This is a genomic window from Burkholderia cenocepacia (genome assembly GCF_014211915.1).
Taxonomy (GTDB): Bacteria; Pseudomonadota; Gammaproteobacteria; order Burkholderiales; family Burkholderiaceae; genus Burkholderia; species Burkholderia orbicola.
In genome coordinates, this window is the sequence record NZ_CP060042.1 from 57,672 (window position 1) to 115,342 (window position 57,671).

Annotated in this window: 48 protein-coding genes and 6 pseudogenes (3 of these 54 running past the window's edge); 12 read left to right on the forward strand and 42 right to left on the reverse strand. The window is 62.0% G+C overall.

The window, feature by feature from the left end; genetic code table 11:
• A protein-coding gene (locus SY91_RS34365) for a Y-family DNA polymerase (protein WP_185921528.1) crosses the window boundary here: on the reverse strand, window positions 1–53 show its beginning. The gene continues 1,426 nt to the left of window position 1, outside the view; the window shows 53 of its 1,479 coding nt (coding positions 1–53); its start codon is at window positions 51–53; the stop codon falls past the left edge of the window.
• Window positions 1–690, reverse strand: partial view of a translesion DNA synthesis-associated protein ImuA gene (gene imuA / locus SY91_RS34370; RefSeq protein WP_011695132.1) — the 5' portion only. It extends 27 nt beyond the left edge of the window; 690 of the gene's 717 nt are visible here — the first part of the coding sequence; its start codon is at window positions 688–690; its stop codon lies beyond the left edge, outside the window. Before imuA (SY91_RS34370) ends, SY91_RS34365 begins: the two co-directional genes overlap by 80 nt.
• A 73-nt stretch (window positions 691–763) precedes the next feature.
• Window positions 764–1,675: an SOS response-associated peptidase family protein gene (locus tag SY91_RS34375; RefSeq protein WP_011695131.1), complete on the reverse strand. Its 912-nt coding sequence runs from the start codon at window positions 1,673–1,675 to the stop codon at window positions 764–766.
• A gap of 696 nt (window positions 1,676–2,371) precedes the next feature.
• Window positions 2,372–3,274 carry a hypothetical protein gene (locus tag SY91_RS34380; protein ID WP_011695130.1) on the reverse strand — a complete coding sequence of 301 codons (903 nt, stop codon included), beginning with the start codon at window positions 3,272–3,274 and terminating at the stop codon, window positions 2,372–2,374.
• A gap of 435 nt (window positions 3,275–3,709) precedes the next feature.
• Complete coding sequence (locus SY91_RS34385; protein WP_260632539.1) at window positions 3,710–4,192, reverse strand: hypothetical protein; 483 nt, start codon at window positions 4,190–4,192, stop codon at window positions 3,710–3,712.
• A gap of 145 nt (window positions 4,193–4,337) precedes the next feature.
• Window positions 4,338–6,029 (reverse strand): phage integrase family protein, encoded by a 1,692-nt coding sequence (locus tag SY91_RS34390; RefSeq protein WP_011695127.1) that lies wholly within the window; start codon window positions 6,027–6,029, stop codon window positions 4,338–4,340.
• A gap of 365 nt (window positions 6,030–6,394) precedes the next feature.
• Between SY91_RS34390 and SY91_RS34395 the strand changes: the two genes are divergently transcribed.
• From SY91_RS34395 to SY91_RS34430, 8 genes and pseudogenes are all read left to right on the forward strand, one after another.
• Complete coding sequence (locus SY91_RS34395; protein WP_185921536.1) at window positions 6,395–7,180, forward strand: SDR family NAD(P)-dependent oxidoreductase; 786 nt, start codon at window positions 6,395–6,397, stop codon at window positions 7,178–7,180.
• A 32-nt stretch (window positions 7,181–7,212) separates the two neighbouring features.
• Entirely contained in the window at window positions 7,213–7,548 is a 336-nt protein-coding gene (locus SY91_RS34400; RefSeq protein ID WP_185921529.1) for a carboxymuconolactone decarboxylase family protein, read from the forward strand.
• Between the two features lie 155 nt (window positions 7,549–7,703).
• Entirely contained in the window at window positions 7,704–8,267 is a 564-nt protein-coding gene (locus tag SY91_RS34405; protein WP_185921530.1) for a TetR/AcrR family transcriptional regulator, read from the forward strand.
• A 176-nt stretch (window positions 8,268–8,443) separates the two neighbouring features.
• Window positions 8,444–9,124, forward strand: coding sequence for a DsbA family oxidoreductase (locus tag SY91_RS34410; protein ID WP_185921531.1), 681 nt, complete (start codon window positions 8,444–8,446; stop codon window positions 9,122–9,124).
• 133 nt (window positions 9,125–9,257) lie between these two features.
• Window positions 9,258–9,818 (forward strand): OsmC family protein, encoded by a 561-nt coding sequence (locus SY91_RS34415; RefSeq protein ID WP_185921532.1) that lies wholly within the window; start codon window positions 9,258–9,260, stop codon window positions 9,816–9,818.
• A 77-nt stretch (window positions 9,819–9,895) separates the two neighbouring features.
• Window positions 9,896–10,998, forward strand: a pseudogene (locus tag SY91_RS34420) (alkene reductase).
• Window positions 10,999–11,367: 369 nt separating this feature from the next.
• Window positions 11,368–14,352 (forward strand): Tn3 family transposase, encoded by a 2,985-nt coding sequence (locus SY91_RS34425; protein ID WP_185921533.1) that lies wholly within the window; start codon window positions 11,368–11,370, stop codon window positions 14,350–14,352.
• Window positions 14,353–14,411: 59 nt separating this feature from the next.
• Window positions 14,412–15,143, forward strand: coding sequence for a carbohydrate porin (locus tag SY91_RS34430; protein WP_244097139.1), 732 nt, complete (start codon window positions 14,412–14,414; stop codon window positions 15,141–15,143).
• 55 nt (window positions 15,144–15,198) lie between these two features.
• On the opposite strand, the gene SY91_RS35655 is transcribed toward SY91_RS34430, so the two are convergent.
• The 5 genes and pseudogenes from SY91_RS35655 to SY91_RS34450 form a co-directional block, all read right to left on the reverse strand.
• Complete coding sequence (locus tag SY91_RS35655; protein WP_011695117.1) at window positions 15,199–15,435, reverse strand: hypothetical protein; 237 nt, start codon at window positions 15,433–15,435, stop codon at window positions 15,199–15,201.
• Between the two features lie 488 nt (window positions 15,436–15,923).
• On the reverse strand, window positions 15,924–16,874 hold the full coding sequence (locus SY91_RS34435; RefSeq protein WP_011695115.1) for an IS481-like element ISBcen26 family transposase: 951 nt from the start codon (window positions 16,872–16,874) through the stop codon (window positions 15,924–15,926).
• 85 nt (window positions 16,875–16,959) lie between these two features.
• Window positions 16,960–17,580 (reverse strand): annotated as a pseudogene (locus SY91_RS34440) (SDR family NAD(P)-dependent oxidoreductase); the annotation flags it as partial.
• 121 nt (window positions 17,581–17,701) lie between these two features.
• Window positions 17,702–18,571: an SDR family NAD(P)-dependent oxidoreductase gene (locus SY91_RS34445; RefSeq protein ID WP_011695113.1), complete on the reverse strand. Its 870-nt coding sequence runs from the start codon at window positions 18,569–18,571 to the stop codon at window positions 17,702–17,704.
• Complete coding sequence (locus SY91_RS34450; RefSeq protein ID WP_011695112.1) at window positions 18,558–19,478, reverse strand: alpha/beta hydrolase; 921 nt, start codon at window positions 19,476–19,478, stop codon at window positions 18,558–18,560. The genes SY91_RS34445 and SY91_RS34450 overlap by 14 nt, the downstream gene beginning before the upstream one ends.
• A gap of 93 nt (window positions 19,479–19,571) precedes the next feature.
• Between SY91_RS34450 and SY91_RS34455 the strand changes: the two genes are divergently transcribed.
• A complete protein-coding gene (locus SY91_RS34455; protein ID WP_011695111.1) occupies window positions 19,572–20,183 on the forward strand; it encodes a TetR/AcrR family transcriptional regulator in 612 nt (203 codons plus the stop codon).
• Between the two features lie 130 nt (window positions 20,184–20,313).
• Here SY91_RS34455 and istB read toward each other — a convergent pair.
• From istB to SY91_RS34490, 8 genes and pseudogenes are all read right to left on the reverse strand, one after another.
• Window positions 20,314–21,099: pseudogene (gene istB / locus SY91_RS34460) on the reverse strand (IS21-like element ISBcen28 family helper ATPase IstB); the annotation flags it as partial.
• A pseudogene (istA, locus tag SY91_RS34465) lies at window positions 21,096–22,351 on the reverse strand (IS21 family transposase). The pseudogenes istB and istA, both read right to left, overlap by 4 nt.
• A gap of 374 nt (window positions 22,352–22,725) precedes the next feature.
• Window positions 22,726–24,282: an IS66 family transposase gene (gene tnpC / locus SY91_RS34470; protein WP_011695107.1), complete on the reverse strand. Its 1,557-nt coding sequence runs from the start codon at window positions 24,280–24,282 to the stop codon at window positions 22,726–22,728.
• 33 nt (window positions 24,283–24,315) lie between these two features.
• Window positions 24,316–24,666, reverse strand: a complete 351-nt coding sequence (gene tnpB / locus SY91_RS34475) for an IS66 family insertion sequence element accessory protein TnpB (protein WP_011695106.1) — start codon at window positions 24,664–24,666, stop codon at window positions 24,316–24,318.
• On the reverse strand, window positions 24,647–25,126 hold the full coding sequence (tnpA, locus tag SY91_RS34480; RefSeq protein WP_011695105.1) for an IS66-like element accessory protein TnpA: 480 nt from the start codon (window positions 25,124–25,126) through the stop codon (window positions 24,647–24,649). The genes tnpB and tnpA overlap by 20 nt, the downstream gene beginning before the upstream one ends.
• Before the next feature lie 54 nt (window positions 25,127–25,180).
• Entirely contained in the window at window positions 25,181–25,519 is a 339-nt protein-coding gene (locus SY91_RS35415; protein WP_134258050.1) for a hypothetical protein, read from the reverse strand.
• Window positions 25,520–25,707: 188 nt separating this feature from the next.
• The gene (locus SY91_RS35420) at window positions 25,708–26,376 is read right to left on the reverse strand and encodes a UvrD-helicase domain-containing protein (protein WP_244097137.1); all 669 of its coding nucleotides are present in this window, start codon (window positions 26,374–26,376) and stop codon (window positions 25,708–25,710) included.
• Window positions 26,358–26,549, reverse strand: a complete 192-nt coding sequence (locus SY91_RS34490; RefSeq protein ID WP_244097136.1) for a hypothetical protein — start codon at window positions 26,547–26,549, stop codon at window positions 26,358–26,360. The genes SY91_RS35420 and SY91_RS34490 overlap by 19 nt, the downstream gene beginning before the upstream one ends.
• Window positions 26,550–26,563: 14 nt before the next feature.
• Here SY91_RS34490 and SY91_RS34495 point away from each other — a divergent pair, with 14 nt between their 5' ends.
• The gene (locus SY91_RS34495) at window positions 26,564–27,685 is read left to right on the forward strand and encodes a site-specific integrase (protein ID WP_011695102.1); all 1,122 of its coding nucleotides are present in this window, start codon (window positions 26,564–26,566) and stop codon (window positions 27,683–27,685) included.
• Window positions 27,686–27,757: 72 nt separating this feature from the next.
• Window positions 27,758–28,956 (forward strand): IS3 family transposase gene (locus SY91_RS34500; protein WP_166488176.1). Its coding sequence is split into 2 segments (ribosomal slippage): window positions 27,758–28,073 and window positions 28,073–28,956, totalling 1,200 coding nucleotides; the frame shifts between segments, so codons are not numbered across the junction.
• 20 nt (window positions 28,957–28,976) lie between these two features.
• On the opposite strand, the gene SY91_RS34505 is transcribed toward SY91_RS34500, so the two are convergent.
• The 19 genes and pseudogenes from SY91_RS34505 to SY91_RS34595 all read right to left on the reverse strand — a co-directional run bounded on the left by SY91_RS34505 (window position 28,977) and on the right by SY91_RS34595 (window position 50,708).
• Entirely contained in the window at window positions 28,977–31,775 is a 2,799-nt protein-coding gene (locus SY91_RS34505) for an error-prone DNA polymerase (protein ID WP_260632532.1), read from the reverse strand.
• Window positions 31,776–31,986: 211 nt separating this feature from the next.
• A pseudogene (locus SY91_RS34510) lies at window positions 31,987–33,180 on the reverse strand (PHP domain-containing protein); the annotation flags it as partial.
• 6 nt (window positions 33,181–33,186) lie between these two features.
• Window positions 33,187–34,664: pseudogene (locus SY91_RS34515) on the reverse strand (Y-family DNA polymerase).
• A complete protein-coding gene (gene imuA / locus SY91_RS34520; RefSeq protein WP_011695097.1) occupies window positions 34,585–35,301 on the reverse strand; it encodes a translesion DNA synthesis-associated protein ImuA in 717 nt (238 codons plus the stop codon). Before imuA (SY91_RS34520) ends, SY91_RS34515 begins: the two are co-directional and overlap by 80 nt.
• Before the next feature lie 73 nt (window positions 35,302–35,374).
• Entirely contained in the window at window positions 35,375–36,286 is a 912-nt protein-coding gene (locus SY91_RS34525) for an SOS response-associated peptidase family protein (protein WP_011695096.1), read from the reverse strand.
• 674 nt (window positions 36,287–36,960) lie between these two features.
• Entirely contained in the window at window positions 36,961–37,842 is an 882-nt protein-coding gene (locus tag SY91_RS34530; protein ID WP_011695095.1) for a hypothetical protein, read from the reverse strand.
• 8 nt (window positions 37,843–37,850) lie between these two features.
• On the reverse strand, window positions 37,851–37,988 hold the full coding sequence (locus SY91_RS34535; RefSeq protein WP_166488172.1) for a hypothetical protein: 138 nt from the start codon (window positions 37,986–37,988) through the stop codon (window positions 37,851–37,853).
• A 223-nt stretch (window positions 37,989–38,211) separates the two neighbouring features.
• On the reverse strand, window positions 38,212–39,693 hold the full coding sequence (locus SY91_RS34540; RefSeq protein WP_260632533.1) for a DUF1173 domain-containing protein: 1,482 nt from the start codon (window positions 39,691–39,693) through the stop codon (window positions 38,212–38,214).
• A gap of 15 nt (window positions 39,694–39,708) precedes the next feature.
• Window positions 39,709–39,921, reverse strand: coding sequence for a hypothetical protein (locus SY91_RS34545; protein ID WP_041489693.1), 213 nt, complete (start codon window positions 39,919–39,921; stop codon window positions 39,709–39,711).
• A gap of 24 nt (window positions 39,922–39,945) precedes the next feature.
• The gene (locus SY91_RS34550; protein ID WP_011695093.1) at window positions 39,946–40,614 is read right to left on the reverse strand and encodes a hypothetical protein; all 669 of its coding nucleotides are present in this window, start codon (window positions 40,612–40,614) and stop codon (window positions 39,946–39,948) included.
• Window positions 40,615–40,628: 14 nt separating this feature from the next.
• A complete protein-coding gene (locus SY91_RS34555) occupies window positions 40,629–44,882 on the reverse strand; it encodes a YadA-like family protein (protein ID WP_011695092.1) in 4,254 nt (1,417 codons plus the stop codon).
• 395 nt (window positions 44,883–45,277) lie between these two features.
• Window positions 45,278–45,760 (reverse strand): protein-disulfide reductase DsbD N-terminal domain-containing protein, encoded by a 483-nt coding sequence (locus SY91_RS34560; RefSeq protein ID WP_011695091.1) that lies wholly within the window; start codon window positions 45,758–45,760, stop codon window positions 45,278–45,280.
• A complete protein-coding gene (locus tag SY91_RS34565; protein ID WP_041489692.1) occupies window positions 45,757–46,179 on the reverse strand; it encodes a hypothetical protein in 423 nt (140 codons plus the stop codon). Before SY91_RS34565 ends, SY91_RS34560 begins: the two co-directional genes overlap by 4 nt.
• A 100-nt stretch (window positions 46,180–46,279) precedes the next feature.
• Window positions 46,280–46,789 carry a hypothetical protein gene (locus SY91_RS34570; protein ID WP_011695090.1) on the reverse strand — a complete coding sequence of 170 codons (510 nt, stop codon included), beginning with the start codon at window positions 46,787–46,789 and terminating at the stop codon, window positions 46,280–46,282.
• 126 nt (window positions 46,790–46,915) lie between these two features.
• The gene (gene bamE / locus SY91_RS34575) at window positions 46,916–47,314 is read right to left on the reverse strand and encodes an outer membrane protein assembly factor BamE (RefSeq protein WP_011695089.1); all 399 of its coding nucleotides are present in this window, start codon (window positions 47,312–47,314) and stop codon (window positions 46,916–46,918) included.
• A 54-nt stretch (window positions 47,315–47,368) separates the two neighbouring features.
• Window positions 47,369–47,785 (reverse strand): hypothetical protein, encoded by a 417-nt coding sequence (locus SY91_RS34580; RefSeq protein WP_011695088.1) that lies wholly within the window; start codon window positions 47,783–47,785, stop codon window positions 47,369–47,371.
• Window positions 47,786–47,793: 8 nt separating this feature from the next.
• The gene (locus SY91_RS34585; protein WP_011695087.1) at window positions 47,794–49,773 is read right to left on the reverse strand and encodes a zeta toxin family protein; all 1,980 of its coding nucleotides are present in this window, start codon (window positions 49,771–49,773) and stop codon (window positions 47,794–47,796) included.
• Between the two features lie 14 nt (window positions 49,774–49,787).
• Window positions 49,788–50,036, reverse strand: a complete 249-nt coding sequence (locus tag SY91_RS34590) for a hypothetical protein (RefSeq protein WP_134256637.1) — start codon at window positions 50,034–50,036, stop codon at window positions 49,788–49,790.
• Window positions 50,037–50,081: 45 nt separating this feature from the next.
• Window positions 50,082–50,708, reverse strand: coding sequence for a phospholipase D family protein (locus SY91_RS34595; RefSeq protein ID WP_185921516.1), 627 nt, complete (start codon window positions 50,706–50,708; stop codon window positions 50,082–50,084).
• A gap of 263 nt (window positions 50,709–50,971) precedes the next feature.
• On the opposite strand from SY91_RS34595, the gene SY91_RS34600 reads away from it, so the two are divergent.
• On the forward strand, window positions 50,972–51,364 hold the full coding sequence (locus SY91_RS34600; protein WP_011695084.1) for a hypothetical protein: 393 nt from the start codon (window positions 50,972–50,974) through the stop codon (window positions 51,362–51,364).
• 37 nt (window positions 51,365–51,401) lie between these two features.
• Here the strand turns inward: SY91_RS34600 and SY91_RS34605 are convergent, their stop codons facing one another.
• The 4 genes in view from SY91_RS34605 to SY91_RS34620 are tightly spaced (each overlapping or abutting the next) and all read right to left on the reverse strand, a layout consistent with a single transcriptional unit that may run on beyond the window.
• Entirely contained in the window at window positions 51,402–55,343 is a 3,942-nt protein-coding gene (locus SY91_RS34605) for a conjugal transfer protein TraG N-terminal domain-containing protein (protein ID WP_011695083.1), read from the reverse strand.
• Complete coding sequence (locus tag SY91_RS34610) at window positions 55,340–56,785, reverse strand: conjugal transfer protein TraH (RefSeq protein WP_185921517.1); 1,446 nt, start codon at window positions 56,783–56,785, stop codon at window positions 55,340–55,342. The genes SY91_RS34605 and SY91_RS34610 overlap by 4 nt, the downstream gene beginning before the upstream one ends.
• Window positions 56,785–57,594, reverse strand: a complete 810-nt coding sequence (locus tag SY91_RS34615) for a conjugal transfer protein TraF (RefSeq protein ID WP_011695081.1) — start codon at window positions 57,592–57,594, stop codon at window positions 56,785–56,787. Before SY91_RS34615 ends, SY91_RS34610 begins: the two co-directional genes overlap by 1 nt.
• Window positions 57,591–57,671 carry the end of a hypothetical protein gene (locus SY91_RS34620; protein ID WP_050809587.1) on the reverse strand. The gene runs 885 nt beyond the window's last position, so 81 of the gene's 966 nt are visible here — the last part of the coding sequence; the start codon falls outside the window, past its right edge — the gene reads right to left on this strand; its stop codon occupies window positions 57,591–57,593. The genes SY91_RS34615 and SY91_RS34620 overlap by 4 nt, the downstream gene beginning before the upstream one ends.

Here is a 57,671-nt window from a genome sequence, read left to right on the forward strand (position 1 = left end):
CGGAACACTTCTAGGGTCAGATGGCATAAATGCACGCCGAGAAAGACTGCCATGGCGGTTCAACAAAATCGGCGAGGGGGACAGGGGAACGAACAGCGGCGTGTCGCGTGCCGGCCCGCGGCGCTTCACGAACGTTATGTCGATGCCGTCACGCTTGGGCGCCAGCGCGAGCCTCAAAGGCGCCGGCGACGCGTCGCGCGCGGCGGCCGTCGGCCGGAAGAGGTAGAACAGCGCCTGGCAGCTCTGCGCCGCGAGGTTGAGTCGCCGCAATGCGTCCGCACGGACATGCGGCTGCCAGAGCAGCACGGCAGCGCAGGTGCCGGCGCGCAGCGCCTGTTCGGCAGCCCACAGCGCGTCGGCCGTGCGCGGCGCCGGCAGCGTCACGAACCCGGACGGGTCGATGCCCCAATACGCGAGCGCCAGCGGTTGCAGAGCGTGCGGCGGCTGGATCAGCATGACCGGCTTGCCGGCCGCGCGCGAGAGCACCGGCGCCAGCAGCCGCAGCTCGCCGATGCCAGGCTGTGGCGCGAGCAATTCGATCAGCGCGCCGGCTGGCCAGCCGCCGCCGGGCAGTTCGGCCGTCAGTTCCGGATGGCCCGTGTCGACGCCGCGCACGCTCGAGCGTGCCAGCTGACTGGCGCGCCAAAGGGCCGGATGTATGGCTTCAGGATGGGCGAGGGCGGGGTGCATGGGGTCGGTTACGCAAAATACTGTATGTTTGTACAGTATATGACAGAGATAACCGCCCCTCCAACCCCCGCGTTTACGCTGCGAGCTGGTGCTCGTAGTACGGCCGCTCGCGGTCGGCCAGGATCTCGCGTAGCTGCGCACGCCGGGACGGGTCCGGTGCGAGCCAGGCGTCGACGTTCGAGGACTTGATCGGCACGATGCATCGGTCGTGGCCAGCTGCAGCCACTTCCGGCGGTGGGTCGTCGGTGATCGCCGCGAACGACCATAAGTCGCCGCCGCCCGGGATCTCGGTGCGCGTCCACAGGCAGGCGACCTGCATGTATTGCGGCGGCGTCGGGTCGAAGCGAAGCACGACATTCTGGCCGTCGCGCTTCACGTTTTCGAAAAAAGCGTCGACGAGCAAGAGGCCATGCGTGAAACCGAAGACCTTGCGCCAGGCGGTACTGAGCGAATCGGCCCTCGCGTTATAGCTTCCGTTCTTTTGCTTCTCGTCCGCTTCGCTCCAGCCCGGTATACGGCATCGATACCGCATCGGCACGACCATGCGCTTGCCGTCGACCTCGATCAGCACGGGTGCATACCAGCCGGGGAAGATTCGCGAATCACGCTCCTGCAGGTCCTGCCGGCGGAGATCGTCGAGCCCGCGCGTCGCCGCATCGATCTTGTCCGTGGCGATCCGAACGTCCTCGCTCGCCTTCTTCGTGATCTTCACGGCGAGCTTCTTCTCGGCCGCGGCGAGCCGCGCTCGCTGCTCGAACAGTTCGGTCTCCAGCTTCCGTGTTCGCTGGCTTCGATACGCAGCGATCGCGGCCGAGATTTCATCATCGACACCAGCGAATGCTGCGTCGACCGCTTTCGGGATCTTGATGTCGGCGCCGGATGCGCGCGCGAAAAAGATGCGCCGGAACGTCTCGATGTCCATGTCGGCGCCGTAACGTCGGACGTACTCTCGATAGTTCGCCTGGATCTTGGCCGAGTAGCACATCGTCGTCTCCCATAACCATTGCTCTTCCAACAGAGTATCGCGCTCAGGCACGGGCTGAACAGAATTGTGCGGATTCCACGAGGGTTGAGGGCGGCCCCGTTCTTGTAGACATGGGGGCATGGAGTGGCAGGGGAAAATTTCGGCGGGGGCGATCCGCTTGACCGTTAGTTGCGTAATCAGATTGTCCCCCCTCTCTGAAAGCTAAGCTGCCGGGGATAGTCGACGGTGCTTGCGGGCAGCCGGGCGCGCACGCGCGCGCGCTGATTTCGGGGTGCGGCTCTGACGCGCCCCGAAATCTTTTGTCGCGCCGTTAGCGGTGCGGCGGCCAGCGGCCGCCGTAGCGCTTACGGCCTGCCGGTGGAAAGCGCGTGCAGCCCGTGGGGGTTTCCTGCCAAGCGGGCGGAGCCCGCGTGATACCGCGGCATAGCCGCGGCTGGATTTGGAGGGGTAGGTAGGATCTGTGTCCTGAATAAGAGCCGACACTTAAATACGATCGGACCCGACATTTAAATGCTTTTATCCACAGCGCTGCACGCGGCGATCGCAAAATCGTGCAATCGCCGGCGCTTTTTCCGCCTGCAGGGCCCCGCGCGCGCGCGGGAAATGCCGGCAAATCGGCCATCCGGACGTGCGGGTGCCTCGCTTGCGCGATAGGGGGAAGGTGGTCAGGTTAGAGAACCGGCCGCAGCGCGCCGGCTAAACGGAATCGCCGGGTGGGGCGAGCTGCCGCCGAGCGGCGGCATAGAGGGTGTCCCGATCCCAGTCCGGGTGCGCGTGCAGCAGTTCGCCGACACGCAGCTTGATCGCACGGTCAAGGTCGGCCGCATCGCGCTGTGCGGCATCCGCTGCTGCAGCCTGGCGCCGGGCGCGTGCCTCGATGCCGGCGAGTTGCTCGACGAGCTGCGCGCCCAGCGCCGAACCCTGCTGCGTTCGCTTGCGCTGCTGGTTCGCGCGGCGCTGTGCACGCAGGTGCGCGCGCGTGCGTTCGTGCCGCAGCCATTTGCCGAGCCCGAACGCCTCGAAGAGCGTCGACGTCAGATACTTGATCGACGCGACGCCCTTGTACCGCACCCCTTGCTCGGTTTCCTCGAGTTCGCACTGGCGCCGCACCTTCACCAGCCGAGCCTTCTGCAGGTCGCGCAGCGCGCGCTCGGCACGGCGCTCCGACAGGCCAGCCTGGGCCGCCAGGTACGGCAGCGTGAAATCGATCCAGCCAGCCGCGCCCGGCACACCGATGCGCATCGTGCGCAAGTCGCAATACTTGATCATCGCGCGCGCGAGCTGCACGCACGCGAGACGTCGCTCGCTGCGCTGCTGCCGATGGCTGCCGTTCGCCGCGTTCAGCTGCGCGAGCCACTGCGCGGGCTTGTCAAGGTAGCGCGACAGGCGAGTCTTGAGCTCGCGCAGAATCCGCGGTGCGTTCGCCGGCGCCGGCGACGGGATGTCGTCGGGCCACACGCGCTCGGGCAGCACCGTCTTGGCGACGCGCATGCGGTGCGCGCCGATCGGCGCGGCCGCAGCCGTCGGCTGATCAGGCGCGCCCACGCCGACAGGATTGGACCGGTCGGGCAGAAGCGGATCGAGGAAAGGGAAATTCACGCGCGAACCTATCGGCAGCCGCGCTCCCTGTCGATCGACGTCGATCGATCGGATGTTCGTGAATGTGTTGTCCGGTGTCGGCAACGACAGTCGTCGACGGCCCCTGCTGGCGCAGTGCGCTGCGCGTCTCGGGAGTATTTCCCGCCCTCGGTCTTTCGATTCATCTGGCGCTCAATTTATGATGGTTGTGGTCACACAGATGTCGCTTGACAGCGAAAAGAGCTTCGATAGAATCGGCTTCGTTGTGGTGTTGCCGATTGCTCTTTCTCCGTCGCGCTTCATCTTGAAGAGCCCCCGTCCGTCAACGGGGGTTTTTCATTTGTGCGGACGATTTCCGTTAAGCGACGTCGTGCCGATTAGGCGAGCTGCGTCGACTGTTCGGCCAGTAGTGCACGGTAAGGCGCGGACCTCGCGTCACGCGAAATCCAGCCGGCACTACCTGGCCCGAGAGGTGCAGCGTGAACTCACCGCGGGGGGCGATGCGCGCAGCGAGACGAATCTCCTCGTGCCACGCTTCGTTGTAGTCGTCCGGGATCCGCGTCCGCCCCCGAAGGCGTGCCACATCACCAGCACCATGCCGCTGAAGCCGATCGCGGTCCAAGCAAGGCCGTCGACCACAGCACGCAGTTCGGTTTCGCTGGCGTTCAGGATTTGATGCGCGAGATGCGCGAACCCGGCCGGATTGGTTGCCCATGACAGGCCCGCGAAGGCGAAGATCGCGAGCGGTATGCACAGTGCGGTGTACGCGAGCTGGCACAGCACGGCGCCGGCATAGCTGAGGATCGACGCGACACGCAGATCCCATTGCCGCTCCTGCGCGAGTTCGTGCTCGATGCGACGGACGACGTGCTCGGGCACTTCAGCCGCCGGCACATCATTGAGCCGTAACTCCCAAACAGTGGCCTCGGTTATCGTCACGGAGGGTCGGTCAACCGCCTGCTGCCGGCGCCATCGATTTGTCGCTTTGAGAGGGTCGGCCGGGATTCGTGAAATTTTCGCCAAAATTGCCTTATCCAACTGATCTATAAGGGGAATTTCGCCCCTCGATCGAGTCGGCCGTACGCTAGACTTTGCGTGCCTCAAATGCCTGATCGAACTGCCGCGCCCGCCGGATCTCATCGCCGTGCAGGTAGGTCGACGTCGTCGAGATCGACGCATGACGGAGATTGTCGCGCACCATGATCAGCTCGGAGCCACGGGCCAGCGCGTGCGTCGCGTGTGTGTGCCGCATCCAGTGTGGGCTTGCGCGCCGAAGCTTCTCGGCCGTTGCGGGCCGTTCATCCTGGATCGCGTCGGCCGCAAACCGAAAGAAGCGCCGCAGCACGCGCCAGAGCCGTGTACTCTCGATGCCGGCGCCGTCCTCCTCGAGGTTCGCGACCAGCGGTGTGGCTGGGTCCCAGCGGGACGGCGTCACCGGCAGCCCTCGCTGTACGAGAGACTGATCGAGCGCGGATCGCGCCAGCGCAGGCAACGCCACCTTGCCGAGTTTGCCGCCCTTGCCGATTACGTGCAGCCAGTGATCGCCATGTTCGTCGCGCCGGATGTCGCCGAGTGTGGCGCCGACGAGCTCACTGGCACGCAGGCCGGTCGCGTAACCGAAGTCGAGTAGGAAGCGCAGACGGTGCGCGGCCGGCGCGCCCCAGCCATACGACCACTCCAGCCCGTCAGCCAGTGCGCGGATCAACAGCCACTCGCCTTCGGTGAAGCCACGGGCAACATCCAGCCCCGTACGCGCCGCGGCACCGCGCACCTTGACGCCCGCAAACGGATTCGCCAGCACATAGCGCTGCTCGACCAGCCAGCGGAACATCGCCGACAGGACCGTGAGCGCATACGCTGCCGAACGTGCCGACAGTGGGCCGCTGAACGGACGCCATTCGACACTGTGCCGCGGCCGCGACGGTCCGACCCAACGCTCGCGTGGCGTTGGTCGCCGCAAGAAACCGCGATAGGCGATCGCATCGTCGGTCGTCAGCGACGACAACGGCCGGCCGCGTTCGACAATGGCCCACAGGATCAGCCGCTCGGCCTCTTTCCGATAGGCGCGCTGGGTAGCTGCCGACTCGTGAAGCGAAAGCCAGGACTGGATGGCCTCATAGTCGTTCGACGCGCTCAGCAGACAGGCCACCTGCGGTGCCCGGAACTGCCCGCGCGATCCGTCGACCTCATGCGGCACGCGAATCTGCTCCCACGGCACGATGACGCTGGATGGTGCAGAGGCGATCAACTCGCGTGCCCGTTCGGTCAGCGCCGGATGCGCGGCGAAGAACGCTTCGACATGCCGCGCGCCGGCGACGCCGAGACCGTCGATCGCTGACCACCAGCGGCGGCGTCGCGGAATCCGTACGGTCAGGTCCGCGAGCGTTCGGATGCCGTGGGCCCGCAGGGCCGCGACGACGCGTGGCGGTAACCATGCGCCGATTTCGTCCGAGATGTGCGGCTCGGGCACGGGGAGATGACGCAGCGCGTCTATCGCCCGGGCAACGACGTCCGCCGATGCGTTTGAGGGACGGTCGACGAACGCAGCAGCGAGATCTTCCCGGTGACGCACTCGCGCGTACGCGACGAGCCGCCGGCGAATTCGGCCGAGGATGCTACGCGACGACGCGCCGGATGCCCGCCGGTCGCCAAGATAGCGGGCAACAGCGGCACGCGCGTGCAGCCCGGCGTACCAGCTGCGCAGTGCCGCAAGCTCCGCTTCGTCAGGGAAGGCGTGCTTGATCTCGTCGACGGAGCGGGTCTCACGCGTTTTCATGATCGCCAGTTTAGATGCATTTCGATGATGGGCAGATAATAACTCTTATCAGTCCAGCATCGTGCGTACACGTATGCTCGCTTTTCAGTCGCGCTCGTTACTCGGCCAGTACCCGCGGAATTGGCTAGCTTTATCGGCTCAACCCGCTTTGCCCCAAGGAAACAGATGCCGACGCGCAGGAAGCGCCGACTGAACCACCGAGTCGACACGGTGAGCGGGCCCTGAGATGGACACGCATTGACTGAGTCGCTTCGGTGCGGATTCAACAGCAAATCCTGAGGACTTGACAGGCCCAAAAGTCCCGACTAGGATTCAACCAACTAGTTGGTAGGTAAAAACTCAAAACAGGAGGTTCTATGCAAGGCATGCAATTTGAGGGTCGCAAACTCTTGGTGGTCGGCGGGACGAGCGGCATCGGCCTTGAAACTGCCCGGATGGTCGCCGAACAAGGTGGTACCGTAGTCGTCGTGGGCAGTCGAGCAGAAAAGGCTGAGGCGGCTCGTGAGCAACTGGCGGCAATCGCTGGAGAAGAGCGGGCGATCGCCCTTACGGCGGATCTCTCCGATTTCGCCAGCGTACAAACGCTCATCGCCAAACTGGCGCAGGAACACAGCAACATCGACCTGCAGGTGAATGCCGCCGGGATCTATTACCCGAAGGCTTTCCTCGAGCATGCGCCGGCGGACTACGACAATTTTCTCAGCTTGAACCGTGCGCTCTTCTTCATTACCCAGCAGGTTGCGGCGTCGCTGGTCGCTCGAAAGGCGCAGGGTTCGATCGTGAATGTGACGGCTGTCGCCGCTAGGCAGGCCGTCGAAACCATCGCAGCCTCGGCCTATTCGATGGCCAAAATTGGCCTGGACGCGCTGACACGGCACGCTGCAGCGGAATTGGCCGAACACGGTATCCGCGTCAATGCCGTCAGCCCGGGCATCGTGGAGACCCGGATCTTCGAACGGTTCATTCCCGGCGAGCAGTTGGATGGCGCACTGAAAGACTTCAATAATTTCCACCCCCTCGGGCGAAACGGCACGCCGCGCGACGTTGCGGAGGCGATCGTTTTCCTCCTTTCGGACAAGGCCTCTTGGGTCACCGGCGCGGTCTGGGATGTGGACGGCGGTGTCATGGCGGCTCGCAAACTCGGAAAGTAATTTTCCACAACGCATTGACAGGGTGAATTGAAATGGAAAGAAAGTGGACCGACAAACTGGCAGCGCTGATCACGCGTGTGGGTGCGTTCTCCAAAGCGAACGCGCCGGTCGCCAGTGCGTTTCATAAGCTGGAGAAGGCGACCCGGGAAAGTGATGTTCTCGACGCCAAGACGCACGAACTGATCTCGTTGGCGGTGGCCGTCACCACTCGCTGCGATGGTTGTATCGCCGCACATGCTGGCGCCGCGAAGAAGGCCGGTGCCAGCAAAGAGGAAATCGCAGCGGCCCTGGGCACCGCGATCGCTCTCAATGCAGGGGCGGCATACGTCTACTCGGCTCGTGCATTTGAGGCATACGAGGAGTTGTAAGTTGCTCAATTCGCCCGGCGACGCTACGCCTTGACGCGGCAGACGGGTTCGATAGGCGCTGCGGGGGCTTGACGGACTACCAACTGGTAGGCAGCCTTGAGCTATCGCCAGATATGGCGCACTTTCTAGTTGGGCTTAGACAGTCAGGAGAATGTATGGCAATCGGGACACGGGACGCATTGGTACACGCAGCAGAAGGACTGATGCGCACCAGGGGATACGCGGCGTTTAGTTACGCGGACCTCGCCGAGGCGGTGGGAATCAAGAAGGCAAGCATTCACCACCACTTCCCCACGAAGGAAGACCTGGGAATTGCCATCGTCGAAGAGTATGTCACGAGGGTACGCGGCGAGTTCGAGCGCATTGAGCTCGAATATCCAGATGCGAAAGGTCGTTTGGGAGCATTTTTCCTTGCCTTTCGTGCCAGTAGCGACGGCGGTTTGCTGCCGCTTTGCGGCGCGCTGGCCGCCGAGATGGCCGCACTTCCATCGGGGCTGCAGCAACTCACGCATCGGTTTTTCGAGTTGCAACTCCATTGGCTGACGGCAATTCTGGACAAGGGCGTGGCAAACGGCGAGATTCCGCCCGGGGCCAGTACGAGGAAAAAGGCTTTTCTGCTGCTGAGCGTCCTCGAAGGAGCCAGCTTCATCAACTGGGCAACGAAGGAGAACGATTCGTTCGACGACGACATCATTCGACTTATTGTCGAGGAGATCTAGTCGCGCGCGTCGCGCCCCGAAAGCAACATCGTTTTGGCAGAAATCTTCGGAACCGTCGTCCGGCTTGGCATGGTTCCGTATTTTTTAACCTTTCTGCCTACCAACTAGTTGGGTGTATCGGGCCGACTAGTCCGATTGTTCGGCAGCCCGCCCTTTTGACTCTGAGGAACGGAAACATGAAGAAAGTCAGCGTAGAAGTTTGGTCCGATTTCGCATGTCCTTGGTGCTGGATCGCCAAGCGGCGATTCGAAAAGGCCGCGCATGAATTGCAAGGGCAAATCGAAGTAGTCGTCACCCCGAAGTCCTACCGCCTTGCAAAAGGCATGGCGCCGGTGGCCATTCGGGAGGTAATCCATCGGAAATTTGGCAACGCGGCTGCGGCAGAACAGATGATTTGCGCGGTCATCGAAAGTGGTTCCAGGGAAGGGTTGATCTACAACTTCGACACCATGCGCTTTGGGGATACCAGCGATGCACATGCTCTGGTCAAGAGCATCGACGCGCCGGAGGACAAACAGCGAATCGTCGAGCGACTCTATCAGGCAGCTACCACCGACGGCGTCAACATCTTCAACAGAGACGCGCTCGCCTCACTTGCACGAGAGGCGGGCCTATCCGAGATCCCGTTGGATTTCGACTCCCTTCAAATTGCCTCGGAAATCGAACGTGACGAGTGGGAGGCAAACAGGATCGCCAATGGGGTGCCTCTTTTCGTATTCAACGGCAGGGTTCGGCTGTCGGGCGCGCGCGAAGTGGCCGTGTTCGAAAAAGCGCTGATCGAGGCGGCGGTCGATGTGGCCGAGCCGAGCGCCGACATCGTCGGTGCAAGCTGCGGTATCGATGGCTGTACTGCCTGATTTTGCGGACGCTTCGCGACACTTCCGGGCCGTAAAAAGCGGAGTCAGTAGTACTCGGCGGGCGCGAACCGTCGTATAGAAGTTTTCTCGAGTTTATTCGTGCGCACCAGCGCATTCATTTAGGAGTATTGACATGAGCAACAAAATGAACGGCATCGACGTGGCTGCTCTGCAGGAATTTGCGCAGGGTGTCGCTGAGACAACGGATGCTGTGAAGCGCAGCGCCCGGTTCAACGTCAAGACGAAATGGGAGCACCAAACGCGGTCCGTCGCGACAGTAAGCCGGTATTCACTACTCGGAGTGGAATACCCACGTCACTTCGAAATTGCGGCCGACGAGCCCATCGAGTTCCTTGGTCAGAACTCTGCACCGAATCCCCAAGAACTGCTTATGGCCGCACTCAATGCGTGTCTGTCGGTGGGCTATGCCGTCAACGCAGCCGCAATGGGCATTCAACTCCTCAGTCTCGAGATCGAAACTGAGGGGGAACTCGACTTACGCGGCGTGCTGGGCCTGGACGACACCGTCAACCCGGGCTACGACCAAGTGAGCTATGTCGTTCGCCTGCACACCGACGCTCTGCGTGAAAAAGTCGAAGAACTCCACAAGATCGTTACCAAGACCTCGGCCAATCTGGCGAATTTCTCGCGAGCCATTCGCATGGTACCGAAACTGGAAATCCTGGAGGCGTAGTTTTACGCCATTTCTAAAGCAGACCGAAATCGCGCGACGCACGCTGCGCCGCGCTCCCTACTCAATAGAGATGCACGATGAGCAAATTGTTCACTTCCTACGACATGGCCGGCGCCATCCTGTCCAACCGCGTGGTCATGGCACCAATGACTCGCACCCGGACAGTCGATAACGTTCCGAACGACCTGACGGCCGTCTATTACGCGCAGCGGGCGTCCGCCGGTCTTATCATTACCGAGGGCCTGCCGATTTCCGACGAAGGCCGCGGCTATCTGTATACCCCCGGCTTGTACACCGACGAGCAGACCAACGGCTGGCGCAAAGTCACGGACGCGGTACATGCGAAAGGGGGAAAGATCTTTGCGCAACTGTGGCATGTCGGAAGAATGTCGCATACATCCCTCCAACCCGGCAATGCCGCTCCGGTGTCCTCGGGTGAAGTGCCGGCGACCAACACAACCGTCTATGCCTGGATCGAGCCTGGTAAAGCCGGTCCCGTCGCACCGAGCGTTCCCCGAGCACTGAGTACGGAGGAGGTCCGGCGTGTAACGAAAGACTTCGTCGCATCGGCACTTCGAGCGATCGATGCCGGTTTTGACGGAATCGAACTCATGGCGGCGAACGCCTTTCTGTTCGATCAGTTTCTCAGCAGCAAACTCAACACCCGCACCGACGAGTATGGCGGCTCCATCGTAAATCGACAGCGATTCCTTCTCGAAACCATCGATGCTATCGCAGACGCGATCGGCGGCGGTCGGGTCGGCGTTCGGGTATCGCCCTTCGGACGTCTATACGATTTGCAACCGTATGCGGACGAGGAAGAAACTTGGATGAGCGTCGCGGCGTCACTCAATGACCGAGAGCTGGCGTACGTACATCTGAATTATCAACCCACCATCACCGGCGTCGAAGTCCCCACCAATTTCATCGCCCGCTTCCGGGAGGCCTATCGGGGCACGCTGATCGCGGCAGGGGGTTTAACCGCGAGCTCGCCGAAGCGGAGTTGAAGACGGGTCATCACGACCTTATCGCGTTCGGGACCCCGTATATTGCCAATCCCGACCTTGTCGAAAGGATGCAGAATGGATGGCCCCTCGCGGAGAGCGATCGCTCAACGTTCTATGGCGTCGTCGGTTCCAAGGGCTACACCGATTACCCTGCTTACCAGAACCACGTCTGAGTGGTCGCGATCTCTTGCGTCGCGGGGCAGCACTTCCTCCGCGACGCGGCTGATCCGTGAACCGGCGCCTTCGTATCCCTGATATTGAGGAACCGCCAAAGGCTCTAGCGTCGGTGTGATCACGACTCTCTGCACGGTGGAAGTACTCGCGTCGGGACGCGACGGCGATCGAGCCGCTCAAATGTTGTCGCACCCCCTCAAGGCGAGTGGCACAGCGTCACTCAATTGAAACGGTCCGCTGGTCAACGAGTTGCCATGGCGCGAGATCGATCGGTTCGCCGGCGTCGGTGGCGCCGATCGTGTTGCGGTGGCATTGCCGGTATGGCTCCAAGTTTCTGGCCAACATAAGTACGAATTCGTTGCTACGCTATGAGTCAGATTCATGAAACCGCCTATCCGGCATTGCCCGCCGACCTCGATGAGACGGAGCTTCGGTCGGTCTATACGCCGAGCGCAGCAGAAATCCGATTCATCTTCGGCCAGTTCCGTCAAGCGCCGACGCGCGTGCTTATCCTCACGCAACTTAAGCTACTGCAACGGCTCGGCTATATGCCAGTGATCACCGACGTGCCGCCGGCGATCATCGACCACGTGTGCGCGGTACTCACCGCACGCCCTTTGACGCGTGCGACACTCGCCCGTTACGATCGGTCTGGCAGTAAATCCCGGCACCAGAAGATTCTGCGCGAGTACGTACGGATTCGGCCCGTCGATCGCCACGTTCTCGAATGGCTGGCGGAGGTGGCGGCCCACGCGGCCCGAACCAAGGCGGAATTGCCGGACATCATCAACGTGATGCTCGAAGAGCTTGTGCGGCAGCGATTTGAGCTGCCGCCGCTCGCGACGCTCTCCCGAATCGCTGGCCACGCGCGCAGCCAGCTACACGAAGCGACCTTCCGCGCCTTTTTCGAATCGCTCGATGACGCGCGGAAAGCCCAACTCGACGATCTGTTTCTGGTCCGCCGCGGCAGAACATTCTGGGACGAACTAAAGCGTGAGCCGAAGCGCCCCGGGCCCCGCGAGGTCGCGAGCTTTCTCGAGCACATCCAAGCCATGAACGCGTTGGCTGACGGCTTGCCGGCCGTACCCGACATGCTGTCCGTGCCGAAGCGGATGCAGTTCGTCGTAGAGGCCCGCGCGCTCGACGTCCACGAGATGCGCGCGCTGAAGCCGGCCAAGCGCTATGCCCTTGCCGTGCTCTTCGTTCTCGCACAGCGGCAAAAGGCGCTCGACGATGTCGTCGAGATTTTCATCAAGACCGTGCGCAACCTTGAGAACACCGGCAAGCTGCGACTTCAGCAGTACCAGCTCGCACACGCCGACCAGTTGCAATCACTCGTCAGCCAGTTCCGTGACGTCCTGAATGTGCTGCAGGACGACGAGACGCCCGCAGCCGTGCGCATCGCACAGATGCGTGCCGCATTGAACGACGATGCCGATGCCGTGCTGATCCGCTGCAACGAACATATCGCACAAGCCGGGAATCACATCTTTCCTTTCCTGCTCGTGCCGTACAGAAATCTGCGCTCACTGCTGTTCCAGTGCGTTGAGAGTTTGCCACTGAAGGCAAGCTCCCAGGACGATGAGTTGCTCAGGGCCCTCGACTGGCTAAAGATGTACAGGTCGTCGCGGCGTGAGTACCTGTTGCTCAGCGACACCGATCTCGCACAGTTGCCGCTCGGTTGGATTCCCGAAAAATGGGAGCGATGCGTGCTTCCGGAGGGCCGGTCCGCACGTTTGCTGTACCGCAAGTATTTTGAGCTGTGCGTGTTCAGCCAGATCATGCGGGAACTGAATTCGGGGGATGTCTACGTGGTGGGCAGCGACCAGTACGACGACCCGCGTGTGCACCAAGTCTCCTGGGATGAATTCCGTGAGGAACTGCCGCGCTACAGCGAGCTCGTCGATTTTTCGGTCGACAGTCGGGCCTTCGTGCAGCAACTGAAGGAAGAACTCGGCGCGCTGGCCGACCAGGTCGACGCCGGTTTCCCGGAGAACGATCATGTCGAAATCAGCGAGGACCATGGCCTCATCCTCCACCGGCTCGAGAAAAAGCCCGATCCACCGAACAAATCCCTGATCGTCCAGGCGATGGAGGCGACGATGCGTCCTGTCAGCATCCTGGATATCCTCACCGAAACGGAACAGTGGCTCGACCTGCATCGTCTGTTTGGACCACTTTCCGGATTCGAGGCGAAGATCGACGAGCCGCGAAAACGCTTCATCACGACGCTGTTTTGCTACGGCTGTAATCTCGGGCCGACGCAGACGGCACGCTCGGTGAAAAACCTCAGCCGCAAGCAGGTCGCGTGGCTGAACCTGAAATACGTGACCGAGGAACGCCTCGACAAGGCGATCGTGAAAGTCATCAACGCCTACAACCAGTTCGCGCTACCGAAGTTCTGGGGCTCGGGCAAGCGCGTGTCGGCTGATGGCACGAAGTGGAATCTGTACGAGCAGAATCTGCTGTCCGAATACCACATCCGGTACGGCGGCTACGGCGGGATCGGCTACTACCACGTGTCGGACAAGTACATCGCGCTGTTCAGCCATTTCATCCCGTGCGGCGTGCACGAGGCCGTCTACATCCTCGATGGCCTGATCAAGAACGCGTCCGAGGTGCAGCCCGACACCGTGCACGGTGACACGCACGCGCAGAGCGCGCCGGTGTTCGCGCTTGCACACTTGCTCGGCATCAAACTCATGCCGCGCATCCGCGACATCAAGGACCTCACGTTCTTCAAGGCTGATCGGCGCCGGCGCTACAAGAACATCGAGTCGCTGTTTCGCGCGAGCATCGACTGGACCTTGATCGAGCGGCATTTCCCGGACATGCTGCGCGTGGCGATCTCGATCAAGGCGGGGCGGATGACGCCGTCGACGATCCTGCGGCGCCTCGGTTCCGAGAGCGTGAAGAACAAGCTTTACTTTGCGTTCCGCGAGCTCGGCCGGGTGATCCGCACGATGTTCCTGCTGCGGTACATCAACGACCCGGAGATGCGCCAGACCATTCACGCGGCGACGAACAAGAGCGAGCAGTTCAACGATTTTGCGAAGTGGCTGATGTTCGGCGGCGAAGTCATCGCCGAGAACGTCCGGCATGAGCAACGCAAGGTTATCAAGTACAACCAGCTCGTCGCGAACATGGTGATTCTCTACAACGTCCAATGGATGTCGCGGCGGCTCAAAGTCCTGCAGGAGAAGGGGCTGCCGGTCGACGCCGATGTGCTGCAGGCGCTCTCACCGTACCGGAAAGACCACATCAACCGCCTCGGGTCCTATCTGCTGGATCTTCACCGGAAGGCGCCACCCCTTGATTCGAGCATCGATTTCTCTTTTGAATCAGCGGCTTAAGGCAATTTTGGCGAAAATTTCACGAATCCCGGCCGACCCTCTATAAGTTCACAAACGAGATCACCGCGCAGGTAGGATTCTGGAAATCGGATGCAAACTACCCATTTAACAATGGCTGGACTTGGTCGGCAAAAGGCCCACAAAGCAATACTTACCTCACCAACGTGACTTACAGGACCAATCCTCAGCAGGACCGTTACGCGAAAAATTACGAACTACTCTTCTTCTACAACAGCGCCAGCCATAACGCGTTCAAAAGCCCGGGGCCGATAATGCCGGGGCCGTATAAAGGAAGCTCCGGGATCTATTTTGGTGGCAAACAGGTGGTGTGGCATCCGGACGGCAATATTGCAGGCACACCGGGGGCCTTCTCGCTGAGCGTATTTGGCAATTTCACCAGCAGCTTCGACCAACACAACGCGTCTGGGCTTGAGAGCACCGGGACGCTCGGCCTAACCGCGAAGGGCCTTCTAAAGAGCCGGCCTTACGACACTGTTTCTGCACGGGTCATCTATACGCGAAACACCGCATCGGAACAAAACTTTATTGAACAGACCAATCTTGCTTTCGGAGGCACTGGCTACAACGTGGGTCGAAACGAGTACGCAGTACGGGTAGACGCCAATATCATCGTCACGCCCACCGTCATCGTGAGTCCGTACATCGTACGTACATTCAACACGAATAGCGAGTTTACGCCATTCACGACTGCGAAGCCGAACAACGGTATCGCATATGGAATCATCGCCACGTTCCTCTTCGACAAAATGCTGGGGCTGTCCGGGAGCTGAACGTGGCGTGGCAGAGGCATGAGGCTGAGGGGCGCTATACGCCCCTGGCTGAACTCTAATAGGCTCGCATCGCTAATCGTTCGGTCTCAGGCGGAAAAACGCGCCACGAACCATCACCGTGTCGGAAGAAAAACATTCCAACCGGGCCTGTCTGTCGCAGTACCTCGACACGCACATAGCGAGTCAGATTCGAGGGCGCACGACTGAATTCGGTCACCCGAACCGGCGTCGAAGAAGTTGGCGCAAGCCATTTTTCCACCAGCGAACGTAAGGACCTTTCTGCAGCGTTCATCCTGTTCTCCCTCAGAACGGTTCCTATTTTTCGGCCTCGCGTGCACCCAACACTAAAGAGCGCCAACCATAAGGAACCGCAATTTCGTACAGATACGTACTGGAAGAGATCCGCCGGAACGACCAGGACCAATGTAGGTATTTCAGACCTGTGATCGCCAGCTCTAACGGTGAGTCGACCACAATGGAACTTGCTAATCATTGACTCGGGTGCCTTTCCTACGACGGCGCCGTCGACACGCTAGCTTTGTCGGTCTCGACAGCGCTCGAGCTCGCGCATCAACTGATGCATTTCATGTTGTCGCCCGAGATGCCAGTCGGTCACAATGTTGAACAACCCTCGCGTCCACGAAAACGGTGCCCACCTGAACGGGACGACGATGCGCGGTTGGCGGGCTCGCAGCCCTTTTATGACGGCCTTAGCGACGTCATCCGGTTGTATCGGTCGTCGCAACGGTGCAGGAAACCCTTTTTCAATCAATTTCGTCGCTAGCTGTGAAGCGTCAAGAGGTTGTTTCTCGACGCGGGAAGTCTGGCCATCGGCGCAACGCCGCCGATGGCGCTATGGGCACGATGCCAGTTGTAGTGGTGCTGCCAACTCGCCAAGGCTTCGATGCGATGGGCCGAGCTCTGGTATGTCCATGCGTAGGCCCATTCGCGTAACGCTGACTGGATGAAGCGTTCGGCCTTGCCGTTGGTCTGCGGACGATACGCCCGCGTAAATTTGTGCCGGATACCCAGGTCCTGACAGGCTCGCGCAAACTCGTGTGAGCGAAACGCCGAACCGTTGTCGGTTAGCAAGCGATGCACACGCACGCCGAGTCCGGCGTACCAAGCCACTGCATCGCGCAGGAACTGCACGGCACTGCGTTTCGTCTCGTCTGGATGCATTGCCGTGTAGGCAATCCGGGCGTGATCGTCCACTGCGACGAACAGGTACTCCCAGCCAACGCCGTCCACTGTATCGCGCCGATTGCCGGTGACACGATGGCCAGGACGCGCGATACGGCCAAGCTTCTTGATGTCGATGTGCAGCAAATCGCCCGGCGCCTCGTGCTCGTAGCGCTGAACCGGTTCACGCGGTTGCAGGTCGCTCAACCGAGACAGTCCGGCACGCACCAGCACCCGACTGACGGTCGAGGCCGACACTCCCACCTGTCGAGCGATCTGACGTTGCAGCAAGCGCTGCTGGCGCAATTCCACGATCAGTAAGGCAGTCGACGGGGCGATGGCGCGTGGAGAGCGAGCCGGTCGAGAAGAAGCGTCAGCCAGCGCAACCGCACCGCCGGCTAGGTAGCGTCCAAGCCATTTGCGCACAGTCGGTGCTGTCACGCCGTGATCGGCCGCCGCTTGCGACACGCTCGAACCGGATTCGGTGATCTCCTGAACCATCTCAAGTCGACGTGCGAAAGTGAGTCGGGCATTCTTATGGGTGTTCATCCGGCTGGGTTCCTGGAAGGTTGGGTGTTTGGCGACTTCCAGTCTCCCAGACTCAGTCCGGATGAACCATCGATACAACCTATTGAAGCTTCACAGCTAGCGCATTTCCGCCAAAGCCGACCTTGGCAATGGCTGTCGCCACCCATCCCGGATAGAGCACGCTCGCCGTGGACCCGGTGCCGCCCAGTTCGGCGCGCAGTGAACGCCCGAGCATCTCAACTGCGGCTTTGGACGCTGCGTAAGGCGCATTCACCATGCCGTTCACGAATGCGTAGGCCGATGAGGTGACCAGGACCTGGCCTCGATTGCGCAGGATCTCCGGCAATGCGGCCTTGATCGTGCGCCAAACCCCGAGCAGATCGACCTCGACGATTCGCTCGAACTCCTGTTCATCGCAGCTGTACATGGTGGCGGGTAGATCGTGCCACGAGATGCCAGCATTGGCGAACGCAATGTCGAGGCGACCGAATCTATCGACGGCGCGTTGCACGACCGCCTTGGTGGCGGCCGCATCAGTGACATCGAGCGCCAAGGCGAGCGTGCGCTCGGAGTCAAACTCCGCGGCGAGGCGGTCCACTGAAGCCTGCGTCACATCGGTTAGAACGAGTCGTGTTCCACATGCATGCAACGCACGCGCGGTCGCAGCGCCAATGCCGCCTGCAGCACCCGTGATAAGCACGACTTTTTCCTGAAGATCGTAAGCCACTTTGTACTGCTCCTCTGCTATTGGTTTTCCATTGCTGCGCAAACAAGGGGCGATGGATGCCGGGTCATCGGCTCCGCTGATCATGCGAAGCCGATCGGTTCCCGCGGCCACCGATTGCCATTCATTTCGCCGGAGCGTTCGCGGCCGAATCGTTCCAGCCAGTTGCCGATGCCAGACTGATGGCGCGTTCAATGTCCCCGCCGCGAAAGCCGGCGCGTTCGACGAAGCGCCTGAAGAAGCCGGGCGCCTTGGCCACGATCGTGTTGATCTTGGGTACGACGATCATGTCCGCGCGGCGCTCGATGCCTGCCACGATGTCCCGCACGACCTGCTCGCGCGGGATCATCTTCCAGAAGCCTCGATCGTTGCCTCCCCACAATGCCCGGCCGGCCGGATCGGCGACGACATCGTCCATCAGCGGCGTCGGGAAGAACGTCGGATGCGCGCTGCCGACCCCGATACCCAGATGACGAAGCTCCAGACGGATGCTGTCGCACATCGCCCACACGCCCGCCTTGCTGGCCGTATAGGACGCCTGTAGCGGCGAATGTACAAACGCGGCCATTGACGAAATCGCCAGCATGTACCCGCGCTGTTGCTGGACGAATGGCAAGCCGGCACGGAACGTGCGCCACACGCCTTTGAGATTGATGTCGATGACACGATCAAACGCGGCCGGGTCGATGGTGGCCATCGGGGCCATGGTGTCAATGCCCGCGTTTGCGATGACCACATCGATCTGACCGAGGTGATACGCCGCCTTGGCCATTGCGGCTTCCAGGCTTTCGAAATCGCGGACGTCGGCGGTCCAGCCAAGAACGTCGGAAGGGTGGCCGAAGCTGCGAGTTTGCGCAGTGAGCGTGTCTGCCTCCAGATCGAAAAGCGCGAGGCGCGCACCCCGTGCGTGCAGCGCTTCGGCCAAGGCCGATCCCAGGCCTCCGGTGGAACCGGTAATGGCCACCACCTTGTTCGCCAGCTTATAAGTCGACATGCGCGCCTCCTTGCTTCGTTGGAACGTGACGGCGGAGAAACACCAGCTGGTCGGCGATCACCTGTTCGAAGTCCTTGCCCACATAGATGTCGAAGTGGCCTGCCCGATACGCGCGCACTTCGCCTTTGGGTGCGCGGCTGGCATACCGTTTCGTCGGCTCCGCCGGAGCGACGGAGTCGGCTTCGCAAATGCAAAATAGAATCGGGCAGGAAATGTCGGCTGCCTTGCGACCGGGGCGGTACCGAACGATGTTCAGGCCGAAGCGTGCTGCGACCTGATTGCGAAATGCAGTACCGTCAGGTACGAGCGCGAGATAGCCATCCAGGGCATCCGGTGCGGTCATCAACGCGCCGGAACCGGGCGGACCCGCCGTCGGCACCATCACCGGCGCCCTGCCGACGAGGGATAGCAGCACATCGCATAGCGCGAGCGCGGTAACCTTGAGCGCGCTACGCCAGTTCAACGCGAACAACGACGCGACCCCGTCCGTGAACGGGCATTGCGCGACGGCAGCGGCAATAGTTCGGTCGCGTGCTGCGGAGAGAATCACATGACCGCCGCCGAAGGAGGTCCCCCACAGGACCACCTGATCCGGCCGGAGATTGCGGTTCCCGCGTGCAAAAGCGATCGCACCCGACCAGTCCTCCAGTTGCCGATCGATATCGAGCAATTGACGAGGGGAGCCGTCGCTCGCACCGAAATGTCGATAGTCGAACACGAGGCACGCGTAGCCCTCCGCGCAAAAGCGTTGCGCATAGGCATCGAGCCGCATTTCCTTGATTCCACCCAGCCCGTGCGCCATCACGATGACAGGAAACGGGCCCGTCCCGCGAGGCTCGTACAGCCAGCCACGGCAATGTTCTCCGCGGCCGCCTGCTACGAACTCGACATTTTTTCGCCCGGCCATGTGTCCCCAAGGTGTGCGAGAATAGATTTCGATCCAATGTTGTAATGCATTCTAACTTTGTAATGCGATCCATCTAGTGAGGTAAACCCCCGTATGGAATCGAGAACTCAGCGTCGGGCTGCCGCGACCCGCCTGGCGATCCTGCAAGCCGCCGAGACTTTGCTGACGGAGGGCGGATTAGCCGCGGTCACGCCTGAATCGGTTGCGACCCGGGCGGATGTCGCAGTGCAGACGCTCTATAACCGTGTCGGTGGCCGTTCCGCGCTGCTCATTGCCGTAGCAGAGCGCGCGTTGGAAGAAAACCGCGAGTACATGGACGCGGCCTATGCATCTGATGGCGATGTGGAGACGAAACTACGTTGTGTGGCAGCTGCGTACGCGCGGTTCGCCAAGGAGCGCCCGCACCAGTTCCGTATCCTTGTCGAACCACCGAATGAGCCGGAGGCGCTCGCGCGCATTGCTGCCCTGATCAGACAGCAAAACGCCAAATTGGCCGCATTGATCAGCCGAGGTATCGACGAAGGGTGGGTGGATGCAGACGTCGATCCGGAACACGCGTCGACTGCGCTGTGGGCAATGATGAATGGCATTTTCAGCCTGATGTGGCGCCCCGACAGCCTTCGACTGGATGTCGATCACATTGACGATCTACTGCGTACCGCGATCTCATTGTTGACCGGCGGTATCAAGAGGCGGGGCGATTGACGCGTTGAGGCTCGACCTCGGAACTGGCATGGTCGCGTCCGAGTCTGCCAATAAAAAATATTCACCGCTTCGGCAATTGCGTTGGCTTGCTTTGTCACACTGACCGACTGTCGCGCAATTCATACTGTTGCGCAGACGGACGATTGCGCAGATGGTCGGGCAGCAGATCGGCGTGTTCTCGTAGGCGGTACGATGTGCCTTCGATCTGCACGACGATCGCGTGGTGTAGCAGCCGGTCGAGCAACGCCGCGGCCACCACGCTATCGCCGAACACGTCGCCCCACTCACCGAAGCTGCGATTGGACGTCAGGATGATCGCGCAGCGCTCGTAGCAGGCGTTGACGAGCTGGAAGAACAGGTTGCCACCGTTGGAGCCGATGGGCAGGTAGCCGATCTCGTCGACGATGAGCAGGCTGTTGCGGGCAAGGAAGCGCACGCGCTGCGCCAGGTTGCCTTCCCGCTCAGCCTTGGCCATCGAGTTCACGATCTCGGCCAGCGAGCCGAAGTAGACACTCTTGCCGGCGCGCACGGCTTCCACGCCCAGCGCAATGGACAGGTGCGATTTGCCCGTGCCGGGCGGCCCCAGGAAGTGAACGGTCTGCCGTCGTTCGATGAACTCGAGCTGCGCAAGCGCCATGATGCGATCGCGATCCAGGCTGGGCTGGAAGCTGAAGTCGTAGCCGGTCAGCGTCTTGATCGTGCCGAGCCGCGCGGTCTGCAGCGCCATCCGGATGCGGCGGGTCTCGCGTGTCGTGAACTCCTCGCCCAGCAACGTTTCCAGCACTTCGAGCATCGAGCTGTCGCCTTGCTCAAAGCGGTTCAGGGTGGCATCCAGCGTTTCGAGCGCGCGCGGCATGCGCAGGCCGACGAGATAGCGCCGGATGCGCTCCAGTGTCGAGGCAGGCATGCTGTTCATGCGGTCCTCCCGGCTTCTGCGAGACGTCTTGCGACCTGGTCATAGAACGACAGGGGCCGGCGAGCCACGCTCGCCGTCACCGATGGCACGGGGTGCCGTGCCGGCTGCTTACGCTGGTTTGCACGCCGATGACCGGGCAGCAGCGAGGTTCGTCGTCGGCCTTCCAGCACGGGATGAACCGCCAGCAGTTCACCGTCCTCGTAGATGCGGATCTCGTGAGCCAGACTATGGACGTCGAGCGTGCGCTTGCGTGTACGATCGGGCACGCTGTAGTAATTGCCGCCGACCGAGACGAGGCCTTCGTGGCTCACGCGCCGCTCGAGCCGGATCACACCGTTGAAGGTGCCGGCCGGCAACGCCTGCAGTGCGGGGCGCTCCTCACCGAAGTGCAGGGCGACGACGCGGTGCGTCGTGCCATGCACGCGCACATTGGCCACAGTGTCGAACTACTCGCGCAACTGTCGGTTCAGGTCGGCGAGATTCTGGAAGCGACGCGCCAGGAAGAAGTCCTGCCGGATATAGCGGTACGGCCGCTCGACCTTGCCGTTGGTCTTGGCGCGATACGCCTTGCAGGCGCGCGGCGCGAAGCCGTAGTGCTGCGCAAACGCGACCAGCTTCGCGTTGTAGACGATGTGCTTCTCGACTTCGCCCAGCACAGCCGCCTTCATCCGGTCGTACAGAATCTCGCGCGGAGCGCCGCCGAGGTGCTCGAACGCTTCCATGTGGCAGCGCAGGACGGTCTGCAGGTCCTGATGCTCGACGAAGCGTCCCCAGAGATAACGGCTGTGTCCAAGCACGATCGAGAACAGCCAGATCGAACGTCGCTGGCCAGGCGCGTCGTCGAACTCGACATTGAAGTGGGCGAAATCCACCTGCGCTTGATGCCCCACAGGCGTCTCAAAGCGCACCTCGAAGCCGCGCTGGCGTGGGGGCGGACCTCCCGAACGAGATCGCCCAGCGCCGTGCGGCCGCCCGCGTAACCCATGGCTCGAATCTCGCGCAGCAGACGCTCGACGCTCAGGTCGGGAAACTCGCGGACACGTTCGGTGACGTAGTGGACGAACGGATCGACCACGCACGGTCGCGGTGCGCGCGGACCGTAACGCGGCGCCTGAACGCCATTCCTGATGTATTTACGAACGGTCTTGCGGTCCATACTCGGTCGAGCAGCGATGGCCGAAATACTCAGCCCTTGCCGATGCAATTCCAGAATCGTCATCACTTCCTCCAGCTCGACCACCGACACCCCCACGACGGATCTCCAGGGCGATATGGTCGGCGATCGACAGGACGGCGCCGCTACCGCGGCGCCGTCAGACAAAAAACTGGGGAAAATTACTTGGGGATGCGGACAGTCCGAGTCGTCTGATCGTGTCATGGTGCCCCCGATTACGTGGTCATTGTGCGTTCAACGCAGTGTAACCGGGTCGGGCGGCCGCCCGGTCGCGGCTATCGTCCGGCGTACGTTACAGTTACGCAAACGGCGCCTGATTAAGGTGCGCCGCTACCTGCACCAGCACGAGGCAACGCTCTTTCGCACGGGTGACTGCGTTGTAGAGCAGTCGACGCTTTTGATCGTAAGCGCGCAATAAGCCACGTGGCTTGCTCTCAGCGACCGGCTGTGCGTCAGTCTGCGGAGGGGATGAGGCGCCAAGGCAATAGCGCCTCGTAGTCGTCGCCGGTGTTTGCGAGAGGCAGTGCCTTGAACAGCGCGACGAGATAGCCGTACGGTTCGACGCCGTTCGCCTTGCACGTTTCGATTAGCGAATACAGGTTGGCAGCAGCATTCGCTCCAGCGACAGTGTCGTAGAAGAGCCAGTTTTTTCGCCCGACGGTGAATGGCCGGATCGCGTTCTCGCAGGCGTTGTTCGAGAGCGGCCAAGCGCCGTTCTCGACATAGCGAATGAGCTTCGGCCATTGACCCTGCATGTAGTGAAGCGCTTTGCCAAAGGCGCTTTGCGGCAACACTGCATGCAACTGACGCAGAAGCAGTTCCTCGATTTGCCCAAGGATCGCACGACTGTCGCGTTGCCTCGTCAGCAACCGTTTCTCTGGCGTCAGCCCTTCGCAGCGCGATTCGATCGCAAACAATTGCCCGATCAGTCGAATGAATTCGCTGACGGGATGGTCGCGACCACGTTGCGCCTTTGGGAGATTCTCCTCGGCCTCGATCATGTAGCGACGTGCGTGCGCCCAACAGCCAAGATGCACCAGTTGGTTAGTGTCGGCGACATCGTTGTACGGCTCATAGCCGTCCGTCATCAACACCGCGCCGGGCTTGATGCCAGCATAGAGCGCCGCGGCTTGTGCCGCGCTGCGCGTCGAGCTGTAACTGAACAATCGAACCGGTGGGCCGGTGCCGCTCATCTGTGCCCACATGTAGCTCTTGCGTTGTGCGGCACGGCCTGGCTCTTTCAGCACCTGCACCGTTGTCTCATCGCCGTAGACGATGTCGGCCTCAAGCAAGTGATCGCGCATCAAGTTGATGAGCGGCTGCACTGCGGTACCGACGCGCACCACGCTGGCTGCCAGCGTGCCACGCGAGAGATCGCCGCCGAAACGGTGTAGCAACGCGGCGATTCGATACAGCGGCAGAGCGTCAGCGAACTTGCTCACGACTACCCATGCAAGCGCCGATTCAGTGAGTAACCCCTTCGGAATGATGCGAGCCGGCGCCGGCGTCACCTTGATGCCGAGGTCGCAGCAAGGACACGCGTATTTGATTCGTTGGTGCTGAATGACGCGAACCTGCTGCGGCACGATATCGAGCTGCTCACTGATCTCGGCGCCGATCTCGACGAGCGCATGCCCGTCGTGTGCACAAACGCGTTCTGATTCCGGCAATTCATGACGCACAACCTCGCGAGGCAGCATCGGATCTAGCGGTTTGCGTCCACGCTTCTTGCGCTCGTGTGCGCCAACCTCGATGCTCTGTTCCGTTTGCGCCTCTTGCGCCGGTTCAGATCCCGTTGCGCCCGCCTCTGCTTCGTTCAGGAAGAGGTCGCGTTGCTCGGCGCCGCGCACTTCGCTCTTGGCGGCAAACAACTGCCGCTGAAAGGCCTTGAGCTTCTCGCGCAGCAAGTCGCGTTCGACCGTCACCACACGCAACTCGCTCTTCATGGCAGCGAGTTCTGCGCGCAGCGCCTGCAGTTCGTCGGTGGGAGATGAGGATGATGGCAGCATCGCCGGATTAGACCAGCGATGCTGGCTCGCGTTTCACGTCACGCGCTGATAATAGCGTGTCGGGTGCGCCCGCATCGCTTCAATATCGATGCCGTCGAGCAGCCAATGCAGTTGCTCGGTTCTGAGCTTGAGCACCGCTTCCTTACGCGGCCAAACGAAACGATCCTGCTCGAGCCGCTTCATCAACAGCCAGAAGCCGTTACGGTCCCACAGCAGCATCTTGATGCGATCGCGGCGCTGATTGCTGAATACGTACACGGCCTGCTCGAATGGATCGAGCTTCATCGACTGCTCGACTATGGCTGCAAGACCGTTGATGCTCTTACGGAAGTCAACGGCGTCCCGGTGCACATAGACCTTCAGCTCATCGCTTAGCCGGAACATCACACCGTCCCAGTGTTTCGATCATCACTGATAGAAGCGCTGCGTCGTTCTTGCCGCATTCGAGCTTAAGCGTGATGCCGTTGGGCATCTGCGCCGTCAGCGTCGACGCGGCCGCTGCATTTGCTGGCGAACTAGCGGTCGCGGCCAACGATGAAGACCTGACGGAATTGTGCTCGACGAGCGCCTGTTCACTGCTAACCATAACGACCGGCACGAATGCCGACTCTGCGGTCGACGACTGCGTCGAATCCTCAGAGAGCCGTTGCTGATGCAGCTTGATCCATTTGCGCAGGAGATTCGCATTAACGCCGTGCTGCAGTGCGAGTCCTGCGACTGATGCTCCCGGCTCCAGGCAAGCCTCGACGAGTCGGCGTTTGGTATGCCGATCGAATCGACGCTTACCGTCTATGCCAACGCTGACGACCTTCAGGCCCGACGTTTCTGAATGTTGTTCTGTCATAAGGTGTCCACTGAAAATCAGTGGACATAGCCTGCACGCTCAGATCGCTGAGTGCTAGACGCCCATTTCTGCGCGCTTACTTTGATCAGCGCTACCTCCAACTGCCGCCGGCCAAAGCACGATGACATTGTCGAACTCGCGGTTCTTGGCACCATGAACTGTCATGCCCTTCCAACCACCTTCACCGTCACTTAGTGCTCGACGTCGACGGGCAAATACTTGCTTTATCGCACCTGTGATCTCGTCCTTGGCGAAGGATGTCTTGCCACGTGTCCGTCGCTGCATGTCCATCCAGTCGCCGATATCTTGGGTAGCCCGAAAATCGCCCGCAGCGACAAGAAGAGCGATCACCGCCGCGATATCGTTCGTATCCTGAAAAGCGATGTTGTCCAAGAAGCACTCGCCAGCCTTTACCTCAGACTCTTCCCACGGAACAGAATACGGTCCAGCTCCTCTTGAATTTGTATTACGAGCAGCCCATTCCATAGTCGCTTGAGCAAACGCGCCTAAAGTCGGCGTGATTATGGCGACACTCTTACCTCCTCCATACCAGCAGAGGTTCGAGTTGAGCCATGCACCTGCTAGCGGCGGCCTCGCTGTCGAGGCAACCATGAATACTCTTGAGCTTCACCTCGACGAATCGCGGCAGCCGCATCGATTAGCTCGGCTTCGTTCGTGCGGCGAGGTTGAGTAAGCTCCTCTGCGTCACACACTTGAGCGAGCCAAGCGCATGCCGGATTGGGTCGGAGGTCTTCGTTAAGGCATTGAAATTCGTCAGCTGCCGCAAAGACTTCCAATCGACTTGCCAATCCCTCAACAATACGGAGACGACTTTCCGTCATGTCCTGTGCCTCATCCACCAGGAGGACGGGGAAAGTGGCAACTACCCAACTGCAGACATCTCTGTTCTGTAGAAGCGCTCCTGCAGCATCGCACACCTGTTCGTACTGTTCTGGGTCAATGTTGGCAAATCCCAGCGTACCGGCGAGAGACAACCACCTCCGAACCAAGCGCCTAGCAAAGCTATCGATCGTCGAGCACTCTACGCGCCCCTTCAGGATTTGCAGTTGCCCCAACCGCTCTTCCAGCCGCCGGCGGGAGCCGTGCATGAAAGTCAAAGCGAGCACTTTCTGCCCGTCTTGCAGCGGCGTCGCCTCCAGATGCTCGACCAGCGACCGCATCAATTGATGCGTCTTGCCACACCCAGCCCCTCCGGTGAATGCTCGAACGGTCACGGTTGAAATATCCACAAGCCATCGTCATCGCGAATGAAACGCCTTGTGTCATCGACTCCTGCGCAGGCGCACGCAAGCCCACCAAGCAAATCCGCAGCACGCTCTCGGCAAGGTGGTGTTGTAGCGATCGCTTCCGCGACAAGCTCGTAGGCAATAATGTCCATCTTCTTCGCCTTGAGGTAAGCCACGACGCGCTCGACCGATGGCGGAGGAAGAGCTCGGGATTTTCATCAACACCAACAAAACCCAGATGTGGGATCCGTCTAGCCGACGTGGATATGAACTGCCGTGGCCGAACATTCGCGAAGATCACGATTCCAGCATCGCCTCGCAGACCGCTCGGTGGTTGAACCGCCCGTACGCACTACTCACAAGTCAGATAGCGTGGATGAATCGATATCATCCTGATCCGCTGCCCGTCTCCTTCAGCGACTCGATTTCCGACAGACTCCATGTGAATGACAAGTATCTTGACTTGCTACCGGCATTCACGCCGCTGTTCGCGGATTTGAGCACGGAGTTCTACAAGAGCGATGGCAAGCACACGCGGTACTACCTGCCGGTCTCACACGGAAGACTCGCCAAACTGTTCAATGCCCTTTCTTTCGAAACCGAAAAACGTCTTGCAGCGGAAGGACGAACCGTGAAACTCACTCAAGCGGGGGCGTCAAGTGCCAGCCACGAGGGGCGGGCCAGCATATACGAGATCCACGGATTGCGGGTCGCGGGCATTTCTCGTCTGATCGAGATGGGCGTTCCTGTGAGCATCGTGCAGGAGTTCATCGCCGGTCATGCCACCGCGGTCATGACGATGTACTACAGCAAAGCGGAACCGGGCGCCTTCAGGGCAAAGCTGGTCGAATCTCTGCAGCGAACTGGCGTAGCCCATGAGTGGGACGGCTACAGAGACTCGTTGGCCTCGCAACAATCTCTCTGGACTTTTAATCGACGCTACACTCGTCACCGAGACGACGATCTCCTCGCACATTACTCAAGTTGGAAGGCGGTGCCAGGTGGAATTTGTCCGGTGGGCGGCAATGCATGCCACATCGGCACTCCATCCGAGGAGGAAGATCCTGACAAGGTAATCAGACACTATTCTCCCGTTGAAGGCGGGTGCGGAAACTGCCGCTTCTTCAGCACCGGCCCAGCGTTCCTCATCCAGCAGGGGCAAGCAATGAATGAGCTCATGCTGGAACTGCGGACACTCGGACGGGACCGAAAGGCGTTGTACGACGCGTTGTCTGAACTCTCATGGGAAGATGTTCCCGAGCTCGCGGAACCGGAGCGTCGGAAACTGGTTGGAGCGGCCCCACGTATCTGAGGACACGAGGACTCTCTTAAAATAAGGGATAGTCTTGTGCCTATCAGTAAGCCTAGTCATTACGTGGAAAGCATCGAAATTCTGACCGAGCCGGAGCGCCGTCGTCGGCGCACGGCGCAAGAAAAAATCGCCATCGTGCAGGAAACATTGGAGCCGGGAGCGTCGGTGTCGGCCGTTGCACGTCGGCACGGCGTCAACGCCAACCAAGTGTTCGGCTGGCGCAAGCAATACCAGGAAGGCAGTCTGGCGGCGGTGAAGGCAGGCGAAACCGTTGTGCCGGCATCTGAGCTGGCCGCCGCCATCAAGGAAATCAAGGAACTGCAACGGCTACTTGGGAAGAAGACGCTGGAGGTCGAAATCCTGAAAGAAGCCGTGGAATGGGGCCGTTCAAAAAACCTGATTGCGCGCTCGCCCTTGCTGCCGGGGGACGACCGATGAAGACGGTCTGCGAAGTTCTCGGCGTGGCGCGCTCTGCCGTGGCGGTGAAGCGAGCTCGCTCGTCCGACTGGCGCGATGGTCGCCGTGCCCGCGTGACCAACGATGCCGGGCTGGTCGAGGAGATTCAGGCCCATGTGGCGCACCTTCCCACCTACGGCTACCGCCGTGTCTGGGCGCTGCTGCGCCGCAGTCGGGAGCAGAGCGGTGCGCCGTGCATCAACGTCAAGCGCGTGTATCGGGTCATGCGGGAGCATCAGTTGCTGCTGCGCCGCCCTGGCGTGCGGCGAGATAAGCGGCGACATGACGGTCGCGTTGCGGTGGACCGCAGCAACACCCGCTGGTGCTCCGATGGCTTCGAGTTTCGGTGCGACGATGGTACGCCGCTGCGCGTGACGTTTGCGCTGGACTGCTGCGACCGCGAGGCGATTAGCTGGGCAGCAACGACCGGCGGGCATAGCGGTGATGTGGTGCGCGACGTGATGCTGGCCGCCGTCGAACAGCGCTTCGGCACCACGCAGGCCGCGCAGCCCATTGAATGGCTGACGGACAACGGCTCGGCCTACATCGACCACCGCACGCGCAGCTTCGCTCGCGAACTGGGTCTTGAGCCGCTGACCACACCGGTCCGTTCGCCGCAGAGCAATGGCATGGCGGAATCGTTCGTGAAGACCATGAAGGACAATTACGTCGCCTATATGGACAAGTCTGACGCACCAACAGCGCTCTCGCGTCTGGCTATCGCGTTTGAACACTACAATGAGCGCCACCCGCACAAAGCCCTGAAATACCGCTCGCCTCGCGAGTTCAGGCGTAATGCGGTGTCATCAACCTAACGGTGTCCGCGTGTCCTGAGTTACAGGGGCAACTCCAGAAGTGTCAGCCCCATGGATTGATAGTCGCTTTGTATCTCGTCCCCTTCGGTTGCACACCCGAGATCGGGGGTTTCATCATCCATGTTCGCTGAAGCTAGCAGATCCTTTTCCGGAACTGCGACAACGGATTGCCAAAGCGCACTCCGTCGCCCGCCTGCCAAAGACACCAGTGCATCGGCTCTCGCCAGAACGTGAAAATCATGCCGATCCAATTGGGCCCGCTTCCCCAAGTCGGCAGTAGATGAAAAAGCCTTAACGGCTCGTGCCAACTCGATGCGCTCGGCAGCCTCCACTCGCATTCCACGCAGCAGAGAGAGACCAAGCCTCACAGCGGGGGGCTGAGCTCCCTCTCGATACTCCAGAGACGATTCCCAATTGCTAACCATGACATCGGCGGGCAAGATCGTCACCCCATGACGCCTCGCGTCCTGGATGAGCTGCGATGGTGAGTAGAAGCCCATTGGCTGGCTATTCAGCAACGACACCAGAAACGCTTCAGGCTCATGGCATTTCAACCAGCTGCTGACATAGACAAGTAACGCGAAGCTTGCCGCGTGACTTTCCGGAAAGCCATAGTCGCCGAACCCCTTGATTTGAGCAAAGATCGCTTCTGCAAACTCCCTATCGTAGCCGCGCATCAACATACCGCTCACGAGACGGTCGTGATAGGGTTCCAGTCCTCCTTTACGCTTCCAGGCCGCCATTGCGCGCCGTAGTCCGTCGGCCTCCCCGGGAGAGAATCCCGCGGCAAGGATTGCGACCTGCATCACTTGTTCTTGGAAGATCGGTACACCTAGCGTTCGAGATAGTGCCGTCTCCAGATCCTTGCTCGGATAGCTGACCGGATCGATGCCCTGACGTCGCCTCAAATACGGATGAACTGCGCCACCCTGAATCGGACCAGGCCGTACAATCGCCACCTCAATCACAAGGTCGTAGAACGTTTTCGGCTTCAATCTCGGCAGCATCGACTGCTGTGCCCTCGACTCGATCTGAAACACGCCCACGGTATCCGCTTTCGAGATCATGTCGTAAGTCTCTGGATCCTCTGGCGGAATATCCTGCATCTCAAATGGCTCCCCACGCTGCAGGGATACGAGGTCGAGTGCCCGGCGGATGACGCTCAGCATTCCCAACGCGAGCACATCCACCTTGAGTAACCCTAGAGACTCGAGATCATCCTTATCCCACTGAATCACGCTACGATCTGGCATTGCAGCATTCTCGATCGGCACAAGGCGCGACAACTTGCCTCGACTGATGACAAAGCCGCCAGAGTGCTGGGAAAGATGGCGTGGGAACCCACACAACTGCGTAGCAAGCGATGCCCACGTGTGAATGATGGATGCTGAGGGATCAAGGCCAGACTCGGAAAATCGCTGGAGCAGATCCGAGCTACCGTCGAACCAATGATGCGTTTTGGCGACGCGATCGACGATCTGTGCATCCACACCGATTGCCTTCCCAACCTCTCGGAGTACACCTCGTGCTCTGTATGTCGATACTGCGGCAGCGATAGCAGCGCGATCACGCCCATACTTGCGGTAGATGTACTGCACGACGATTTCTCGCTTTTGATGCTCAAAATCGACGTCGACGTCGGGCGGACTATTACGCTCTCGGCTGACAAATCGCTCGAACAGCATGGTCCCTCGAGCGGGATCGACCTCCGTTATCCCGAGGCAGTAACAAACTGCTGAGTTCGCTGCTGATCCCCGCCCCTGACAAAGGATGCCTTCACTCCTAGCGAATTTGACAATGTCGTACACCGTCAAGAAGTATGGCTCATATTTCAACTCGGTGATGAGTTCGAGCTCATGCTCGATTTGCTTCTGCACGTTGTGCGGGATGCCGTTCTTGAAGCGTCGATGTGCTCCAATGTAGGTCTCCTGCCGAAGATACGTGGTTGGCGTGAACCCAGGTGGCACAAGCTCATCCGGATATTCGTAACGGAGCTCGCCGAGCGAGAAGCGACAGCGCGAAAGAATCGCGATCGTCTCGCGCAAAGCGCTCTCTGGATAGAGATTTGCCAGGCGCATTCGTGAACGCAGATGCTGCTCGGCGTTCGGTGTGAGTTCGTAGCCGCACTCCGCGACAGGCTTACCAACGCGGATTGCTGTCATTGTGTCCTGCAGCGGCTTCCTGGACCGGACATGCATGGTTACTTGGCCAACAGCAACTACTGGTACGCCATTTCCAGACGCGACGTGTTCAACAACATCTTCGTGAACATTGTCCATTGCACGCTGGTGCAAGCATAGGCCGACCCATGCCCGCCCGGGGAATGTCTCTATCAGCCACTCGACCTGAGCATCCAACTCTTCCGGATTCGCAGGGAATCTGGGGATCAAAATCGCGAGACAGTCGGGTACTCCCTTGAGATGGGCGTATGTCGTCTCCGGCTTCAATAGATCCTGTGAGGTGAGGTGATATCCACCTTTTGGAGAGCGTATACGGGCCAGCGTGATGAGCTCGGACAGATTTCCGTACCCTTCACGATTCTGCGCAAGCAAGATCAGATCAAGGGCAGGCGATGAGTCAGCCTGCGTCAATTTGAAATACGACCCGATGACCAACGGGAAATTGAGATCTTTGGCCGCCACATGAGCGCGCACAACACCTGCCAGAGAACATTCGTCCGTGACGGCGATTCCCGAGTAACCCAGCTGATTGGCTCGCTTGACCAGTTCCTCCGCATGCGAAGCGCCATGCAAGAAGGAGAAATTCGATAAGCAGAAGAGCTCGGCATAGGCCGGCAACGAAAAAGGCGACGTAGCCATGATATGTACAACCGATGCGAAACATTCCCATCGAATCGAGCGCCAGCCAGATCTCTGACTCCACTGCGTGATCGATACCCTGATCATGACGCCCCTTCGCGCTATCCCGATTGATTCCGTATATCTACCGATTCATCTAAGGAGGTGGAGTACCGAGACAAAAGGCTGACAGGCAAGTGCGCCGCTCATCGGTATAAACCAGGGTTCTATATACGTCGATGTCCGGCGGCTCGTTGCGCTCCTTCGAGATGAATCGTTCGAACAGCATCGATTGCCTCGACGGATCGACCTCGGTCACGCCGAGGCAGTAGCAAACGGACGAGTTCGCGGCCGAGCCGCGTCCCTGGCACAAGATGCCTTGCTCGCGCGCGAACTGCACAATGTCGTAGACGGTCAGGAAATACGCCTCGTATTTCAGGTCGGCGATCAGCTGCAGTTCGTGTTCGATCTGCGCCTGGACGTCGATCGGGATGCCGGCGGGAAAGCGCCGGCGTGCGCCGATGTAGGTCTGCTCGCGCAGGTACGTCGCCGGGTCAGTGCCGGCCGGTACCAGTTCGTCGGGATACTCGTACTTCAGGTCGTCGAGCGAGAACGTGCAGCGCCGCGCGACACGCACGGTTTCCTCGAGCGCGCCGGCGGGATAGATGTTGGCGAGCCGCAGGCGCGATCGCAGGTGACGCTCCGCGTTCGGCGCGAGCTCGTACCCGCACTCCGTTACCGGTCGGCCGACGCGAATTCCCGTCAGCACGTCCTGCAGCGGCTTGCGTGACCGAACGTGCATCAGCGGCCAGCTGGTGGCCACCACCGGCACGCCGTGGCGCGCGGCGACGCGCTCGACCACGCCGCGGTGGATGTCGTCCATCGCGCGTGCGTGCAACGTCAGCGCGACCCATGCGCGATCGCCGAACACGCGCGCGAACCATTCGACATGCGCGTCGAGGCGCTGCTCGTTGGCCGGAAAGTCGGGCGACAGGATCGCCAGGCAATCCGGCAAGCCGCGCAGGTGTGCGTATGGTGCTTCGGGATGGTCGACGTCGAGCGGTGCGAGCCGATACGAGCCCTTCTTACCGCGCATGCGACCGAGCGAAATGAACTCGCAGAGATTGCCGTAACCATCGCGATTCATCGCGAGCGCGGTGAAGGCGAGCGCGGGCGAGCCGTCGGTGGCCGTCAGCCGGAAGTGCGAGCCGATGATCAGCGGCATGTTCGCCACCTTCGCTTCGACGTGCGCACGCACGACGCCGGCGAGCGAGCATTCGTCGGTGATCGCGATCGCGCTGTAGCCGAGCTGCGCCGCGCGCGCGACGTATTCCTCCGCGCGCGACGCACCGTGCAGGAAGGAGAAGTCGCTGGCGACTTGGAGTTCCGCGTAGGCGGGCAGGGCGCCGAAATTGCCGGCGTTCATGACGGATCAGCCGAACAGGCCGTGCAGGAAGAAGCGCGCTTCGCTTTCGTCGCTGGCCGTCGGCCGTTCCTTGTAGATCCAGTAAGCGACGCCGCGTTCGTCCTCGGCAACGAAGTAGTCGCGCGTCACGGTCTGCCCGTCCTGCCAGCCGCCTTCGATGCGCTCGCCGGGCGACACAATGCGCAGCGGCGTGCCGTAGAACGGCCGATGCTGGCGCGTGAGCAGCGGTACAGGCTTGGCAAGCAACCAGGTCGGGCGCGGCAGATCCGCGGGCAACGGCGCCGGCTTCGGCGCGTCGCGCATCGGCACCCATCGGGCGGCCGGCTCCGGACGGTAGTCGGCCATGGGAGCCGGGACGAGCACGTTCTCGGCGCCGAGCCGCGCGGTCAGCAGTTCGAGCAGCCGCGCGTGGTCCTGCGGCGTGCCGCCGGGCTCCGGGAACAGCGAGTCGCTCGGCGCGGCCGCTTCCTGCACGCTACGGGCGACCAGGCGCACTGCAATCACGGGCCCAGCGAGCTCGACGTGGCCGAGCCGTTCCTTGATGAGCCGCGTGATGTGCTCCTCGAAGCGGGTAGGGGCGCCCAGCGCGATCTCGATCTCGGTCGGCGCGATCGCGTCCCGCCCGCGCTCGTGCTCGAGCAGCAGTGCGAACGCGGTGACGTCCAGCTGTTTCGCGGTGAGCCAGCCGGTCAGCTGCAGGATCAGCCGGCGCGCGACGAATAGCAGCGCCTCGGCGTGCTCGACGCGATCCATCAGTTCGACGCGCGTGTCGAATGACGGCGGCATTTCGAGCCAGTCGTATGCGGCCGGCGCGGTGCCGGTGACCTGGTCGAGCCAGTCGAGCAGCTGCGTGCCGCAGCGCTTTTTCAGCCCGCGCGCGGCAAGCGCTGCAGATCGGCCAGCGTTTCGCAGCCGAGATCTTCAAACCAGTTCGCGTAGCGCCGGGCTTCCGGTGCGACGACGAGCGGCACGCGCGCGAGCGAGCGACGCAGCGATCGCGCGGACAGCGCGAGACCGCCGCGCAGGCCCCGGGCGACCATCCACGCGGCCGGGCCCGACGACGCGACGGATATCGCCGCGGTGACGCCGAACGACGCGACGACGTCGCGCACGCGTCGGCGCAGCGCGCGGATGCCGTGAAACAGGCGCAGGCTGGCCGTCACGTCGAGCAGTACCACGGCTTCGTCGGCGTCGACGACGCTCGGCGTGAACTGCAGGAGCGCATAGGCAACGCCGAGCACGAGCTCGCGTTCGCGCGCGGCGTCGCGCTCGCGGATCTGCGCGTCCGGCGCGAGCGACAGCACGCCACCGCGGCGCATGCCGGCGACCACCCCGAGCGCACGCGCGGCGCGATCGAGCGCCACGACGCGGCCGCCCTCGAGCACGACGAGCCCGCGCGCATCGTCAGGCGACGGCGCCGGTGATCGCGGCCGGAACGTTTCGAGGTTGAGGTGCGGCAGATGCACGCCGATCCAGACTTGCATGGCGGTTCAACAAAATCGGCGAGGGGGACAAGGGGACGAACAGCGGCGTGTCGCGTGCCGGCCCGCGGCGCTTCACGAACGTGACGTCGATGCCGTCGCGCTTGGGCGCAAGCGCGAGCCGCAAGGGTGCCGGCGACGCGTCGCGCGCGGCGGCCTCCGGCCGGAAGACGTAGAACAGCGCCTGGCAGCTCTGCGCGGCCAGGTTGAGCCGCCGCAATGCGTCCGCACGGACATGCGACTGCCAGAGCAGCACGGCAGCGCACGTGCCGGCGCGCAGCGCCTGTTCGGCGGCCCACAGCGCGTCGGCCGTGCGCGGCGCCGGCAGCGTCATGAAGCCGGACGGGTCGATGCCCCAATACGCGAGCGCCAGCGGTTGCAGAGCATGCGGCGGCTGGATCAGCATGACCGGCTTGCCGGCCGCGCGCGCGAGCACCGGGGCCAGCAGCCGCAGTTCGCCGATGCCAGGCTGCGGCGCGAGCAATTCGATCAGCGCGCCGGCCGGCCAGCCGCCGCCGGGCAGTTCGGCCGTCAGTTCCGGATGGCCCGTGTCGACGCCGCGCACGCTCGAGCGCGCCAGCTGACTGGCGCGCCAAAGGGCCGGATGTATGGCTTCAGGATGGGCGAGGGCGGGGTGCATGGGGTCGGTTACGCAAAACACTGTATGTTTGTACAGTATATCACAGAGATAACCGCCCCTCCAACCCCCGCGTTTACGCTGCGAGCTGATGCTGGTAGTACGGCCGCTCGCGGTCGGCCAGGATCTCGCGCAGCTGCGCGCGCCGGGACGGGTCCGGTGCGAGCCAGGCGTCGACGTTCGAGGACTTGATCGGCACGATGCATCGGTCGTGGCCAGCTGCAGCCACTTCCGGCGGTGGGTCGTCGGTGATCGCCGCGAACGACCATAAGTCGTCGCCGCCGGGGATCTCGGTGCGCGTCCACAGGCAGGCGACCTGCATGTATTGCGGCGGCGTTGGATCGAAGCGAAGCACGACGTTCTGGCCGTCGCGCTTCACGTTTTCGAAAAAAGTGTCGACGAGCAAGAGGCCATGCGTGAAGCCGAAAACCTTCCGCCAGGCGGTACTGAGCGAATCGGCCCTGGCGTTATACGAGCCGTTCTTGGCACGCTCGTCCGCTTCGGTCCAGCCAGGTATGCGGCATCGATACCGCATCGGCACGACCAGGCGCTTGCCGTCGAGCTCGATCAGCACGGGGGCGTACCAGCCGGGGAAGATCCGCGAATCACGCTCCTGCAGGTCCTGCCGGCGAAGATCGTCGAGCCCGCGCGTTGCCGCATCGATCTTGCTCGTGGCGATCCGGACGTCCTCGCTGGCCTTCTTCGTGATCTTCACGGCGAGCTTTTTCTCGGCCGCGACGAGCCGCGCTCGCTGCTCGAACAGAGCGGTCTCCAGCTTCCGTGTCCACCGGCTCCGATACGTGGCGATCGCGGCCGAGATTTCGTCATCGACACCGGCGAACGCGGCCTCGACCGCTTTCGGGATCTTGATGTCGGCGCCCGATGCGCGCGCGAAGAAGATGCGCCTGAACGTTTCGATGTCCATGTCGGCGCCGTAACGTCGGACGTACTCTCGATAGTTCGCCTGGATCTTTGCCGAGTAGCACATCACTGTCTCCCATAACCGTTGCCCTTTCGAGAGAGTATCGCGCTCAGGCACGGGCCGAACAGAGTTGTGCGGATTCCGCTAGGGTTGGGGAGGCCTCGTTCTTGTGGACATGGGGGCATGGAGTGGCACGGGGGTAATTTTTGGCGGAGCTGATGCGCTTGACCGTTAGTTGCGTTTACGGATTGCCCCTCTCTCTGAAAGCTTAGCTGCCGAGGACAGTCGATGGTGCTTGCGGGCAGTCGGGCGCGCACGCGCGCGCGCTGATTTCGGGGTGCGGCTTTGACGCGCCCCGAAATCTTTTGTCGCGCCGTTAGCGGTGCGGCGGCCAGCGGCCGCCGTAGCGCTTACGGCCTGCCGATGGAAAGCGCATGCAGCCCGAGGGGGTTTCCTGCCAAGCGGGCGGAGCCCGCGTGACACCGCGGCATTGCCGCGGGTCGATATGGGGTGTAGGTAGAGATAGGTTCTGACTAAGCCCCGACACTTAACGGCCAGCCGTCCCGACAGTTAAATGCACTTATCCACAGTTGCGAACGGCCAGGCGGCGACACGGCGTCAGAATCCAGGCCGAAAACCAGCGAATGAGACACAAAATGCCGGCAGCAGACGGCACGACGGCGGATCCGCGCAAGCGCCATCCTCGCGGTAGCGATAGATAGGAGAAAACCGTTTGGACGCTAGGCGGGTGGGGCGAGCTGGTTACGCGCGACCCGGAAACACCGGTCGCGATCCCAGTCCGGGTAGATATCTTTGAGTTCGCCGGCGCGGATCATGATCGCGCGCTCGAGATCGGTACGACGATCGCCGTCGGAGCGCGTGCTCCGAGCCGCGGCCTTGGCCTGAGCAGCCGCCAGTTTGTCGGTGAGCAGCATGCGCAGCTGGCCGGCACTAGCATGGGCCTTCCGCTCGGACTTGCGCCGGCGCTGCGCACGTAGGTGGGCGCGAGTGCGCTCGTGGCGCAGCCACTTGCCCAGGCCGAATTGTTCGAACAGTGCAGGCGTCACGTAGCGAATGGCGGCAAGCCCACGATAGCGCGGCCCTTCGTCGCCGACCGCCACCTCGCACTGCGGCCGGCTCTTCACCAGCCGTGCCGTGACCAGGTCGCGCAGCGCGCGCTCGGCACGGCGCACCGAGAGACCCGCCTGCTCGGCCAGGTAGGGTAGGGTGAAATCCACCCAGCCGCTCTGCGCCGGCACTGCAATACGCAACGTCGAGACGTCACAAAATTTGACGAGCGCTCGCACCAGCTGCACGCACGCTATACGGCGCTCGCTGCGCTGCTGGCGGCGGCTTCCATTGGCAGCGTTCAGGGCCGGCAACCAGGCCTGCGGCGTTTCGAGATATCGGCCGAGGCGCAACTTCAACTCGCGCAGCAGCCGGGGGCTGTTCGCCGGCGCCGGACACGGAATATCCGCCGGCCAAACGCGCGCGGGCAGCGCCGAGCGTCGACGGGGGGCGTGCGTAGGCGCGGCCATCCAGTCGTCGCTGGCGGCCGGACAGGTCGGATTCATCGGGGCGTGCGCCAGATTCGGCGACGTCCCGGGAATCAGCCGAGTCATGAGCTGGTTCAGTCCGTACCCGATACCCTCGAATTTTGGATATCCGGGTCGCCGCCAGCCGCTACCACGGGGAGGAGCGGCAGCGCCGTTGCACCTGTTTTCAATGCCTCACCGACAATACCGCCAATGTTGTTCTGGATCATCATCTGATGTGCTGATTCGTTAAGTTGCTGTCACATAGATGACGCTTGACAGGGCACGCTTCTGTTCTAGAATCCGAACATTCTGGTGTGACGCCTGCGACGCTGAAGGTCCCTGTCGTACGTCATCTTGGTCGCGCCCCGAGTGCAATCGGGGCGTTTTTTTTGCGCTGGCCTGTCCAGTCCTCCGTATTCGTTAGCGCTACACAACATTCCAAAAGAATCGCTTTCAGTCCAGCGGAACCGGGCGATTCCATAACCCGTTGCACTCACAACCAGTTCGCCGGTCGATCCTCATCGGTAAAGGGTGGTTCTTCATCGAACATCGGGGCGGCTCATCGACGATCGGCGGCTCGGCGAACAGCGGAGTCGGATCCGGTTCCGTTTCGGGCGCCTTAGCCGCCGCGTGCGTTCTGTTTGCTGACTCGCGGGCAGTCGCGGGCCCCGGTACCGCTACGGCATTGGTGACCGGTGCCGATGCGAGCGGCCGCGGTTGCCGGTGCGCCTTGCGCGCCGCGTCGAAGGCTGTCAGGGGAAGCGGGGGCATCATTTCGGTCCCCGGCCGCCAGATCCATGAATCCAGCTCCGACTCCGCGATAAGCGCGTCGAGCTCGGACTGGTACCCGGACGACACGTCGGCCGGCACAACATAGAGCGCCGTACCGCGCTCGGCGTCGGTCAACAATGCCGTGGCGATTGGATGCTTCGCGGTCTGGTTGTACCGCAGGCACTTCTGGTACCGACGGGTGGCCAAGGCCTTCAGCAGCGTGATATCGGCGAGCGATTCGAACGGGATCCACGATTCGTTGGTCAGCATCATCGATACCTCCTGGGCGGTGGCGATACCGGCCGCTGACAGGCTCGCGGTGGCGATGACCATGAGGTGGGTGCCTTCCGTGACCGCCCAGATCTCGAGCTCCGACGCGAAGACTTTCTCGATCCGCTTCTTGGTCTTCTCGTCGACCATCAGGCCATAGTCGGGTAGATGCTTGATGACCAGCTTGAAGCCAAAGCGAGCGGTTGCGATTTCCTTGAGCTCACCGATCACCAGCACGAAGTGCGGCTTCCCGGACTCGGAAACAGAAATCCGGGCGAGATGCTCCGTGCGTCGCTGGGCGATGCGGTCCTTCTGGTCGCCGATGAACATCTCGGGGACGTACAGCATGTCCTCGAGGCTCATCTTCTTCGCGTTCTTGCCCGCAGCGGCCAACAGCAGATACTTGCGGATCACCGACCAGTTCCGCTTGCCGGCCATGGCCGGCGACCAGCGATTCAGGCCGGCCTGTTCCCAGAGGTAGTGCAGCAAACCCCGTAAGGTCAACTTCTTGCCATCCGTCTTGATGCTGTCAGGCTCGTCGCCAGAGGGCTCCGGCATCTCCCGCGCCGCGCCTTTCGCCAACGCGAAACCGAACTTAAGGGTGACCTCCCCGGACTCCGGATCCTCGACGATGGCCGATCCCTCTACATCGCCATAACCGCTCAGGCCGGGCGGCGTTTCGTACGAGTCGCAGCCGGGCTTGTGCTTCGCGCCGGTACCAGGCATACGCTTGACCTGATAGCGCCCCTCGAAGCGTGCGATGTACATCGGAATCGGCGGGGTCGAGCAGAGGCAGAGCGGACGTGTCTTCGCCTCGTGCGCAGCTGGCAGTTTCGCAAGGAAACTATTGCTTCCCGCCTCGTATTCCAACCCGTCCAATTCAAAGTTCTGCATGCCAGATCTCCTGGTTTAAACGGCGGCTGAGCGCTTCGCCAAGCCCCTCGAGAGCGCTTTGGCAGAGCAGGGCTCGGCTTCTCGGACGTCCAGGCCGCGCGCGCGGGCCTCGATCAGCAACTGAACGAGTTCCACGGCCTCGTCGACCGTCATGTCGCCGGCGATTGCAGCCGACACAATGCTGTGTGCGGTCACGGGTTTGCCGCTTCGAAACACCTGATTGGTCATGGGTTAGCTCCGGGATGGGGTGGCTCAATCACTGTCCGGCGGGACGTCGCCGAAGACGGTCCCGAGCGCGAGCGCACCGAGCAGTTCACGGGCGTAAGTGATCGACGGTATGGCGTTTCCAAAATAGGCATCAACGCCATACGGGTTCGTACACCACAGACCTTCGTCGCTGACGAAGTCGAACGAGTGGTCGCTGACGTCGACCGATTTGCCTGCGGCCAGCGCCTGCACGAAGGCTTCGGGCGTCGGAAGATCCAGCGCCGTCCAATCACCGGCTTCGATCGCCGCCTTCGTTTTGGAATGTCGCTCGTCGGCGGCCTTCTCTCGCGCCAGCTCGCTCTCGGCTTCAACCAAGGCCTCAGCCAGCTCAGTTTCCGCGTTGGCCTGGTCGACCCGCGCCCAGTCGACGGCACTTTCGAACGCGTCTCGCAACACGGGCACGTCGGCGAGCAACGGTGAACAGCCGATATCGTCGGCACCGACAAGGACGAGATCTCGGCCGAGATCGCTCGCCCCATAGCGTGCCCGTTTCAGGAGTGCGTCCCGCGCTTCGGATCCCTCATCGGTGGTGCAGATCGCCATCGCGTAGTCGACGCGAGCCTGCAGCGCGCGCTCGAAAGCAATCGGCACGTCAGGATTGCGAAGACCGATGCCCCTCACCACGTCCCGTCGAGCAGGAAGTTTCGAATTCATGGTGATCTCCTTGGTTACCAGACGAATCCAGCACCTACGCCGGCGGCCACGGTGCCGCGCGTATCGGTCGAGCCGTTCGCCTTCAGAATCCAGTGGCCGGCATACGTTGAAATGCCGAGCGCCATGGCGGACTGCCCGCCGTACGTCCCGCCCCCGATGGCCACCATGCTCTTTCCTGGCGCCGGCGCCTGGGGCAGACTAGCGATCGCGACAGCCGCGGCGATGCCGCCATTGGCGTCACGTCGGTCGTGTTCGATGCGGTTGCTCAGGTTCGTCACCGAGTCGTTCAGCTGCTGGACGTTGACGGCATCGGTCGGGGCCGTTCCGGCCGAGACATTGGCCAGTGTTCGCGTCGTACCGGTCGCCGAGTTGCCGATCGACACCGAATCGTCGCGATCGGCCACTGAACCGGCGCCCAGCGCCACGGCATTGGCGCCAGTTGTGCTCGCACCGCTGCCGACCGCGATCGAGCCGGTGCCTTGGGCAACGGCACCCACACCAAGTGCAACACTGCGATCGCCGGTGGCCACCGCATTGCTGCCGATAGCTGTCGCATCCGCGCCGGTTGCAACTGCACCGGCGCCGGTGCTGTTGAACGCAGCATATTTGAGGCTGCCCTGGCCGGGCTCGGGGAGGCTCTGGCTGAACCTCGACGGAAGGATCGCGCCAAGTCGGGCAGAAAGTGCATCAATCGCGCTGGTATTGGCGGCGACGTTCGCATTCGTGGCAAAGAGCTGAGCCCCGTTGACCGCATCCGCGCTGGTTGCTAATAACGCGCCGGGCGCCAGGTTATGGATGGTGACGGCCGCCCCGGCTCCGAGCCCTCCAAGCGTCACGCTGAGCTTCGTGGGATCGTCGTAAGACAGTGCGTTACCGGCGATCGTATTGACCGTACCGATAACCTGGTTCAACTGGCCGACATTGACCGCGTCGGTGGCGTTCACACCCGCTGCCACGCCGGAGATGCGGCGCGCGCCAGCCAGGCCGCTGACGTCGATGTTGGTGCCGCCGGTGCCGGCACCGATCGTAATGGCGCCGGCGCTCGAGCCGCCGTGTTGCTGCACGAGCCCGACGGTACCCGTTGCGAGCTGGCCAGCCAGGGCGGAGACGCTCTGGTTCGTCGCATACAGTTGCCGGCCCGAGACCGCGTCGGTGCTGCTCGCCGTCAAGGCCGCATCAGCGACGTTGGTCAGGGTGACGGGCGCACCTGCCGCGCCGAAGGTGACGCGCGTATGCGAGGCATCGTCGTAGACGACCGCGCTCGCGCCGAGCGCCCCGGCCTGAGACGCCACGCCCTGCAGCTGCTGGAGGTTGATCGCATCGGTGGCGTCCGTGCCGGCGGCCACGCCTTTGATCTGGCGCGCGCCCGCGGTGCCGGCGACGTCGAGCGCGGTGCCACCGGTGCCGGCGCCGATCGTAATCGTGCCGGTGCCGGCACCGCCGGCTTGCTGCACCAGGCCAATCGTGCCGGCCGTCAGTCCAGACTGAAGCGCGGCAATCGTCGCCCCGCCGTTGGCGACGCTGGTGGACAACGAGGCCACGGCGAAGCCCGTCGACGTTGACAGCGTTGCGATCGAGACCGCGTTGGCGCTGATCGCCTGGTTGGCGGTGTAGAGCTGCCGACCAGACACCGCGTCCGTGCTGGTGGCCGTCAGTGCCGCGTCTGCGACGTTGGTGAGCAGGACGGGCGATCCTGCGGAGGCGCCAAGCGTGACGCGCGAATGCATCGGGTCATCATAGGAGACTGCGCCGGCGCCCACGGCACCCACAGCGGCCGTTACGCCCTGCAGTTGCTGGAGGTTGACTGCATCGGTGGCGCTCGTGCCGGCGGCTACGCCCTTGATCTGCCGCGCGCCCGCAGTTCCGTCGACGTCGAGCGCGGTGCCGCCGGTGCTGGCGCCGATCGTAATCGTGTCGTTGCCGGCACCGCCGGACTGCTGAACCAGCCCGACTGTCCCGTTCGCAAGACTGGTCGCGATGGCTGATACGCCGACGTTGGCCGACGATAAGCCGGTCGACAGCGATGCCAGGCCATGGGAGACGCCGGTCGAGAGGGAAGAAAGCGCCGTGGTCGTGCTAGTCGACAGGCTCGCGATCGAGACGACGTTGCTGGCGATGCCCGTGGAAAGCGAGGACGCTGCCGCCAGCGTTGACGTCGACAGGGCAGCGATCGCGCCGACGTTTGCGTTCGTCGCCTGCTGGGCAGCATAGAGCTGCCGCCCCGTCACAGCGTCGGTGCTGCTCGCGTTCAACGACGCGTCCGCGAGGTTGGTCAGGGTCACCGGCGAACTTGATGCACCGAGCGTGACGCGGGTATGCGACGCGTCGTCATAGCTAACTGCGCTCGCGCCGATCGCGCCCGTCTGGCCCGCCACGCTCTGCAGCTGCTGCAGGTCGACCGCGTCGGTAGCGTCTGTGCCTGCAGCCACACCCTTAACCTGCCGCGCGCCCGCGTTGCCGGCGACGTTGAGCACCGTACCGCCGGTACCGGCGCCAATCGTGATCGCGCCCGCGCCGGCACCGCCTGCTTGCTGAACCAGACCAACGGTCCCTGCAGCCAGACCGGACTGCATTGCCGAGAGTGTCGCGCCGTCGTCAGCCAGACCAGTCGAAAGAGACGAGATCGATCGGCTTGTCGTAGTCGACAACGTCGCAATCGCGCTGGCCGTGCCTGTCGACAGACTTCCGATCGTTTGAGCTGTCGACGTCGACAGTGACGAGAGCCCTGCAGCCGTGCTCGTCGACAAGCTCGCGACCGTCGTGCCGATATCGGACAGACCGGTTGAGAGCGATCCCAAGCCCGATGCCGAGCTGCTCGACAGGCTCGTGATGCTGGCCGTGTTGCTTGCAAGGCCCGTCGACAGCGACGTGACAGCCTGCGCGGTCCCGGTCGATAACGAACCGATCGCGCTGGCCGCGCCGGTTGACAGGCTGCTGACCGTTTGAGCGGTCGACGTCGACAGTGACGAGAACCCTGCAGCCGTGCTCGTCGACAAGCTCGCGACCGTCGTGCCGACGTCGGACAGCCCAGTTGAGAGCGAACCAAAGCCTGATGCCGTACTGCTCGACAGACTCGTGATGTTGGCCGTGTTGCTTGCCAGGCCCGTTGACAGCGACGTGACAGCCTGCGCGGTCCCGGTCGATAACGAACCGATCGCGCTGGCCGCGCCGGTTGACAGGCTGCTGACCGTTTGAGCGGTCGACGTCGACAGTGACGAGAACCCTGCAGCCGTGCTCATCGACAAGCTCGCGACCGTCGTGCCGACGTCGGACAGCCCAGTTGAGAGCGAACCAAAGCCTGATGCCGTACTGCTCGACAGACTCGTGATGTTGGCCGTGTTGCTTGCCAGGCCCGTTGACAGTGACGTGGCCGACTGCGCAATACCGGTCGACAAGCTGGCCAACGCCGTACCGGCGCCGGCCACGCTGGTTGAGAGCGAACCTACGCTTGATGCTGCGCTGCTCGACAGGCTCGTGACGTTGGCCGTGTTGCTCGAGAGCCCTGTCGATAGCGACGACAAAGATTGTGAGGCGGTGGTTGACAGCGTAGCGAGTCCGGAAGAGACGGCGGCAACTCCTGTGGCATTGTTGGCGGTCGCAGTCGACAGCGACGTCACGGACTGACTCGTCGACGTAGAGAGACTCCCAACTGCCTGTCCCATTTGATAGAGCTCGGATCCGTTGACGGCGTCGAGACTTGTTGCACTAACGGCGCCGGCGGCAACATTAGTCAGTTGCCTCGGACTTTGCGGCGCACCGAAACTCACCACCCCGTTGGACGTTGATCCCGCCACCGAGTAGTTCTCACCAGCAATACCGAAGCTACTTAGCGGGTGCGCGGCGCCGGTCGTGGATCCCGATCCGATTGCGACATCCTGCGAATTGTTCGCGACGGCGCCGGTTCCGATCGCGACGGAACCATTGCCCGCAGCAGTGGCGGCGAAACCCATTGCCGCTGCATTCGTACCGGCCGCCGTCGTATTGCCGACCGCTACCGCATTCGTCTGCGCGGTGCTGGACGTCCCGAGCACGATCGAATCGGCGCCGGCCGCCGTCGACGCGTAACCGAAGCTCAACGAGCGCGGCCCGGCAGAGGTAACCGCCGTGCCGATCGCAACGGAATAATCGCCAGAGGCAACGGCACCATTCCCATCTGAAAGCGCACCGTCTCCGGACGTCTGAGCATGCACTGGACCAGCCATCGATGCGATCGCCGCGGCGATCGCGATCGATAAACCGCTTGGTGTAGGGCGTTTCGAAAATTTCATTACAATCCCCGCTTAACAACGAGTGCCCGGTCTACGGGACGTTTACGCCTGCGCTCGCGCAGGACCTGGAGCCCTCTGTTCCTGTCCTCCGCCAAGATTCCGGGAACAGAGGGGGTTTCTTTCGGCAACATCGCCATCGATCTGACGGCGCTGCCTTTGGTGAATCTCAAGCTCGGCACCCTCGAAGGCGTCGCGCAGCATCGGGATATCGGCAATCAGAGGAGGACATTCCCCGTCATGGTCGCTAGCGCACGCTCGAGCGAGTGCTATCGCGTGTTGCCGACCGGTATGGAGGTAGTTGAACCACGCTGGCGAACCGGGGTCTGTCGTACGGACCGCATAGGCGTACTGGATACGCGCCTCGAGCGCCCGCGAGAAGCGAGAAAGGACGGCCGTCATCGCAACGCCTCCGACTGCGACAGCAGTGCAGCAGCAATCACTGGAAAGGTCCGCTGCATCGGCGGATAGCAGATCTGGTTGATTGCACAGCCTTGATAGGTCACCGTGAGGCCGAACATCTCGCTAGCATTGACCGGCACACGCAACGTCACTTCCCGCTCGAACACCTCAACCGGACGCCCAGAGCTCGGATCAGCGACGACCTTGCCGGCGCCGTGCTGAATTGCACCGAGGTGCGCGCGGCCGTCGTCACTCGCGACCCGGAAGCGGTCGCCGTAAAGTCGGTAACCGTCGGCGACCGCAAAATGGAGGACGACAGCGCCACGTTCTTCGGTCATGCGAACGCGGAACGCTTGCTCCGGCGACAGAAACTCCTGCGCGCGTGCCTGGCGAGCAAGGACACCGCCAACGATCCACGCAAGCAACGCCACCAACACGGCCACTACGAAGCCGCGCAGAACGCGAGTTCGACCGGTCATCGCGCACCTCGCTGCTTCCACGCCGATTCAGTGCGGGCGAGACCGTGCAAGACCGGCAGCGCCAGTAGGCTCCAGAAGTACAACGTTGCGCCGGCTACCATTCCGTCGAAACACAAGTCGAAAGCCGATTCCGCCAACCCGGCCGCCGGCGAATCGAAGTTCCCGACGATCACGATCATCAACAGCATGCAAATGAGATAGACATACATGCCGAAACGGTGCAAACCGCGCTGCGCGCGACGTAGTGCGCTCCACGTTCCACGACGAGTGCACGTCGAACGTACAGCCGGCAAGAACAGTAGCGCCGTAACAATCGCGGCGATGAACACGGGCTCCGTGCTATTCCAGAATCCGAGCGCATCAAGGTAAGCAATAGGCGCGATCAGTAACCACGTAACGACCGCCAACACGCCGAGCATGATTCGCACATGTCGACGATGAACGGGGGGTCAAGGGGACGCGTATGCATACGGCTTTCTCCTTTACATGCCGCGTATTTGTCCAATTCCATCGTGGTGTTCAGTTCGCATGCCCACTGACCAAAAAGCGCAGGGCGTCCTGACTGCCTGCCGCCGCGGCTCGACGCATGAGTTGCATGCCGCTTTCCTGATCCGTATCGGTCGCCGCCGTGGTGTGGCCGAAACCCGCGTGCTTTTGCAGGTGCATGCGAGCAACCAGGTACATCGCTGTCGGTTCGCCAGCGTCCGACTCGGCCTGGAGCAAGCCCGGATAGTCGCGATTGAAATGAACGGCAAGCCATGTACCGGCGGAACGATTTCCGCCTTTCAGCGCGGCCTCAATGGCAGGTCGCATGTCGAGGTACTCGCGCGAGCGAGCCCAGGACTGCAAGGGCCCGTTTGTGCCGGTGATGGAAAACAGGCAAGCCGCCGCCGCAAGCGCGACCGCCGCGCCCTTCAGCGTGCGTTGGGCAGAGGGGTCCGGATTGGTCAGGATCAACGTGCCTTCTGGCCAGGTGATCGAGGCTGCAGCTCGCCGGCGCTCGATGAAAGATGCGCGATATCGATTCATTACGGGTGCCTCTACAGAAACGCGAGATCGGGGAAAAAGACCAGCCGGCAAGCCGGCTGGCGTCAAAGGGAAGGCGCAAGGTAAGGAACAGCACCTTCCCGCCACTAAATTGCGATCAGGCAGGCGCTACTGGCCGATGCCTCCCTTGGCCACGTCGGTGGTCTCGGCAAACGTGTATTTCTTGACGACCCCGCTGTCGTCGAACAGCACTGTCAACGTCTTCTTCCGCACGTCAGCGCCATGTGCAAACGCACCGACGATCGGGACGAAGTTGATAGCGTGCGGCGTGGCGTGCGCCAGCTCGTATGTCCAGATCTCGAGACCCGAATCGGTGAATGTGGTCTTGTTCGGCGAACCGAAAGCATCCTGAACGTCCTGCTTCGTGCTCTTGCCCTGCTGGATTTGGGCCTGAACGCTTGATTGCGTCGCGGATTCGAGGTGCTCGTTGCCAGTGGTGGCGCAACCGACAAGTAACGAAGTGGCCGACAAGGCGACGATCAGGAGCGTGTTCTTAGTGAATTTCATGGTCTTCCTCTTGGTGTAATCAACAGTCAAAAATGGCGGTGATTCGTTGCTGGCCTAATACAGGCGGCCGGATCGCTCCGCTTCACATACAGTGCGATACCAGTCGTCCATGTGGCGCCTGACCTGCAGCTCGACGTAGCTGATGTACGGTCGCCACCACGCGTAGAACAGCGAAGCGACGAGGCCGGCGAACGCGTACATCGGCAGCGCCGCGCGCGGCTCGACGACGATCGGGTAGTCCAGGTGGAATCCGTTGGAGATCAGTCGCCCCCAGAGCAACAACGCTGGTGCCCATGCCAACCAGCACAGCGCGAGCCCCTGCACGACGTAACGCGTCGCCCAATCGGCTTCGATACGCAGCAGTCTCGGACTGGTCCACAGCCGACGGCGAATGTGTCGGCGTTCGGCCAGATAGAGCCGCGAAAAATGCGGAACGGGACGCACACGTCGGGGGCCATCGAAAATAGACATGGCGGCCCCTATCGCTCGATGGAAAGCTGGTGGTCGTGTGACCGGTCTGCGCGTTCCGCTTCGTGATCGCGCTCCCTGACCTGGTGCAGCGCGCTATCCGGCGAATACTGAATCGCGACCTGCTCGCCGACCTCCACCTCGCGGGACAATCGATCGCGCGGATAGACGATGCCAACGGTCTGACCGATCTTGACCAGCGAGTGGTGCGTCGAATTGGCGAGCACCTCGCCGCGGTAGTGGCGCTCCAGCTGCTGCGCATCGCGCAGAATCAGGTTGTGGTGATCGCCGGCCAGGCCGATCGCCCGGCGCGAAACATCGTCCGGCACGTCCCCCTCGGGTAGCTGGCCGCGATGGATCTGCTCGGATAGGTTGGCGCGTTCGATTTCACTGTGGGGAACCGTGCTGATCGACGTCCGCGTTTCGAGGTGGTGGTAGGCCGCGTCGAGCTCGGGGAAAAGGGCGAGCGCCTGGTCACGGCCCAGCGTGTCGAACGCGCGGCCGCGCTCCGCGTCGCGTGCGTGGTCTACGGTACGCCGGCGCGGCGGGCGCGCCGTATCGACTTCGACCTCCGTCTTTGCCTGGTCCGGTTGGTGTGCAGGCGGCAGAATGGCCCGTTCGCGTACCGGCTCTATGCCGCCCGGATCGACGACGACCACACGACCGTCCACGATGCCCAGATTGTCGACGCCCTGATCGCTCCAGTGGTATCCGCGCTGACGAAGCGCGTCGGCCGTGCGCGCGACGTCGGCCGATGTCACGCCTCGCATATCGGCGCGGGGCATGATTTCGTATCGCAGATTGCCTTCGGTGCCGCTCGCCACCGCCTGCAAGACCTCGGGAATTTTTGGCCGAACGGCAAGATCGCCGGTTCCGAGCCGCACCACATGCTTGTCGTCGGCCGCCAGCACGACCGACGACGCGCCGGCGTCCAGCGGCGTCAGGTCAGTCATCCCGTGCGAGCGAAGCCTAGCCTCGAGGGCGGGCAGATGGCGCGACGCAGCGATTTCCTCGGCGACCGGATCGGGGAAGTGGCCACCGAGGTTCGGCACGTCACGTGTCATGGACCGGAGGACGTCGCGCAAGCCGCGCTCCGGTGCCGGCCGCGCATCCGCAGACGCTCCGTTGACCAGTGCTTGCGCATCCCTCTCCGGGACGCGTAGCGCCTGCTCACGACGCAGCGAGATGTCGGCAATCTCCGGCGCCGGCGCGCCTCGCCCTGTACGAGCGTCACGAATGTCATCGAGCATTTGAACGTGATGGGCTATGTCGTCGCGGGTCATCGGACGTTCGCGCTCATGCACGATCGACGCCGCGGCCGCTTGCGGCTCGCGCCATTCACCCTGATGCAGTTCGTTGCGGTATATCTCACGGTGATGCCGATCGACGATCAGGATTCGATCCACTGCCTTCTCACGCTCGAGCAACGCGACCGCTTCCACCATGCCGGCATACGCCTGGTCGTGCTGCTCGCGATTGACCACCCGTCCCACGCCCGTCGTCGCGATTTCGCGCTCGGTACGCATCTGCGCACGCGTAAGCGACACGTCCGCTGGCATGGCCACGCCCCGAACCTCCAGCGTGTAACCGCGGTCCTTGAGCCGCCGCGCCAGATTGCGCAGGCTATCGGGGTTGCGCATCGTCCCGTCGACCACAAGATCACGCCGCGCTTCGGATGCGGCCGTGGTTAGCCGGCCCGCCCACCGGCCGGCATCGGCATGCGTCAGGTCGGCTGCATGTTGCGGATCCTCGCGAAGAAGCCGGCTGTACTGCGGCAGGTTCTCCCTCATGCGATCGGCGTCGATCAGAACGGCACCACCGCGCTCGTTGAGCTCGCCCATCGCCTGACGCGCGAGGGCCGTCTTGCCGGCACCGGGCTGGCCGCCGATGAGGATCGCCTTCGGCTCGGCCTGCTCGCGGCTACCGGCGATCGCCTCGCGCTCCACGCGCGCATACGCGCGCTGCATCAAGACATCCGGAATAGTGTCCATGATGGGCTCCGGAGTCAGGCGTGACCGATGTTCAATCGACGGGCACGCAGGCCGTAGACGTCAAGCGCACGAGCGATCGCGGCCGCATCATCCGGATGCAGCGCATCGCGAGCAGCAACCAGAGTCTTGCGCTCCGCGTCCGCTATAGCGATGCACTCCGCGTCCGGCTTGCTGCGCGACTCCTCTTCAGCGATGACGGCGACATAGTGGGCGATCAGCTGCCCGATCGTCTGGCAGGCGACTTCGTAATCGACATGAGGCATCGTGTTCTCCATTAAAAAGTTCGGCTTACGCGCGTGGTTGCCGGGTCAAACACCTGGGTAAGGCTTCGATTCATTCCATAGGTGCGCCCACGCGGCGCGCACGGCTGCGGCGACCGTGGCGTGATGCCAGATGACGAGGACGTTTTCAGCGTTGTGATTGGCACCGGCCTGCGTATAGTTCATCGAGCCTGTCTGGGTCGTCTCGCTATCGGCCACGATGAACTTGTCGTGCATGAGCGGTACGGCCATGTCGATGCGAACCGGTATTCCGGCCGCGACGAGATCCGCGAGCTTCGAGCCGCGGCCGTCAAGCTGGGAGCGGTCGAGGACGACACGGACCTGCACACCAGCGTGGGCGCGCTCGATCAGGTGGGTAACGATGCGGCGATTGGTGAGCTCGTAAGCGGCGACGTCGAGCTCCGACTGCGCGCTGTCGATCACGCTCAGCACGAGCGCCTCGGCCTGGCCGTCGGGTGAAGTCGCGAATTGGACGGAGGCGCGGTCGCCAGGGCCTGCGCTTTCTGAATGTGAGGAGTTGTCGGCTGGGTGCTTCAGAGAGCTCGCAAAATGCCCAACGGACGACGACAAATTGCCGAGATCCGGCGTCGGGCCGTCATGCAGCACGTAGTAGCCGACACCGGCCGTGATCGCGAGGAAGAGGAGAAACTTCATGCCAACCTCCCGACGTGGGAGGCGTGGCCATCCGCTGAATAGGAGCGGGCGCAGGCGTCGTCGCCGTGCACCGAGGCGCAAGCAGCAAGAAGCAGGGCAGGAAACGTGAGCGCGGCCAGACGCACTCGACTCACCGTCGAGATCGCGCTAATTAAAGACGTAAATGAATTGACACCACGACGAATTAATTCATCAAGGATTAACTTGCCAGTACGCAAAATCAGGCGTAACGTCAACACTAATTGCGTACGGGGACGCTCATCATGGACTATGTGCTTGCGAATTTCATGGCGATAATGGCAGCAGTGATTTTCTCGGTTCTCACGTCGTTTATTGCATCGCGCAGTGGCCGATTGATTTACCGGAAAATCATGTGGGGCTACCTGACCACGCTCCTGGTTGCGGCCATCGTGATTACGGTAATGCAGCTGCCCTTTACCATTTTGGCTTTTGGCGCTCTCTTTTCCTGCATCTTCGGCGTGTTCGCCCAATTGGGCGTTGCAGTCAAGCTTGGCCATCTCATCATGACCGGCGCGCACTATGATGACGGCTGGAACACCGCTCGTTCGAGCAACAATGCAAGCAGCGACCTCTCGAACGATTGGTTTTGGAGAGACCAAAGAAATCAGATGAGTCATAGCGATTGGCGTCATTGATTGGGGAATTGCCGTCCGGGGCCGCAAGGCCCCTTTTTCATTGGTTGTCGGGATCATCGCTTGCAACGCCCGCGCTCGGGAGCGACTTGACTCCACGTGCGTCATCTGCAGAACCGCGTCCTAGTCGACTCGCCGAAACCAGAACGCTCGGGGAAGTGGCCGCGCCGCTTACCGCCGAGTCGTCGTGCGGAGCAGATGCGTCGGCGCCGACGGTTGCGGCATCGAGGTAAAGCGAGGGTGTCGGTGGCAAGGCATCCCCTGCAGCAGATGACCCGCCTGGCGTGCGATCGATCTGCACCTTTCTGTCGACGCCACCGACTTCTGACCCGACGCTTGCGAGGCCGATGCCACCGGACGTCGAACTTCTCCGGCCAACTGTTTCAGGCGCAATAGGCGCCGGCGTAGCCTGCTCCTGACCAGCGTTTGCTGGTTTGACGTTGTCGACTCGTGAACCAGAGTTGCCAGCCGTCGTTCCAGGAGCCATGACTGAGACCCCGCCGCTACGCTTCATTGATGCGGTCGGCAAGCTACTTCCCCGACTTCCATCGTCAACCACCCGGCGACCCCGTATCGAGCCGACGGGCGGCGCTACAGCTTCTTGATCAGGGCTGGATAGCTCCGGAGACGGCCGGCTGTATGTCACGTCAGGAGCATCGGGCACTCGATGATCACTCTGCCGATGTGACATGTGGTCATTGCCGGCCGGCAGAGTCACGATCCTGAAGTCAGATTCGGACAGGCGCGGTTGAGTCGCGGGCCAGCCCGTGCCGGTTTCCGCCGCTCGAGCGGCTTCAAGAGTCGGGCCATTTCCCGTAGTTCGCGGACGTAGGAAGTTTTCAATTGGTGCCGAGGTGGACGTTGTTCCAGCCGGCCCGCTCGGCTGAATCGAGTTCACCCATGCCGACAGGGGCCCCTTGCTATCGGAAGCTGACGGCGCCACGGGCGGAGAGGAAAGCGAGCGGCCCGGCGCCCGCTCGGGCGTCATGAGCGGCTTGTTGTCGGCCGACGGATCGACGTGGTCACGCACCTGCTTGATCGGCGCGGCGGACTCGCTTGCGACCCGTTGCTGCGTAACATCCACACGGTGCTGTGCGGCGGTCACGATTTGGGGCATCGGCGTCGCAACATCCAGGGGTGTCGTATCCACTGGTCCAACCGCACCTGCAAATCGCCGGAACGACGCGGGGGCACTTGCACCAACGCCGGACTGGTTGCGTTGGTCCTGGCGAACGACGTCGATGCCGCTCGCAGGGAGAGTAGACCCATCACGAGCCGTGGTCGGCAACGTCGAGTTGCGCGAAACGATGTCGCGCATCGCTGCATCTTGGGCGACCAGCTGAGCGATCTGCGGGGACGGCAACGTCATCAGCTGGCTGTATCGCATACCGTTGCGCGCAGCGACCGCCTGCAGGTTCTCAGGCGTCATCAGGTTGGTCGAGGTATCTACGCGCGAAACCACTTGCGTCGATCCGCGCTGGCGCACGTCTGCGCTGCGAGTGAGATCCGCTGCAACGCGGGAGCCGGACGAAACCTGGTCCGTCAGAGACGCCGACCGGTCGCTGCGAACGTGCTGCCCGGACTCCATTCCGGTGGAGTCGTTGTGCATCTGCGAGCCTTCGTGAGAGACGTTATCGCTCTCGGTGTAGGCGGCCAAACTACTGTTTTGATCGACGAATTTTTGTGCGTCAGAATTCCGCCAAGACTTCGTATATCCGCCTTCGCCCGAAACATCGAGACCAAACTTCAGACTCGACTGCCCTTTCCCCGTGCCGCCGCCATTTGCATAATCCGCAGCCCGCACCTTCGATCGATACGCATCCCGAATCGCTTGAACTTCGTTCGGCGATTTTCCAAGTGACTCGGCCTTGCGAGCGAGTTTGTCTTCTTCTGCTTGGTTAAAAAGAGGCGAGTTCGAGACCGGATTGCTACTTCCTTGCCGACCATTGCCGGAAGGCCCACGCCCGCTACCACCGGCTGAGCCGCCGCCTCCACCGCCGGCGTTGCCGGATGGCGCCCCATCCTCGCCAAACGACTTGGCAAAGCCGCCACCAAGCATGATCGAACCTTTGGCTCCTGCAGAAGTTGTACCGTCGACGGAGTGTGACTGATCTATCGCATATTGCTGATCATGTGCGGTCCGCCGCTCACCTGTTTGGCTAGACGAGGCCCGCGTACCCGAGCTGGAATCGTCGGACAGGCGCTGTGAGCTTCCACGCTCCTGGCTGCTCGAGACGCTGTTCGTGCTGGACGCAAGCTGCTCCCGCCCAGCGAACGTGGAATTCGTTCGGTTTGCCGCGACACCCGTCGAGGTGTCGGTGCCGAGCGACCGCTCGAACGCATCCTGGGAGGTTGCCGAAACGCCGAGGCTGTTCTGAAACTCGGTGCGAGCGATCAGGCCATTTGCAAAGTTCGTGAAGGCCGAGCCGGTCCCGGTATCGACGTTCATCGACCCGGTGCGCGACTGCACAGTGTTGTCGTACTTGTTCGCCGAGGTCACGTTGCGCGACGCGTTATCGATCGACGACGAATCCATGTGCACGTTGCCGATGTTTTCGTCGCCCTGAGCCTGCTGGCCGCCGATCTGTTGAGCAGAGCCGGTCAGCGCGCCGCTCAGTTGAGAAAACGCACCGACAACGCCGGCCGACGCGAAATTCAGCAACATCCACGCAAGGGGTGGCGTAATAATCACCATGTATCCAAGCAGCGCCTGCTCGTCGAGCAACGTCTGCCCGAACTTCGCCGCCATCCCGAACGGCACGCCGGCCTGCAGCGACATCGAGCGCATCTCATGGCTCAGGTGGATCAGCGACAGCCCGTTGATGACCGCGAAGAGCATCGGCCAGATAGATACCCACGCCACCGTCTTCGCGTACATCGCGAGGATTCGCTTGGCCCCATCCGCGCCGCTAATCAAGCAGAGCACCAGAATGAGCGGGAAAACCGCATAGATAATCGCTTCGGCATAGTTGCGAACAGTCGGCAGCGTGTTCTTGGCCAGAATCGCCATGGAGGCAAGCGAACCGTTCGTCGCCACCGCAGCCTGGGCCGAACTCATCAACGCATTGACCTCTGCCACGCGCGCCGGATCGTTCAGCATCGCGGGCAGCTCCGCGCCCGCCTGACGCCATACGTTGTTGAACATTGCCTGTCGTAGCGCCGAGGACGCGTTCTGCGACGACTGGAGGATGAAGCCGTACGAATCTCCGATCGCGTTGACGAACTCCGCCTTCGCCATGGAGGGGTCGGCGATCTCCGGATACATCTCGCTGCCATACATCTGCTCGGCCGCTTGCTCAGCGTCCTGTACGCGCAGCAGCAACAAAGTGCCGGTCGCGGAACACGTGTCCGTCGTAGGGTTCGCGGTAAGGGTGTTCGTCGTCACGTATCGTGCAGGGCTCGTCGACGTGAACACGGTATTGAAGGGGTCCGTGCCGTTCATGATCGTCTTCGGATCAATTGCGCCGTCCTGGATATCGTAGACCGTGCACTCCTTGAAGAACTGAATAAGGTCGGCGTGCAGCCCCGGATCAGTGATTTCAGCCTTGTTCACCTTCTGCAGCACGGAGATGCCGAAACCCACATCGCCCTTTTTCAGGGTCAGCGTATCCGGCACCGAAAAGATCGTTTCGTACGACTGCGTCAGCACGTGAGAGATGAGCGTGAAGCTCTGGGCAACGGCGGCGAGATACGCGGGGACGTGATCCACCTCCCGAGTCGGCTGCACGTTGTTGACGTCGGTGATGAACACGTTCTCAATAGGCAGCAACAGCAGCTGCGTCATCAGCATCGCGGCGGCGAACCAGCGGAAGATCTCGTAGCCTTTCCGACCGATCGCGACAATCGTCCAGATCACCACCCCGCACAACAGCGTGTAGCGGATGAGACCTGTCCAGGTGCCGCTACCCATGAAAGACGCGATACCCTGCATGACGAAGTACAAAGTATCGACGTTCCCATAGGTGTCGATTTCCATGTTCATTGCGTGCTCCCGCCGTTCAACGTCTGGCCGAACGCCAACGAGTTCCGAAGCGAAGACGACACATTCGCGTGCACGGCACGCTCGATCGACTGGAGTTGCTCGACCAGCTGCCACGCGTTCGACGTCTGGCTGAAGGCTTGCATCACGACGCTGCGTGCTTCCGATTCCACCGTGTCGATGTTGGTATTGAGCTTCGTGGCCTCGTCGAGCAGCGACGTGCTGGATTTCACGGTGCCGTAACGCGCGATTGCCCGGCGGAGGTCTTCAGCAGATCCGTGGATGTAGGCCTCGGCGTACTTGGCCGCGATCAGCGACTGGTAGGTGCTCAACAGTTGGTCGGCCAGAGACGAATTGTTCAGGCGCGTGCCGACCGCGATCATTTTGTAGACCGGCAGGTCGGTCATGCTCAGGAACCGAAACGTGTCTGCCGGGTTCGGGATCGCGGAGCGCGATGCGATCGCATCCGTGATTACCTGCAGCTTTTGCTGTACGAGCGTACGGAAGGGGGTGTATCCAATTTCCTGCACTGACGGATTCAGGCACTTCGTCGTCTCGTCGCACACGTACACCTGAATCGTGGTGCCGCTGTTCGCAGCGGGATCGTTACCGACGAGCTCCTGCACCGTGAGGCTACCGATTCGGGGCAGGAATACAGGATTCACCTCCGTGCCGCCAGAATCCGACGGGTCGGGGAAGATGACCGTCCCCACCAGCGACATCAGGAATTCGCGATCCGACGTGCTCAGGTCCGGCAGCTGCTGCAGTGCCTGCCACGTCACATTCCCGTACGGCTGCTTGGCCGCGAGATTGGAATCCGACGCAGTCGCCGTGTTGATCGTCTGCGCCGCCTGCGCCGAGCTGTTTCCGGTATTTGTCCAGGCATCGGTCATATCCGAATACAGGTTCGTGAATGGCCCGAGCGTGTCGGCGAGGTTTGCCTGCTCTTTTTTCCACGCAACAGGCGTCACCGCATTGACGATGCCCTCCGCGGCCTGGCACGAGTCGATGTTCATCCGGTTGACGTCGCGCACGATGGCCTGCAGGGACTGCATGACGTTGTCGCAGGTCGGGCAGAGGTTCTGTAAGGCGAGCTTGAATGCGTAGCCCAACGCGTTCGAGCCGATGTTGCGCAGCAGCGCGACAAATTGTTCTTTGTTGATGAAGCTGAACCCGCCGGTGAACAAGTCGATCCCGCCGCAACCCGCTCCCCATTCCGGGGCCGTGACGCTCGCGAGCTGGTAAGTCTTGTGTGGCGTGCGCATGAACACGCTTCCGCCGCTGTACATATCCATCGTCTCGCCCTGCAACGCCCGCGGGCTCGATACGTTGCCCATGGCGTTGATAGAGTCGAAGACCTGCTGCATCGACATCGCCTGCGTACAGACCGGGGCGATGGCAAACACTGCAGCCGTCATTGCGACAATCCAGCGTGTCGGTTTCATCAGAAAAGCTCCCCAGGCTGCGAGGCAGTGAGAACGAAGATTCGGTCGATGATGTCCTGGAGGGACATCGTTCCCGAGCCGATCATCGCGTGGTCGCCGGTCTCTTTCGACGCGATGAAGAGGGCGGGCACCTGCTGGACGCCCCAGACCGACGCCTGCCCGTGGTCAGGCGTCGGGTTCGGAAACTCGCCAATGCCTCGCCCGTCCAGAGAGACCGGCAGCACGTCAATGCCATAGCGCTGCGCGAGCAGCACAATCGTCGGGGCCATCGCATGGCAGTACGGGCAGTCCGAGCGGAAGAAGAAAATCAGGCCGTGCTTCTGCGCGAGCGCACGTAGCTGCCCGTCCTGGTCGGAATCCCGGGTCCGGTCGTAGGTATGGACAGCGACGTTGTTGGTCGGACGCTTGAGCGAGTAATCGAGGCTCGGGTTCTGCCATACGACGCGGCGCCATTGATCGGCGAAGACAGCGCTCTTTTGCTGGACGTACTCCCAGAGCTTGATGTACTCCTTGATGTGCTCGGGCGTCGGGTCCATGTTCGCGACGTCGAGTCGGTGCTTCAGCGCCTCGCGCATCTCATCGGCGGACTTGATCTGGTCGAAGTCGTCGGAATCGGTTGGCTTGGCCGCGCTCGCACCTGCCGGCGCCGCAGGCTTGTCGTCGTCGCAGTACCAATTGAATTTCTCCTGCCCGTCGCAGCTCCAGGCGGACTTGTAGTCCAACCCATCGGCGTGTGCGATCGGCGACACCAGTAGCGCTGCAGGAAGCAGGACCGCTACCGCGAGCCCGAATCCACGGAATGCGCTCATGGCCTGCTCCGCTGCGCGTCGACGTCATAGCCGGCGTCCATCAATTGGCCGAGTGCCTGCTCGAGTTGCACTTCCGC

Excerpts from the sequence above, each read along its gene's own strand:
- SY91_RS34555 (WP_011695092.1), bottom strand. The coding sequence starts at position 44,882 with ATGAAATTTTCGAAACGCCCTACACCAAGCGGTTTATCGATCGCGATC.
- SY91_RS34395 (WP_185921536.1), top strand. The coding sequence starts at position 6,395 with ATGCAATTTGAGGGTCGCAAACTCTTGGTGGTCGGCGGGACGAGCGGC.
- SY91_RS34410 (WP_185921531.1), top strand. The coding sequence starts at position 8,444 with ATGAAGAAAGTCAGCGTAGAAGTTTGGTCCGATTTCGCATGTCCTTGG.
- SY91_RS34405 (WP_185921530.1), top strand. The coding sequence starts at position 7,704 with ATGGCAATCGGGACACGGGACGCATTGGTACACGCAGCAGAAGGACTG.
- SY91_RS34375 (WP_011695131.1), bottom strand. The coding sequence starts at position 1,675 with ATGTGCTACTCGGCCAAGATCCAGGCGAACTATCGAGAGTACGTCCGA.
- SY91_RS34390 (WP_011695127.1), bottom strand. The coding sequence starts at position 6,029 with ATGAAAACGCGTGAGACCCGCTCCGTCGACGAGATCAAGCACGCCTTC.
- SY91_RS34570 (WP_011695090.1), bottom strand. The coding sequence starts at position 46,789 with ATGAATCGATATCGCGCATCTTTCATCGAGCGCCGGCGAGCTGCAGCC.
- SY91_RS34525 (WP_011695096.1), bottom strand. The coding sequence starts at position 36,286 with ATGTGCTACTCGGCAAAGATCCAGGCGAACTATCGAGAGTACGTCCGA.
- SY91_RS34400 (WP_185921529.1), top strand. The coding sequence starts at position 7,213 with ATGGAAAGAAAGTGGACCGACAAACTGGCAGCGCTGATCACGCGTGTG.
- SY91_RS34610 (WP_185921517.1), bottom strand. The coding sequence starts at position 56,785 with ATGAAACCGACACGCTGGATTGTCGCAATGACGGCTGCAGTGTTTGCC.
- tnpB (WP_011695106.1), bottom strand. The coding sequence starts at position 24,666 with ATGTTCCGGCTAAGCGATGAGCTGAAGGTCTATGTGCACCGGGACGCC.
- SY91_RS34445 (WP_011695113.1), bottom strand. The coding sequence starts at position 18,571 with ATGTCGACTTATAAGCTGGCGAACAAGGTGGTGGCCATTACCGGTTCC.
- SY91_RS34425 (WP_185921533.1), top strand. The coding sequence starts at position 11,368 with ATGAGTCAGATTCATGAAACCGCCTATCCGGCATTGCCCGCCGACCTC.
- SY91_RS34435 (WP_011695115.1), bottom strand. The coding sequence starts at position 16,874 with ATGAACACCCATAAGAATGCCCGACTCACTTTCGCACGTCGACTTGAG.
- SY91_RS34605 (WP_011695083.1), bottom strand. The coding sequence starts at position 55,343 with ATGAACATGGAAATCGACACCTATGGGAACGTCGATACTTTGTACTTC.
- tnpC (WP_011695107.1), bottom strand. The coding sequence starts at position 24,282 with ATGCTGCCATCATCCTCATCTCCCACCGACGAACTGCAGGCGCTGCGC.
- SY91_RS34590 (WP_134256637.1), bottom strand. The coding sequence starts at position 50,036 with ATGCCTCATGTCGATTACGAAGTCGCCTGCCAGACGATCGGGCAGCTG.
- SY91_RS34545 (WP_041489693.1), bottom strand. The coding sequence starts at position 39,921 with ATGACCAATCAGGTGTTTCGAAGCGGCAAACCCGTGACCGCACACAGC.
- bamE (WP_011695089.1), bottom strand. The coding sequence starts at position 47,314 with ATGAAATTCACTAAGAACACGCTCCTGATCGTCGCCTTGTCGGCCACT.
- SY91_RS34600 (WP_011695084.1), top strand. The coding sequence starts at position 50,972 with ATGGACTATGTGCTTGCGAATTTCATGGCGATAATGGCAGCAGTGATT.
- SY91_RS34615 (WP_011695081.1), bottom strand. The coding sequence starts at position 57,594 with ATGAGCGCATTCCGTGGATTCGGGCTCGCGGTAGCGGTCCTGCTTCCT.
- SY91_RS34535 (WP_166488172.1), bottom strand. The coding sequence starts at position 37,988 with ATGATGATCCAGAACAACATTGGCGGTATTGTCGGTGAGGCATTGAAA.
- SY91_RS34505 (WP_260632532.1), bottom strand. The coding sequence starts at position 31,775 with ATGGCTACGTCGCCTTTTTCGTTGCCGGCCTATGCCGAGCTCTTCTGC.
- SY91_RS34415 (WP_185921532.1), top strand. The coding sequence starts at position 9,258 with ATGAGCAACAAAATGAACGGCATCGACGTGGCTGCTCTGCAGGAATTT.
- SY91_RS34585 (WP_011695087.1), bottom strand. The coding sequence starts at position 49,773 with ATGGACACTATTCCGGATGTCTTGATGCAGCGCGCGTATGCGCGCGTG.
- SY91_RS34580 (WP_011695088.1), bottom strand. The coding sequence starts at position 47,785 with ATGTCTATTTTCGATGGCCCCCGACGTGTGCGTCCCGTTCCGCATTTT.
- SY91_RS34550 (WP_011695093.1), bottom strand. The coding sequence starts at position 40,614 with ATGAATTCGAAACTTCCTGCTCGACGGGACGTGGTGAGGGGCATCGGT.
- SY91_RS34560 (WP_011695091.1), bottom strand. The coding sequence starts at position 45,760 with ATGACCGGTCGAACTCGCGTTCTGCGCGGCTTCGTAGTGGCCGTGTTG.
- imuA (WP_011695097.1), bottom strand. The coding sequence starts at position 35,301 with ATGCACCCCGCCCTCGCCCATCCTGAAGCCATACATCCGGCCCTTTGG.
- SY91_RS34540 (WP_260632533.1), bottom strand. The coding sequence starts at position 39,693 with ATGCAGAACTTTGAATTGGACGGGTTGGAATACGAGGCGGGAAGCAAT.
- SY91_RS34530 (WP_011695095.1), bottom strand. The coding sequence starts at position 37,842 with ATGACTCGGCTGATTCCCGGGACGTCGCCGAATCTGGCGCACGCCCCG.
- SY91_RS34450 (WP_011695112.1), bottom strand. The coding sequence starts at position 19,478 with ATGGCCGGGCGAAAAAATGTCGAGTTCGTAGCAGGCGGCCGCGGAGAA.
- SY91_RS34455 (WP_011695111.1), top strand. The coding sequence starts at position 19,572 with ATGGAATCGAGAACTCAGCGTCGGGCTGCCGCGACCCGCCTGGCGATC.
- tnpA (WP_011695105.1), bottom strand. The coding sequence starts at position 25,126 with ATGACAGAACAACATTCAGAAACGTCGGGCCTGAAGGTCGTCAGCGTT.
- SY91_RS34595 (WP_185921516.1), bottom strand. The coding sequence starts at position 50,708 with ATGAAGTTTCTCCTCTTCCTCGCGATCACGGCCGGTGTCGGCTACTAC.
- SY91_RS34565 (WP_041489692.1), bottom strand. The coding sequence starts at position 46,179 with ATGCTCGGCGTGTTGGCGGTCGTTACGTGGTTACTGATCGCGCCTATT.
- SY91_RS34495 (WP_011695102.1), top strand. The coding sequence starts at position 26,564 with ATGGCGGAGGAAGAGCTCGGGATTTTCATCAACACCAACAAAACCCAG.
- SY91_RS35655 (WP_011695117.1), bottom strand. The coding sequence starts at position 15,435 with ATGAACGCTGCAGAAAGGTCCTTACGTTCGCTGGTGGAAAAATGGCTT.